The sequence below is a fragment of the Helicobacter sp. T3_23-1056 genome (assembly GCF_053654535.1).
Map to the genome: position 1 here is coordinate 173,015 of NZ_JBSIUU010000001.1, position 56,117 is coordinate 229,131.

At 37.6% G+C, this 56,117-nt stretch carries 52 protein-coding genes and 3 pseudogenes (1 of these 55 cut by a window edge); 27 read left to right on the plus strand and 28 right to left on the minus strand.

The genetic code is table 11. The annotated features are described in order from the left end of the window. From ACWIUO_RS00820 to ACWIUO_RS00835, 4 genes are all read right to left on the minus strand, one after another. Positions 1-532, minus strand: the 5' portion of a protein-coding gene (locus ACWIUO_RS00820; protein ID WP_454176107.1) for a DNA cytosine methyltransferase. It extends 563 nt beyond the left edge of the window; the window shows 532 of its 1,095 coding nt (coding positions 1-532); its start codon is at positions 530-532; its stop codon lies beyond the left edge, outside the window. Positions 533-651: 119 nt separating this feature from the next. Beyond that, complete coding sequence (locus ACWIUO_RS00825) at positions 652-2,016, minus strand: MFS transporter (RefSeq protein ID WP_454176052.1); 1,365 nt, start codon at positions 2,014-2,016, stop codon at positions 652-654. Between the two features lie 65 nt (positions 2,017-2,081). Continuing rightward, entirely contained in the window at positions 2,082-2,393 is a 312-nt protein-coding gene (locus ACWIUO_RS00830; protein WP_454176053.1) for a hypothetical protein, read from the minus strand. A 121-nt stretch (positions 2,394-2,514) separates the two neighbouring features. Further along, entirely contained in the window at positions 2,515-2,682 is a 168-nt protein-coding gene (locus ACWIUO_RS00835; protein WP_454176054.1) for a hypothetical protein, read from the minus strand. A 104-nt stretch (positions 2,683-2,786) separates the two neighbouring features. Between ACWIUO_RS00835 and ACWIUO_RS00840 the strand changes: the two genes are divergently transcribed. Next, entirely contained in the window at positions 2,787-3,461 is a 675-nt protein-coding gene (locus tag ACWIUO_RS00840) for an amino acid ABC transporter permease (RefSeq protein ID WP_454176055.1), read from the plus strand. Between the two features lie 27 nt (positions 3,462-3,488). Beyond that, positions 3,489-4,295, plus strand: a complete 807-nt coding sequence (locus ACWIUO_RS00845) for an amino acid ABC transporter ATP-binding protein (protein WP_454176056.1) — start codon at positions 3,489-3,491, stop codon at positions 4,293-4,295. A gap of 295 nt (positions 4,296-4,590) precedes the next feature. Here the strand turns inward: ACWIUO_RS00845 and ACWIUO_RS00850 are convergent, their stop codons facing one another. The 7 genes from ACWIUO_RS00850 to secA all read right to left on the minus strand — a co-directional run bounded on the left by ACWIUO_RS00850 (position 4,591) and on the right by secA (position 15,422). Beyond that, positions 4,591-5,895 carry a peptidoglycan DD-metalloendopeptidase family protein gene (locus ACWIUO_RS00850; protein WP_454176057.1) on the minus strand — a complete coding sequence of 435 codons (1,305 nt, stop codon included), beginning with the start codon at positions 5,893-5,895 and terminating at the stop codon, positions 4,591-4,593. A gap of 185 nt (positions 5,896-6,080) precedes the next feature. Further along, positions 6,081-7,319 (minus strand): hypothetical protein, encoded by a 1,239-nt coding sequence (locus tag ACWIUO_RS00855; protein WP_454176058.1) that lies wholly within the window; start codon positions 7,317-7,319, stop codon positions 6,081-6,083. Positions 7,320-7,449: 130 nt separating this feature from the next. Next, positions 7,450-7,683, minus strand: a complete 234-nt coding sequence (locus ACWIUO_RS00860) for a hypothetical protein (protein WP_454176059.1) — start codon at positions 7,681-7,683, stop codon at positions 7,450-7,452. Between the two features lie 65 nt (positions 7,684-7,748). Then, positions 7,749-9,164, minus strand: a complete 1,416-nt coding sequence (locus ACWIUO_RS00865; protein WP_454176060.1) for a cation:dicarboxylate symporter family transporter — start codon at positions 9,162-9,164, stop codon at positions 7,749-7,751. An 826-nt stretch (positions 9,165-9,990) separates the two neighbouring features. Then, entirely contained in the window at positions 9,991-11,121 is a 1,131-nt protein-coding gene (gene aroB / locus ACWIUO_RS00870; RefSeq protein WP_454176061.1) for a 3-dehydroquinate synthase, read from the minus strand. Between the two features lie 48 nt (positions 11,122-11,169). Beyond that, positions 11,170-12,537, minus strand: a complete 1,368-nt coding sequence (locus ACWIUO_RS00875; protein WP_454176062.1) for an ABC transporter permease — start codon at positions 12,535-12,537, stop codon at positions 11,170-11,172. Between the two features lie 233 nt (positions 12,538-12,770). Continuing rightward, positions 12,771-15,422 carry a preprotein translocase subunit SecA gene (gene secA, locus ACWIUO_RS00880; protein WP_454176063.1) on the minus strand — a complete coding sequence of 884 codons (2,652 nt, stop codon included), beginning with the start codon at positions 15,420-15,422 and terminating at the stop codon, positions 12,771-12,773. 337 nt (positions 15,423-15,759) lie between these two features. Between secA and ACWIUO_RS00885 the strand changes: the two genes are divergently transcribed. The 6 genes from ACWIUO_RS00885 to ACWIUO_RS00910 all read left to right on the plus strand — a co-directional run bounded on the left by ACWIUO_RS00885 (position 15,760) and on the right by ACWIUO_RS00910 (position 23,156). Further along, positions 15,760-19,695 (plus strand): type IIG restriction enzyme/methyltransferase, encoded by a 3,936-nt coding sequence (locus ACWIUO_RS00885; RefSeq protein WP_454176064.1) that lies wholly within the window; start codon positions 15,760-15,762, stop codon positions 19,693-19,695. A gap of 167 nt (positions 19,696-19,862) precedes the next feature. After that, entirely contained in the window at positions 19,863-20,306 is a 444-nt protein-coding gene (locus ACWIUO_RS00890; protein WP_454176065.1) for a TaqI-like C-terminal specificity domain-containing protein, read from the plus strand. Beyond that, positions 20,307-20,771, plus strand: a complete 465-nt coding sequence (locus tag ACWIUO_RS00895; protein WP_454176066.1) for a hypothetical protein — start codon at positions 20,307-20,309, stop codon at positions 20,769-20,771. Further along, on the plus strand, positions 20,771-21,478 hold the full coding sequence (locus ACWIUO_RS00900) for an AbiTii domain-containing protein (protein WP_454176067.1): 708 nt from the start codon (positions 20,771-20,773) through the stop codon (positions 21,476-21,478). Before ACWIUO_RS00895 ends, ACWIUO_RS00900 begins: the two co-directional genes overlap by 1 nt. A 279-nt stretch (positions 21,479-21,757) precedes the next feature. Beyond that, the gene (locus tag ACWIUO_RS00905; RefSeq protein WP_454176068.1) at positions 21,758-22,399 is read left to right on the plus strand and encodes a DUF4145 domain-containing protein; all 642 of its coding nucleotides are present in this window, start codon (positions 21,758-21,760) and stop codon (positions 22,397-22,399) included. Continuing rightward, positions 22,389-23,156 carry an Abi-alpha family protein gene (locus ACWIUO_RS00910; RefSeq protein WP_454176069.1) on the plus strand — a complete coding sequence of 256 codons (768 nt, stop codon included), beginning with the start codon at positions 22,389-22,391 and terminating at the stop codon, positions 23,154-23,156. The genes ACWIUO_RS00905 and ACWIUO_RS00910 overlap by 11 nt, the downstream gene beginning before the upstream one ends. 301 nt (positions 23,157-23,457) lie before the next feature. Here the strand turns inward: ACWIUO_RS00910 and ACWIUO_RS00915 are convergent, their stop codons facing one another. From ACWIUO_RS00915 to gltX, 7 genes are all read right to left on the minus strand, one after another. Further along, positions 23,458-24,393: an FkbM family methyltransferase gene (locus ACWIUO_RS00915; RefSeq protein ID WP_454176070.1), complete on the minus strand. Its 936-nt coding sequence runs from the start codon at positions 24,391-24,393 to the stop codon at positions 23,458-23,460. A 52-nt stretch (positions 24,394-24,445) separates the two neighbouring features. Continuing rightward, positions 24,446-25,630 (minus strand): cbb3-type cytochrome oxidase assembly protein CcoS, encoded by a 1,185-nt coding sequence (ccoS, locus tag ACWIUO_RS00920; protein ID WP_454176071.1) that lies wholly within the window; start codon positions 25,628-25,630, stop codon positions 24,446-24,448. A gap of 644 nt (positions 25,631-26,274) precedes the next feature. Then, positions 26,275-26,481: a hypothetical protein gene (locus tag ACWIUO_RS00925; RefSeq protein WP_454176072.1), complete on the minus strand. Its 207-nt coding sequence runs from the start codon at positions 26,479-26,481 to the stop codon at positions 26,275-26,277. Next, positions 26,478-27,263, minus strand: a complete 786-nt coding sequence (locus tag ACWIUO_RS00930) for an adenine-specific methyltransferase EcoRI family protein (RefSeq protein ID WP_454176108.1) — start codon at positions 27,261-27,263, stop codon at positions 26,478-26,480. Before ACWIUO_RS00930 ends, ACWIUO_RS00925 begins: the two co-directional genes overlap by 4 nt. After that, positions 27,264-28,898: a lytic transglycosylase domain-containing protein gene (locus ACWIUO_RS00935; RefSeq protein WP_454176073.1), complete on the minus strand. Its 1,635-nt coding sequence runs from the start codon at positions 28,896-28,898 to the stop codon at positions 27,264-27,266. It lies immediately after the preceding gene. Positions 28,899-28,915: 17 nt separating this feature from the next. After that, entirely contained in the window at positions 28,916-29,194 is a 279-nt protein-coding gene (locus tag ACWIUO_RS00940; RefSeq protein WP_454176074.1) for a YggT family protein, read from the minus strand. Between the two features lie 94 nt (positions 29,195-29,288). Further along, complete coding sequence (gltX, locus tag ACWIUO_RS00945) at positions 29,289-30,629, minus strand: glutamate--tRNA ligase (protein WP_454176075.1); 1,341 nt, start codon at positions 30,627-30,629, stop codon at positions 29,289-29,291. Positions 30,630-30,986: 357 nt separating this feature from the next. Between gltX and ACWIUO_RS00950 the strand changes: the two genes are divergently transcribed. The 4 genes and pseudogenes from ACWIUO_RS00950 (at position 30,987) to purH (ending at position 36,239) form a co-directional block, all read left to right on the plus strand. After that, positions 30,987-32,240 (plus strand): efflux RND transporter periplasmic adaptor subunit, encoded by a 1,254-nt coding sequence (locus ACWIUO_RS00950; protein ID WP_454176076.1) that lies wholly within the window; start codon positions 30,987-30,989, stop codon positions 32,238-32,240. A gap of 58 nt (positions 32,241-32,298) precedes the next feature. Further along, a pseudogene (locus ACWIUO_RS00955) lies at positions 32,299-32,970 on the plus strand (ABC transporter ATP-binding protein); the annotation flags it as partial. A gap of 206 nt (positions 32,971-33,176) precedes the next feature. Further along, positions 33,177-34,409 (plus strand): ABC transporter permease, encoded by a 1,233-nt coding sequence (locus tag ACWIUO_RS00960; RefSeq protein WP_454176077.1) that lies wholly within the window; start codon positions 33,177-33,179, stop codon positions 34,407-34,409. Positions 34,410-34,568: 159 nt separating this feature from the next. Then, positions 34,569-36,239: a bifunctional phosphoribosylaminoimidazolecarboxamide formyltransferase/IMP cyclohydrolase gene (purH, locus tag ACWIUO_RS00965; protein WP_454176078.1), complete on the plus strand. Its 1,671-nt coding sequence runs from the start codon at positions 34,569-34,571 to the stop codon at positions 36,237-36,239. A 419-nt stretch (positions 36,240-36,658) separates the two neighbouring features. Here purH and ACWIUO_RS00970 read toward each other — a convergent pair whose 3' ends face one another. From ACWIUO_RS00970 to ACWIUO_RS00985, 4 genes are all read right to left on the minus strand, one after another. After that, positions 36,659-37,612, minus strand: coding sequence for a hypothetical protein (locus ACWIUO_RS00970; protein ID WP_454176079.1), 954 nt, complete (start codon positions 37,610-37,612; stop codon positions 36,659-36,661). Between the two features lie 3 nt (positions 37,613-37,615). Next, positions 37,616-37,936 (minus strand): hypothetical protein, encoded by a 321-nt coding sequence (locus tag ACWIUO_RS00975; RefSeq protein ID WP_454176080.1) that lies wholly within the window; start codon positions 37,934-37,936, stop codon positions 37,616-37,618. Positions 37,937-38,052: 116 nt separating this feature from the next. After that, positions 38,053-39,600, minus strand: coding sequence for a hypothetical protein (locus ACWIUO_RS00980; protein WP_454176081.1), 1,548 nt, complete (start codon positions 39,598-39,600; stop codon positions 38,053-38,055). A gap of 194 nt (positions 39,601-39,794) precedes the next feature. After that, positions 39,795-40,046, minus strand: a complete 252-nt coding sequence (locus ACWIUO_RS00985; RefSeq protein WP_454176082.1) for a hypothetical protein — start codon at positions 40,044-40,046, stop codon at positions 39,795-39,797. Between the two features lie 481 nt (positions 40,047-40,527). On the opposite strand from ACWIUO_RS00985, the gene ACWIUO_RS00990 reads away from it, so the two are divergent. After that, positions 40,528-40,722, plus strand: a complete 195-nt coding sequence (locus tag ACWIUO_RS00990; RefSeq protein WP_454176083.1) for a hypothetical protein — start codon at positions 40,528-40,530, stop codon at positions 40,720-40,722. 486 nt (positions 40,723-41,208) lie between these two features. Here ACWIUO_RS00990 and ACWIUO_RS00995 read toward each other — a convergent pair. Then, positions 41,209-41,918 (minus strand): annotated as a pseudogene (locus ACWIUO_RS00995) (IS1595 family transposase). A gap of 72 nt (positions 41,919-41,990) precedes the next feature. On the opposite strand from ACWIUO_RS00995, the gene ACWIUO_RS01000 reads away from it, so the two are divergent. The 11 genes and pseudogenes from ACWIUO_RS01000 (at position 41,991) to ACWIUO_RS01050 (ending at position 48,261) form a co-directional block, all read left to right on the plus strand. Next, positions 41,991-42,167 (plus strand): hypothetical protein, encoded by a 177-nt coding sequence (locus ACWIUO_RS01000; RefSeq protein WP_454176084.1) that lies wholly within the window; start codon positions 41,991-41,993, stop codon positions 42,165-42,167. Further along, positions 42,139-43,680: an ArnT family glycosyltransferase gene (locus ACWIUO_RS01005; RefSeq protein ID WP_454176085.1), complete on the plus strand. Its 1,542-nt coding sequence runs from the start codon at positions 42,139-42,141 to the stop codon at positions 43,678-43,680. Before ACWIUO_RS01000 ends, ACWIUO_RS01005 begins: the two co-directional genes overlap by 29 nt. 29 nt (positions 43,681-43,709) lie before the next feature. Next, positions 43,710-44,116: pseudogene (locus tag ACWIUO_RS01010) on the plus strand (hypothetical protein). A 136-nt stretch (positions 44,117-44,252) separates the two neighbouring features. Next, positions 44,253-44,810, plus strand: coding sequence for a hypothetical protein (locus tag ACWIUO_RS01015; RefSeq protein WP_454176086.1), 558 nt, complete (start codon positions 44,253-44,255; stop codon positions 44,808-44,810). A gap of 42 nt (positions 44,811-44,852) precedes the next feature. After that, complete coding sequence (locus ACWIUO_RS01020) at positions 44,853-45,080, plus strand: hypothetical protein (RefSeq protein WP_454176087.1); 228 nt, start codon at positions 44,853-44,855, stop codon at positions 45,078-45,080. A 105-nt stretch (positions 45,081-45,185) separates the two neighbouring features. Next, positions 45,186-45,677 (plus strand): thermonuclease family protein, encoded by a 492-nt coding sequence (locus ACWIUO_RS01025; RefSeq protein WP_454176088.1) that lies wholly within the window; start codon positions 45,186-45,188, stop codon positions 45,675-45,677. An 84-nt stretch (positions 45,678-45,761) separates the two neighbouring features. Further along, positions 45,762-47,069 carry a HipA domain-containing protein gene (locus ACWIUO_RS01030; protein ID WP_454176089.1) on the plus strand — a complete coding sequence of 436 codons (1,308 nt, stop codon included), beginning with the start codon at positions 45,762-45,764 and terminating at the stop codon, positions 47,067-47,069. After that, complete coding sequence (locus tag ACWIUO_RS01035) at positions 47,066-47,389, plus strand: hypothetical protein (protein ID WP_454176090.1); 324 nt, start codon at positions 47,066-47,068, stop codon at positions 47,387-47,389. The genes ACWIUO_RS01030 and ACWIUO_RS01035 overlap by 4 nt, the downstream gene beginning before the upstream one ends. A 51-nt stretch (positions 47,390-47,440) precedes the next feature. Further along, positions 47,441-47,692, plus strand: a complete 252-nt coding sequence (locus ACWIUO_RS01040) for a hypothetical protein (protein ID WP_454176091.1) — start codon at positions 47,441-47,443, stop codon at positions 47,690-47,692. Continuing rightward, complete coding sequence (locus ACWIUO_RS01045) at positions 47,689-47,958, plus strand: type II toxin-antitoxin system YafQ family toxin (RefSeq protein WP_454176092.1); 270 nt, start codon at positions 47,689-47,691, stop codon at positions 47,956-47,958. The genes ACWIUO_RS01040 and ACWIUO_RS01045 overlap by 4 nt, the downstream gene beginning before the upstream one ends. Then, entirely contained in the window at positions 47,959-48,261 is a 303-nt protein-coding gene (locus tag ACWIUO_RS01050) for a hypothetical protein (RefSeq protein ID WP_454176093.1), read from the plus strand. It abuts the gene before it with no gap. A 38-nt stretch (positions 48,262-48,299) separates the two neighbouring features. On the opposite strand, the gene ACWIUO_RS01055 is transcribed toward ACWIUO_RS01050, so the two are convergent. The 5 genes from ACWIUO_RS01055 to ACWIUO_RS01075 all read right to left on the minus strand — a co-directional run bounded on the left by ACWIUO_RS01055 (position 48,300) and on the right by ACWIUO_RS01075 (position 50,488). Next, the gene (locus tag ACWIUO_RS01055; RefSeq protein WP_454176094.1) at positions 48,300-48,926 is read right to left on the minus strand and encodes a hypothetical protein; all 627 of its coding nucleotides are present in this window, start codon (positions 48,924-48,926) and stop codon (positions 48,300-48,302) included. A 68-nt stretch (positions 48,927-48,994) separates the two neighbouring features. After that, positions 48,995-49,165, minus strand: a complete 171-nt coding sequence (locus tag ACWIUO_RS01060) for a hypothetical protein (protein ID WP_454176095.1) — start codon at positions 49,163-49,165, stop codon at positions 48,995-48,997. Between the two features lie 166 nt (positions 49,166-49,331). Beyond that, complete coding sequence (locus tag ACWIUO_RS01065) at positions 49,332-49,640, minus strand: hypothetical protein (protein WP_454176096.1); 309 nt, start codon at positions 49,638-49,640, stop codon at positions 49,332-49,334. Then, positions 49,633-49,902: a hypothetical protein gene (locus tag ACWIUO_RS01070; RefSeq protein WP_454176097.1), complete on the minus strand. Its 270-nt coding sequence runs from the start codon at positions 49,900-49,902 to the stop codon at positions 49,633-49,635. The genes ACWIUO_RS01065 and ACWIUO_RS01070 overlap by 8 nt, the downstream gene beginning before the upstream one ends. 76 nt (positions 49,903-49,978) lie before the next feature. Further along, on the minus strand, positions 49,979-50,488 hold the full coding sequence (locus ACWIUO_RS01075; protein WP_454176098.1) for a hypothetical protein: 510 nt from the start codon (positions 50,486-50,488) through the stop codon (positions 49,979-49,981). A gap of 439 nt (positions 50,489-50,927) precedes the next feature. Here ACWIUO_RS01075 and tssM point away from each other — a divergent pair, with 439 nt between their 5' ends. From tssM to ACWIUO_RS01090, 3 genes are all read left to right on the plus strand, one after another. Next, positions 50,928-54,470: a type VI secretion system membrane subunit TssM gene (tssM, locus tag ACWIUO_RS01080; protein WP_454176099.1), complete on the plus strand. Its 3,543-nt coding sequence runs from the start codon at positions 50,928-50,930 to the stop codon at positions 54,468-54,470. Further along, positions 54,467-55,366, plus strand: a complete 900-nt coding sequence (locus tag ACWIUO_RS01085) for an FHA domain-containing protein (RefSeq protein WP_454176100.1) — start codon at positions 54,467-54,469, stop codon at positions 55,364-55,366. Before tssM ends, ACWIUO_RS01085 begins: the two co-directional genes overlap by 4 nt. A gap of 120 nt (positions 55,367-55,486) precedes the next feature. Next, the gene (locus tag ACWIUO_RS01090) at positions 55,487-56,002 is read left to right on the plus strand and encodes an Hcp family type VI secretion system effector (protein ID WP_454176101.1); all 516 of its coding nucleotides are present in this window, start codon (positions 55,487-55,489) and stop codon (positions 56,000-56,002) included. Positions 56,003-56,117: the final 115 nt, after the last annotated feature.

Genomic DNA, 56,117 nt, shown 5'->3' on the forward strand with positions numbered 1-56,117 from the left:
AAATCCCCACGACAAACACTCGCTCACGAATCTGAGGCACACCAAAATGCGCTGCGTTTAAAATCTCATAAAAAACCTTGTAGCCCAAATTTTCAAATTCTTTGCAGATTTGCTTAAAAAGCTCTCTTTTTTGCATAGATAGCAATCCCACGACATTTTCAAAGACAAATGCCTTTGGCTCTAAAATCTCTAAAATCCTTAAATACTCTGTGAATAAATGCGCTCTTTTGTCCATTTTGCGTTTGCCAAGCGTGGAGTAGCTTTGACAAGGCGGACCACCCAAAAGAATGTCGATTTTGCCGTATTTTGCCAACTCATTTTTATTAAGCTGTGCTATGTCTTTGCATATAGTTTTTGTGTCTTTGTGATTTTGTGCGTAAGATTGAAGCGCGTCTTTGTCAATGTCGTTTGCCAAAATTATTTTAAAAAAATCATTTTTTGCAAAACCATAGCTAAGCCCTCCCGCTCCGCAAAAAATATCCGCGACTTTTAGGGGGTGTTGTGATTGATTAAAATATTGGTGAGATTGCATAAGGGAATCTGCGTAGTAATCTTGCGTGGCTAAAGTCATTATTTGTGCCTTGATTTATAAGGTTTATCAAAATTTTTGCATTATACCAAAACTTTGCCTATTTTATTTCGCTAAGGTTTTTAAAAGGATTTTATCCCAAAGAGTCGCTTTGAGAGGGCGCACCATAGGATTAGTCCGCAGAGTGCCACGCCACCTAAAAAGACATACGCGCTAAAGTAGCCATAATATTGCGCGAAATACCCACCCACGCCATTGCTTAACGCCCCGCCAAGTTCCCCGCAGGTGAGCGCAAATGCAAGTCCTGCGTTGATATGTCCGCTTCCACGCAAGATAAGCGCGACCACTACGGGCAAAACTACCCCGCTAACCCCCGCTCCAATGCCATCTAAAACCTGCACGACTATCATCGCGCCTATACTATCAAAGTGCGCTGCCACGCCCCCGCGAATGATGAGTGCGAAAAAGCAGGCAAAAAAGAGCCAAAAATAGAGTTTAAATTCTGAATCTTGCGTAGAATTTGTCGCGGGATTTGTCGCTAGATTGATAGAATCTACGCAATTTTGCGGTGGATTTTGAGTAGAATCTTGCGACTTTTTCAACCCCGCCTTATAAGAATCTGCCTTGCAAAAATCCGCCCTGCAAGAATCCAATCTGCGCAAAAATCGCCCGCACAGATACGCCACAAATATCATCGTGCTTTGCGCGATGAGAATGGTAGCTGCGGCATACGCCCCGCTTGAGTCGATTCCTAGTCGTTGCGCTCTTTGGCTTAGTAGCGGGAGCATTGCGGCGTTGCTAAGGTGGAAGCAAAACATTATCACGCTTAAAAATAGCACGCGTTTATCGGTAAATAGCGCGATTAGGCGCGTGGGTTTGGATTTTAGTGTCGCTTCAAAAGTCGCTTCGCTACAAATCTCGCCCCGCGCGGTAAAATCATCGATTGATTCTCGCTTTATAAGTGCCAAAACCACAAGCGAAATCCCGCCAAGCACCGCTGTAATCACAAACACGCTCACAATGCCAAAATACAGCGCAAGACAAAAGCTAAGTGCCGCGCCAAACGCCGTCCCTGCGTGCTTGTAGGCTTCATTTCGCGCCGTTTGGAGCGGATAGTCGCGCACACCGACAATGCCAAGCGTGAGTGCGGCAAACGCAGGGGCTAAAAATACCCCACTAAGCGCGACTAGCCCTTGTGCGATAAGCGTGAAAATAAATGAGGGAAAGAGGTAATTAAGCGTGCAAAATGCGATGATAAGGGCGATAAATGCGCTCATAAGCTCTTTTTTACGCGTGGTTTTATCCACCAAAATCCCGCAAGGCACGCCAAGTGATAGCGCGATAATGTGTGAAATCCCACCGATAAGCCCGACTTGAGATTCGCCAAAGCCATTTTGGAGCAAAAACACGCCCAAAAATGGTCCCAAACCATCGCGCACATCAGCGACAAAGAAATTGAGCCACGCTAAGAGATTACTAGGATTCATAGTCAAAAATCACTTAAATGCGTGGATTTTGCATAGATTTATGCCCAAAATCTATGCGATTTGCGCTATTTTCGCAGTTCATTATAGATTCGCTCTCTTGTTTGGAGTTCCTCTTTCTCGCGCTCATCGCGGAATTTCTGCGTGGCTTTGTGTAAATCGTTGCGTGATTTTGCTTCGATTTGCAGGGCTTTGATTTGAGAATCCACACTTGCGTTTTCAAAGATTTCAGGGGCTATGCCTTTGATATGTGGTAGCTCGCCTTGCGTGAGATGAGCGGGCTTTGGCTCTTTGGGTGGTGTATGCTCGTGTGGCTTAGCGGTGGCATTTATAGCGACAATCGCGCTAGATAGAAGTGTGGTAGCGATGATATGTCTCATAGTTGTCCTTTGCGTTAAAATAGCGCGTTGAAAATAGAGTTGAAACAGCTTTAAAAATGGCGTTGAAATAAACACTATTGTAGCCAAATTTGCTTGCATATTTGGTGCTTTGTAGCGAAATTTACGCGACCTGCCACAGCACATATTTGCCCACTACTTCGCGCAAATGCCAAGCACACAAACGCTTGCAAGCTAAGCCAATTAACAAGATTTTGGTATAATCGCTTTTATGAGAATTTTTACCGATGATAAGACACACTCCCCCGCGACTAAAAACGCTCCAAAACATTGTTTTTGCATTTTTAGACAATAAATATAAAATCACTTCCGCCACAAACGCATTTTGCGTCTATCGCGCATAAAAATTTCTAGTAGATTTTAGGCTATGGATTGATGGATATTTGGACTACTTTTGAGACACTTTTCACGCTACCGACATTGCAAAGACTAGGGCTAGGGCTTTTTGTCAGCTTTTATCTAGCATTTGTGAGTATTTCTCTATCTATCGCGCTAGGGAGTGTGGTGGGGCTAGCGATGATGAGTAGATTTTGGATTTTGCGCGGGGCGATGAAAATCTATTTAGAATCTATGCGGATTATTCCTGTGCTAGCATTGCTATATGTGCTATATTTTGGCTTGCCACAGATTCTAAGTTTAAGCATAGCAAACTACGCCGTAGCTATCATTGCTTTTAGTTTGTGGGGGAGTGCGGAGATGGGCGATTTGGTGCGTGGCGCGCTAGAGAGCATAGATAGGCATTATAGGCAAAGCGCGCTAGCATTGGGATTTACCACCTTGCAGATACAAGTTTTTATCATATTTCCGCTAGCCTTTAAGCGACTTTTGCCAAACCTTATCAATCTTTTTACGCGAATGATAAAAACCACTTCACTTGTGCTTTTTATCGGCATTAGCGATATTTTGCAAGTAGGGAGGCAAATCATCGAGGCAAATAGGGCATTGCTAGAAGCACCATTTATCATTTATGGTTTGATTTTGTGTCTTTATTTTGCGCTATGCTATCCGCTTAGCCTTATAGCCAAAAAGCTAGAATCCAAAGCCTGCTAGCCAAAAAAAAAAAAAACGGAGAATCAAATGCCAACGCCGATTTTAAAAATAGCAAATCTCAAAAAATCTTATGACGCTAAAGAAGTGCTAAAAGGCATAAACTTAGAGCTACACAAAGGCGAAGTGCTATGCCTGCTAGGTCCTAGTGGCTGTGGCAAATCAAGCCTGCTAAGGTGCATAAACGGGCTAGAAACCTTTGAATATGGCGAAATCTATTTAGAATCTAACCTCATCACTTCAGGGCAAAATCCCGCCCCACAGCACAAAGACTTAGATTCTAAAAAATCCACCAAAACAAATTGGAGTAAAATCCGTCAAGACATCGGTATGGTGTTTCAAAACTACGAGCTTTTCCCTCATCTAAGTGTGGAGGAAAATATCTCTCTAGCACCCATAAAGGTGCAAAAACGCGACAAAAAAGAAGTCCTAGAAAAAGCCCACACCCTACTAAGACGCGTAGGGCTAGAATCCTACGCAAAATCCTACCCAAAAACCCTTAGTGGTGGGCAAAAACAGCGAGTGGCGATTGTGCGGGCATTGTGTATGAATCCTAAGATTTTGTTGCTAGATGAAATCACAGCTTCCCTAGACCCAGAGATGGTGCGCGAGGTGCTAGATGTCGTTTTAACGCTTGCAGATGAGGGCAAGACAATGATGATAGTTACGCACGAAATGGGCTTTGCAAAGGCGGTTAGCGATAGAATCGTATTTTTGGATAATGGCATAATACAGCAAGAAGATAGCCCAAGTGAGTTTTTTAATAATCCCAAAACCCCGCGCGCACAGAAGTTTTTGCAAAGTTTTGATTTTAAGCCACGCAAAAATTTGGGCTAGATTTTGTTTTTAAGATTTTATGGATTTGTGTGATTTTTGTATTTTCAATGGTTTTAGAGATTTTAGGATTTTATAGATTTTAGAGGGGGGTTGGATTTTTGGGATTTTGTGGATTTGAAAGCAAAATCTAAATTTTGCGTTTTTTTGTGTTATTTTTGCGTTTTTCTGCACTGATTTTTAATTGTAATAAAATCTGTTGAAATGATTTTGCCGTTGAAATGATTTGCAAGCTAGTTTTGGGCTAATTTGGATTTTTTTGTGCTTCGTTAGATTTGCTACTAGATTCTCCGCTAGATTATTCATTAGTTTTGTCATTAGTTTCGTTATTTGGATTTTCCTGCGTATTTTCTACCTCTTCAAAGATTTGGTCAAAAATTTGCGCATTTTGGCTAAAAACCTCAAAATCCCTACCCTCAAACTTCACTTGCTCCACTATGCCTAAAATCCGCTTTTGTAGCTCCCCTGCTAGCTCCAAAAATCTCTCTTTTTCTTTGCCACTTAGCTCACTTGCTACGGTGCGGATTCGCTTTAGCGGGTCGATTGGCTGATTTAGCTTGTATAGCCCAAAATGCAAATGCGCCCCCGTGCTTAAACCACTAGAACCTACCCTGCCTATGAAAGTCCCTGCTTTTACCTGCGCTCCGATGCGCGTGTTTATCGCGCTTAGATGCGCATATAGCGATTTGATTCCGCCATTATGCGCGATTTCGATGACTTTGCCATAGCCTCCGCGCACGCCTGCATAGGTTACCCTACCCGCCGCAGTCGCCCTCACAGGCGTCCCAGCACTCGCCACATAATCCACCCCATAATGCGGACGGACAATCTTTAGCACAGGGTGCTTTCTCCCTAGCGAAAATCGCGATGAAATGCGCGTATAGCTCACGGGAGGGACAAAGTGAAATCCAGCCATTTCCTTGCCATTTGCGTCATAGTAGTTTCCATTTGTGTATTGAAACACAAAAAGAGGCTTTTTTGCCACTTCTATCATACTTGCCTTTATATCAGGGCTACCATAGGGCGCACCCAAGCGATAATCCCGCTCATAAAGGATAGATAGTTTGTCGTCTTTATGCATCATAGTCGCGGGACTTCTAGCAAAAATATTTGAAAACTCACCTGCTAGCACTCTGTCATTTGTCGCGTTTATGATGTCGATATATGGGGAGTTTTGCACCTTTAGCGTTAGCACTTGTTCTTTTTTAAAAGACGCGATGGGGATAAAATCTAGCACAAACTCATCATTATGCTTGTAGATATGGATTTGCGCGCTATTGCTGATAGGGATAAGCGCGTGGAGCAAATCCCCATCATCATTTCTAAGCGTGTAATAAGTCGCGTTTGCTTTGACTTCTGCGGTTAGCTCTTTGTCTTGTGATGGGAGGTTGTAATATAATTTTATAGGGATTAGATTTTGCTCAAAAAATCCTAGCAAAGTTAGCCCATTTGCCCAAGATAGCCTCTCGCCAACCGCACCAAAGCTAACATTAGCAAATAAAAAAATAGCAACTAAGCAAAATCTAGCGCGATAAAAATAGGCTAAGGGTTTGAAAATACGCAAGTGATAAAAGCTAGATTTACAACAAGAATGATTAGACATTTTTTCTCTTTTTTTATGTTTTTTTGCGTGTTTTAGATTTTGGCATTTATGAAAACAAATGCCAAAAATTTCAAAAATTGCCAAAAATTAAAAATGTAAAAAAGCGATTTTACCCAATTTGTGCTAATTTATGTAATATTTGACTTGCAAAGGATTGCAAAATCAAAATCTCACATTTCTAAAATCTAATCGCTAGAATCTTGCTTCATTTGATTTTTGTTAAATTGTTTTTGGACTTCTTTTTGTATGGCTTTGCATAGCGGAGTATGATTTGTGGGGGATTTTATGATATTGCCTTGTGCTATTAAGACACATACTTGTTTGTCATTTACATACAACCACTCTTGGTCTATGTCTATTTTTTCAATGCAGAGTTTTTGGGAATTTTTATCCAAATACTTAGATATTTGACAAAATCCCTCACTAAACATCTCATTTACAATATCTTTGACATTAGCCCTCTTGGCACTTAAGGCTAGGGCGTATTTTGCCAAATATAGTTCGCCCAAATACCAGCGGGCAAAATGCGTGATAAAACTTTCGAGAATTGCATTGCTATCTATATCAAATTCTGCCTTCAAATCATCAAATTGTTTTTTACTAGGATTTGTAAGGATTAGATTTTCATAATTTAGCCCTTTAAGTATTGTAGAGATTTCATCGCTTTTTATAGATTTTAGTAAGATATAGCGTTCATATCCTTGAAATCCAAAATCAGCTATTTCTTTTAGCTTTGCTTGATTTTTGGGAGTTTTTAGCGCGTTGTAAGCATTATCTAGCAAAAAAAGTTCTGTTGGGTGTCCGCAAGAAAGTTCCATACATACTTCATTGTTGAGGGGTTGGATAAATATTATCCCCAAAATCTCATCTCCACCGCTTAATATAAACCGCTCCTGCTCACCAAAAAATTCATTTACTAGCGTTGTTATTTGCTCATATTTTTTACTCTTGCTTTGGTTGTTATAAACCTCACTAGCAAAAAATTCCTCATCATAAAAATTAGCCAACATATAAAATAACCAAATTCGTTGGGCTTTTTGATAGTTTGTGATAAAGTCATTGATTAGTTTTTGTATTTCTTGCGGTTGTATTTCTTGTAATTCTTTTGATTGTGTTTCTTTTGATTGCATTTCTTGCGTGTATTTTGATAGTTTTTGTATTTCTTGTTGGGCTATGTTTTCAAGCGTGGTATTAAACCTAAAATGCTCTTTTTGATATGTTTTTATTAGTTGGAGGATTTTTAGTTGCGGGGTGTCATAAAATGCTTTAGAATCTTTGAGTGCAAAATCTTTTTTAGATTTTAGCTCTTGTGGGATTTCTTTTTTGATTCTCGCTTCTCTAAATAACGGCTCAAAATCGCTTAATTCCACCGCTTGTGCAAAAAGCGTGAAAATCGCGCAAGCAAAGATTATGTTTTTTGTCATTTATAAATCCTTTTGCCAAAAAGATTCTATTTTGATTCTTTGGAAGTCTCTGAATCGATTTTTTTTAGAAGATAAAACACGGGACCAAAAAGCGCAATCGCTGAAGCTATAAACAATATCAAACCATTTATCATTTTGCATTCTCCAATTTTTTAGAAAATTTTAAATACTGATTGATGACAAAAGCTAGTCCCACACAAAGCAAAAATAACGCCACAATGCCTAATATTGTTTGTAACCTTGAAAATCCATTGTCTATATGGATAATAATATACCCAAATATCCCAAAAATCGCTGTCATAAACGACACAAGCATCGCACGCAATGTGTCTATGTGTGATTTGATACTATCTTTTTCATTCATAGTGTGGATTGTAACATATTTTTGCTTACATATTTGCTATGGCTAACATCGCTTTTAGGATTTTCTTACAACACCCGAAATTCTTCAGGGTTATCAAGCGCGTAGCGGAATCTCTCCATATCCACGCGTTTATCCCAAATGCTTACCATTACGCACGCTACGACATTTCCGCAGAGATTGCCCACGCTTCGCATATCGCTTAAAAATTTATCGATTCCAAGTATGGCTGCCACCGTTACAGCAGGGATTAGGTGCGAGCCATCGCCCATCGTAAGCGCGGAGAGTGTCCCTGCTAGCACGATAAACCCGCTTCCCGTTACGCCCACCGCGCCCTTAGAGCTTATCATCAAAATAAGAATTAGCGTGATAGTCTGCTCTATGGTGATAGGAATGTCAAAGGCTTGAGAGAGGAAAATCACCGCTAGACTTAGATAAATATTTGTCGCGTCCAAATTAAAGCTATACCCCACAGGCATCACAAGCCCCACGCTTGCCTTTTGGATTCCCGCTTTTTCGAGCTTGCGCATTAGCGGGGCTAGCGCAGTCTCAGAGCTAGAAGTCGCAAAGACGACTAGCACTTCTCTATACACAAAGCGCATTAGCTTAAAAATGTTGATTTTGCCAAGCAAACAAATAAGCCCCAAAATCACAAAGATAAAGGCAAGCACGGCAACTGCCATAGTGAGAAGGAGCTGTGCCATACCGCCAATAGAGGCAAAGCCAAACTTAGCGATTAAGAAAGCCATCGCCCCAAATGTCGCTAATGGCGAATACCAAATCAGCGCGGTTAGGACTTTGAAAAATGTCTCTTGCATAGATTCTAAGTAGTTTAACGCCTTTTCCTTTATCGCGGGGCTTGTGAAACTTAGCACGATTGCCACGCAAATCGCCATCACAAGCACTTGGAGGATTTTGCCCTCGACAAATGGCGTGATAGGGTCGTGGGGAATCGCTGTTTTTAAAATGTGCAAAATCTCTCCACCTGCGCTACTTGGCATACTTGAGCCCTGCGCGATATAGCCCGCCACATCTCCAGAATCAAGCGACTCGACTTTTAAGTGCATTCCCTGACCCGGCTTAATAATCTCGCCAAAAAGCACGCCAATCACTAGCGCAAAGGTGCTTACCACCTCAAAATAAATCAGCGTCTTTAGCCCCAAACTCCCCAAAGTCTTTAAGTCCTCTAAGCGCGTGATTCCTGTGATAATGGTAAGGAAAATGATAGGTCCCATTAAAAGTTTTAGCCCTTTGATAAAGGGGTCAATGGTGTAAGCCTTGCTCTCAATGCTAAAATGGTAGAAAAAGCTGATTATGCCGTTATTTGTGGCATTTGGCGTGGCGTCATAAAAGCTCCCAATGCTCCCAAACACCACGCCTAAAAATATGCCAATAAACACCCAAAACACAAGGCTTCTCGCAATGCCTTTGCTCATTTGTTGCTTTTGTTTGTAGCTGCCTTGTTTGTGTGTTTTTGTAAGCATTTGCACCCCTTTGTTTTAAGCATTATTTTGCTTAGTTGCGTAGTTTTTTGTCAAGCATTTTTGTCTTTGCACGCGATTTGTATAAATCGTGTTTTGCACGAAATTTTGTGCAAAAAATTTTATGCAAAAAACTTTGTGCAAGAAGTTTTTGTGTAAAGTTTTTTGTGTAAATTGTAGGCTTTTACACAAAACAATGCAAGAAAAAAATACAAAATCATCACAAAATCTTAATAAATTTGTATTTTTTACTAACATTTGTGCAAAGCAAAATATCCAAAACCTAGTAAGCGCACGCGATTTTATAAAATAGCTAAATGCTAAAATTTCGCATATTTAAGACTTAAAATGGTTTTAAAACAATATCGTATAAACAAACAAAAATAGATTGCCACGCGTGGCATAAGCCACGCTCGCAATGACAATTTGTTATTATCATACGGAGGTTTCGCAAGAAACCGAAGTATCCAAAATTTTTGCAAAATCTCATTAGATTTCAAATTTGCATTATTTGCGCATTTTTGCGTTTGTTGTAAAAAATTCGTTGTTTGCTTTGATATTTTGCTTGCGTTTAGTATGGTAAATCATTCCGTCATTGCGAGATTTTGCGACTTTGTCAAAAAGGCTAAAATCGTGGCAATCTATTTATTGATTTTGCCAAAAGCGTGTTTTTGACATTTTATAACGATAAATTGCTAAGCAAATCTTACGACTTACCCACAATGACAAAAAAGCCTTTTTTGCAAAATTTGCAAGATTTGTAAAATATACAAAATATGCAAGATTTGCAAAATATGTTTTGCATAAAAAGCCACTTTGCCAAAAATGTTTAGCTAAAATCCCTCAACACCTCCAAAATCAACTCTTTATCTATATCATCTTTTATATCCACGCCACCGATTCCGCGTGGCAGGACAAGCGTGATTTTGCCACCTTTGGATTTTTTATCCAAAAATAGCTTTTCATAAAATTCCTCCACATTTTTGATTTTGTATTCAAAATCTAGCCCAAATTTATCTAGCAAGTTATTGATTTGTGCGACTTCATCACGCGATAGATTGCCTATTTTCAAAGCAAGCGCGTTTGCAATACGCATACCCATAGCCACCGCTTCGCCGTGCAAAAACTGCGTGTAGTTGGTTAGATTTTCGATAGCGTGCCCAAAAGTATGCCCATAGTTTAGAGCTGCGCGGATTCCCGCTTCTGTTTCGTCTTTTTGCACCACGATAGATTTTAGCTCTATGGCGGTTTGGATATGGGGTGCAAGCGCGTTTAGCACGCTATCATCTAGCGAGCTTGAAATGTCAAAATCAAAAGATTCTAGCCCCAAAAATGCGTTTTTATCAAAGCAAGTAGCGATTTTTATCATTTCGGCTATGCCTGCTTGCACTTCGCGCAGGGGCAAAGAGCGCAAAAAATGCGTATCGACAAAGACAGCCTTTGGCTGATGAAAAATCCCCACTAGATTTTTGCCATAAGCGTTGTTTATGCCACATTTTCCGCCCACAGAGGCATCGACTTGGGCTAGCAAAGTCGTAGGAATGCTAATAAAGCCAATCCCACGCTCATAGATTCCGCTTGCAAAGCCCACTATGTCGCTTACTATCCCGCCACCTAGCGAAATCATAAGCGATTTTCTATCTAGCTTGTGGCAAAAAGCAAAATCCAAAATCCCCTCTATGCTTGCCATATTTTTATGCACTTCGCCTTCTTTTATGCAGTGCGTGAAAATCTCACAAGATTCCCATTTTTTAGCATTTGCACCGCACGCTACACTTGCGCTATGCAAGGCATTTTCAACATAGGGCAAGTAGAGATTTTTTATCACTTCATTTGTGATAAGCAAAATCTTTGTTGGCTTTAGATTTGCTAGCGTAGAGCGCAGATTTTCACACAAAGGGGCTATGTGGATAGGGTAGCTAAAATCTTGTTTTTGTAGTTGTAGTTGGAGGGTTGGCATTTATGCTCCTTAGATTTTGTGGTTTTGGTGTGTGATATTATGCAAAATCTATTCGTTTCTTAGCACCGTCAAAGCATCAATCTCTGAAGCCTTTTTGGCAGGATAAAACGATGATAAACACACGATGACGCTAGCCCCCAAAATCGTAGCGACAAAATCAAATACACTTAAATCAAGCGGTAATTTGCTAACGCCATACACATCAGCAGGCAGGCTAATGATAGGAAAAGTATCTAGCACCCACAGCACCACTCCGCTAAGCACCACGCCAAAAATGATTCCACAAAATCCAATGCTAATGCCTAAATAAAAAAAAGTCTTTTTGATTTCTTGCTTGCTAGCCCCTAGACTTAGTAGCAGGGCGATTTCTTTCCTGCGATTCATCACCACCATTAGTAGCGAGCTTATGATATTTAGGCTTGCCATTAGGATTATTAGCATTAGCACGATAAAAAGCACATTTTTTTCCAAATCCATTGCCGCAAAAAGATTGGTATTTTTTTGCCACCAGCCCTCTATGCCGTATTTTCCGCCATAGATTTTGCTGATTTCTAGCCCCTTTTGTGAGTCCAAAAATTTGCGCAAATCCACAATATCTTCCATAGGTTTTGCCGAATGAATATGAATGCCATCAAAAATATCAGTCGAGCGGTTTTTTATCGCTGCGATAGCCTCTAGATTTGCATACATATACGCGCTATCATAGGCACTTATCCCAGAGCTAAACCCACCAAAAAGGCTAAATCGCTTCATCGTGGGGCTTAGCACTAGCCCTGTGGGCTCTAGTCGCGTGAAATACAGCGTGATTTTATCGCCACTCTCCAAAAAATGAGAATCTATGAGCGAATTTCCCACGATAATGCCAAAGCGATTTTGGCTAAAAGATTCTAAGGCGGGGGAAATATCCTCCAAAACAGAATGTAGATTTTGCCTCTCAAATGGATTTTGGTAGCCTCTAGGCAAAAACGCACCTGCAAACACGGGATTTATCTTTGCTTCTCTTTGTGGCTCTATGCCAAATACGATTCCAGCTTCCATCGCACCATTGATTTTAGCGACACTTTGGGCAGAGATATAGGGGCTAAATGATAGGTTTGGAAAATGCGATTCTAGCGCGTTTAATAGCTCTCGTGGCACGCCAGAGCGATTTAGCGAATGAAGGGTTAGCGGGTAGCTCATCACAAAAAGTCGCTTTTCAAATTCCTTGCTCATTCCATTCATTATCGCCATTGCGACAATTAGCACCATAACGCCTATGCCAATGCCTAAAAACGCCAAAATCGCCGTGATAGAAATAAATGGCTGTGATTTATCAAAGCGCAAAAATTTGCGGTGCAAAAATGCGGGCAGGGATTTTATGTTGGTTAGGTTGCTTAAATGTGGCTTTGCAATGTTTGTGTGGTTTGTGTTTTGCATTTTCTTACTTTTAGATTTTGGGGTTAGATTTTGGCTAGGTTTTTCCTAGATTGTCGTTTTTGGTTTTTCATTTTTGGATTCTTGTTTTTGGATTTTGCTTTTTTGGATTTTATCGCTAGGTTTTTGTGAAACGCCCAAATGCCCAAACGCCATAAATTAGCAGGCTTTGGAGGGCAAACTAAAATCTAGCGCATTTTTTCTAGCATTATTTGTCTAGCGTTGTTTGGCTAGCATTATGTCGCTAGCATTCCTTTTTTTGGTCCGCTTTTTCCGTGGCAAAGTTTGTATTTTTTGCCACTTCCACAGGGGCAGGGCTCGTTTCTTGCGACTTTGCGTCCAAATGGCTTAGAATCCCCGTTTGCGCGATTTTGCGCGCTAGCCTCATCGGTATTGTAAGCTAGCTCATTTTCAGGCGTTTGCAAATCCTCGATGATTTCTTGGGTTTGCTCGCTAGAATCTTTTGTTTCCACTAGCTCGATTATATGAAGCATTTTGATAGCTTGGTATTTTATGGATTCTATTAGCTCCATAAAGAGATTGTAGCTTTCTTTTTTGTATTCGACAAGGGGGTCTTTTTGGTTGTATCCGCGCAGTCCTATGCCCGTTTTTAGCGTATCCATCGTGTAGAGATGCTCTCTCCACTCATTATCTAGCACTTGGAGATATATGATTCGCTCAATCTCATTTTTGCGATTTGGCGGGAGCTTTGCCATTTTGGTTTCATATTCTTGCTTTATCGCACTTAGCACTTCATCAAACAATGCCAACTCGTTTGCAGAATCTAGCATTGAAATATCACCCTCAAACCCAAACTCATCTTGCAAGACTTTGCTAAGGGAATCTAGCGCGATAGAGCCATCTTCGCTATTTGCCCTCACTTGCTCAAACGCCCTCTCTAACGCAAGCGTGCGATTTTGCTCCACGCGCTCACTCATATCAAAATCGCTATCTAGCAATTCATTGCGAAATTTATACACGCTTTTTCGTTGCTCATTTGCGACATCATCGTATTCTAGCAGGTGTTTGCGGGATTCAAAATGTAGATTTTCCACCTTTTTTTGCGCATTTTGCACCGAGCGGGTTACTAGCCCTGATTCGATATGTTCGCCATCTTTTAGCCCTAGCTTTTCCATAATCCCTTTTAGCTTATCGCTACCAAAAATCCTTAACAGCGAATCCTCTAAACTCAAATAAAATTGACTTACCCCGGGGTCGCCCTGCCTGCCACTTCGTCCGCGTAGTTGATTGTCGATTCTGCGTGATTCGTGTCGCTCCGTGCCGATTATGTATAGTCCGCCTAGATTTTTGACTTCATCGTTTATTTTTATATCTACGCCCCGCCCTGCCATATTTGTAGCGATTGTTACGCTACCTTTTAGTCCTGCGTCTTTGATGATTTCAGCTTCTTTGGTGTGTTGTTTGGCGTTTAGCACGGTGTGGGGGATTTTTTGTTTTTTTAGTAGTTCGTGCAAAAGTTCGCTTTTTTCGATACTTGCCGTGCCGACAAGCACGGGTTGCCCTTTTTTGTAAAGCTCTTTGATTTTTTCTAGCACCGCGTTAAATTTCTCTCTCTCGCTTTTATAAATCAAATCATTCAAATCTTTCCGCAAAATCGGCACATTTGTAGGGATTGAGATGACTTCTAAATTATAGATTTGCAAAAACTCACTAGCTTCAGTTTGTGCCGTGCCTGTCATACCTGCTAGCTTGTCATAGAGGCGAAAATAGTTTTGGAAAGTGATGTCTGCTAGGGTTTGGCTTTCTTCTTTTATCTGCACGCCCTCTTTTGCTTCTAGTGCTTGGTGCAATCCCTCACTAAACCTTCTCCCCTCGCTTAGTCGCCCTGTAAATTCATCTACGATTATGATTTCATCGCCATTTTCTCCACCCTGCACGACATAGTCTTTGTCTTTAAAAAACAAATAATTTGCCTTTAATGCTTGGTCTAGGTGGTGCGATAGTGCGGCATTTTCTATGCTGTATAGATTTTCTACGCCAAAATGCTCTTCAGCTTTTTTGATTCCCTCTTCTGTGATTAAAATCACGCGGTTTTTTTCATCGATAGTAAAATCCACCTCCGCTTTTAGCTTTTTTGCGACATTATCTGCGGATTGGTAGTTTTCCATTTTGCGATTTGCAGGACCTGAAATGATAAGCGGTGTGCGCGCTTCATCGATAAGGATAGAATCCACCTCATCGATAATCGCATAGGCGTGGTGCTTTTGGACTTTGGATTCTAGGTTGTATTTCATATTATCACGCAAGTAGTCAAATCCAAACTCATTATTTGTGCCATAGACAATGTCTTTTGAGTAGGTTTCTAGTCGCTCCACATCGCTTTTGTCCGCGCTAGTGATGACCCCCACGCTAAATCCCAAAAACTCATATAGCGCGCCCATATCGCTTGCATCTCTTGCTGCTAGGTAGTCATTTACCGTTACGATATGCACGCTAGAGCCACTTAGGGCGTTTAGACACACGGCAAGCGTGGCTACGAGGGTTTTTCCCTCCCCTGTTTTCATCTCTGCGATTCTCCCGTCATTTAGCACCATTCCACCGATAAGCTGGACATCAAAATGTCTCATACCAAGCGTGCGCACGCTTGCTTCACGAGTGATAGCAAAGCATTCTTCAAGCACAGAATCAAGCGCGTAAGCCAACGCCTTTTTAGAATCCAAATTGCCGTGTTTATCGGTTTTTGAATGCGATTGTATGCTTTCTTGCACGCGTGTTTTTAGCGCGTTAAATCGCGCTTGCAATTCGCTATCGCTAAGGGATTTTAGGCTAGGCTCTAGGGCGTTTATGGATTCTACTTTTTTGCGATATTTTTTTACAAGCTTGTCATTGCGCGAGCTAATGATAGTGCTAAATATGGTTTTAAGCATCGTGTAGCCTTATGTGTGGGATTTGATTTTGTAGATTTGCTTTTTTGTGTGGCAAAATTTATAAAATCCAAATTATAGTCAAAATATCTTTAATCCGCGTTTAATGCAAAATTTTTGTGCCTTGCGTGTCATAAATGCGCCTTAAAGTGTGCTTTGCATAAAATCTATTTTGCTAATCCTCTTTGCAATAAGTCAAACTAAGGCATTAAAATCTTGCAAAAATATCTTATAATATTTCAAAATGTTTGCTACTTTTGCGTGGTTTTAAAAGCGTGGTTTTAAATGTATTTAGCGCAAAAAGCAAAATCAAAACAAAGTTATGAAATCAAGGAAAAATATGGATTTTGTGTATCAAAGCGTAAGTGAATTTGTGGGGATTGAGTTATATGGCGAGATGAGTTTGGAGGGGTTTGAGGCTTCTTTGCGCTCTATGCTAAAATCCGCCACAAAAGCAAGTGCACAAAGCGATTCTAGCGAGGAATTTCAAAAAAATCTCATCATTAAATTTTTGCGTGAGAATTTTGGCTATGAGTGCAACACGCTAGGCAAGGCGGATTTAGCCATTTATGATGAGGGCGTGGCAAAGGTGCTTTTTGAGGTAAAATCTACCCAAAATAAAGCCGAGTTTGTGAAATCGCCAAATTTGCACTCCGATTCGTCATTGCGAGAATCTGCGACAGCAGATTCGTGGCAATCCAAATCAAGCAAATCCAAAAAGCAAGGCGAATCAATGACCCAAAAGCGAATCGATAAATCAAATCAATCCGCAGATTCGCCTTTGCAATATTGTGATTCACATAATGCCGATTCGCGTGATTTGGATTGCTTCGTTGCACTTCGTGCGCCTCGCAATGACGCGTGGAATCTTTGTTCAAAGGCATTTTATGAATCCATTTTATACTTTTTGCGTGAATTTCACAAAAAGAAAAACAACAACATAAAGCATATTATTTTATGCACGGCGAGAGAATTTTATGTCATCAAAGCACAAACTTATCACACGCTTTTTATCGCAAATGCCAACAAAGCGGCTCAAAAGCGCATAGACACCGCGTATAAAAATTGCGATTTACATCAAGGCAATGACACCAGCACACGCAAATTTTATGATGAGATTGAATCTATCGTGCGCGAAATGAGCGACACGCTAGAATTTTGCTATATAAATATCGAAATGATTTTAGATTCGATAGATTTGTCGGATTTACGCGAATCTAATAAATCTAGCGAATCTACCCACAAATCTAGCCTAGATTTAGCAGATTTTCACAAACCCAAAACAAATTCAGCAGATTTTCACAAATCAAATCCAAAATCCAAGCAAGATTCTCACATATCCAAACAAAATCTAGCCCTATTTTACGCACTTTTTTCGCCAAATTCACTTTTGCAAATCCCACGCTATATCGATGCAAATACGCTAAATGAGCGATTTTACAAAGAGTTGCTTTATCTTTTGGGATTAAAGCAGGTTGAGACAAATGGCAAGGTGATTTTAAAGCCAGATTCTACGCCAAACGCGCTATTAGATTTAGTCCAAGACACATTTGCCGACAAACTCCCAAGCGATATAGATGAAGCCTTTGAATCCCACATTTTCCCGCTACTAATGCTATGGAATAATCGCATTTTATTTTTGCGTCTGTTAGAATCAATGCTGCTAAATTTCAAACACATTGAAAAGCCGTTTTTACACATTGAAGTTTTGAGCGATTTTAGCGCGCTATCCACGCTATTTTTCAAAGTCATAGCGGTGAAAGAACGCACCGAGATTCCGCAAAATCTATCCCAAATCCCCTATCTAAATTCTAGCCTTTTTGAAAAAGGCGAGTTAGAATCACAAGGCTTTGAAATCGCAATGCTAGAATCAAAGCTCCTAAAAATCGCGCCTGATTCGATATTGCGCCGAGATAGTGCGCAAAATGCGATTTACAAAAGCATAAATGAATTGCCATTTTTGGAATATCTCTTTGCGTTCCTCCACGCGTATAATTTCACCACGACTCCAAAGGACATTGTAGATTTTGCCAAAACTAACCACGATAAACTGATAAATTCTGCTGTTTTAGGACTTGTATTTGAAAAGCTAAATGGCTACAAAGAGGGGAGTTTTTTCACACCTAGCTTTATTACAAGCTATATGTGTGCGCAAAGTATCCGCAAAATCGTGGTAGCGAAGTTTAATGAAGCAAATCCAAAATGGCAATGCGAAACCATAGCCGACATAGAATACGAAATCCACCGCGAAATCCGCACCGCTAGAAACGCCAAAGATACCCCACCCCAACCCCTCCCGCAAGGGGAGGGGCTTAAAAACGCAAAAAATACCCCCTCCCTTGCAAAGAAATTTTCAAGAAATACCCCCTCCCTTGCGGAGAATTTTTCAAAAAATACCCCCTCTCAAAATGAAATTGTGGCGGAGGGGGATAAATGGGGAGAGTCGTCATTGCGAGGGAGCGAAGCGACCGAAGCAATCCACAATCAAAGCATAGATTGCCACGAATCTGCAACTTTTGACAAAGTCGCAGATTCTCGCAATGACAAAAATAAGCGTATTGATTCCACAAGCGCAATCCTAGCCAAGCATAACCGCACTTTTTTAAGCATTCACATTTGCGACCCAGCGGTAGGGAGCGGACACTTCCTAGTCTCCGCGCTAAATGAGCTAATCGCTATAAAGCACGAGTTAGGATTGTTGCTAGATACGCAGGGCAAGCGATTGCGCGACATTGATTTGAGCCTAGAAAATGACGAACTCATCATCAAAGATTTTAGTGGCAAAATCATCGACTACACTATCCCAGCCCACGAAAATATCGAATCCCACATAATCCAAAAAGCCATTTTCCACACCAAAAAAGAATTGATAGAAAATTGCCTTTTTGGCGTGGATATAAATCCTAGCTCGGTAGAGATTTGCAAACTTCGCTTGTGGATAGAACTACTAAAATACAGCTACTATGAAAATATCGCCACGCGTGAGCTTCAAACCCTCCCAAATATCGATATAAACATAAAATGTGGCAACTCTCTCATAAGTCGATTTGCCCTGCAAGATAGCCTGCGACATATCCCAAATATCGCTCAAAAAATACGCGAATATCAAAATCTAGTCTTTGAGTATAAAAACTCCGATAAAAGCGAGCTAAAACCACGCAAAAAAGACATAGAATCTAAAATCCAAAATCTAAAAGCCACATTTCGACTAACGCTAAAAGACCCAAAAACCAAAAAAGAGCTAGAAAAAGCGATACAAAATCATATCCGTGATTTTGGGAATTTTTTGCTTGATGATGATAGCTTGCTAGATGGGCTAAATGGGCGAATGGGAAATCTTTTTGCAGAGACAAAACTAAATGAAAACGAGCAGGCAAAAGCAGCGATAAGCTATGCAAATATCAAGCTACTGCGACATAGGCTAGATTCTGTGCTAAGTGGCGCGGAGTATAAAAACGCGTTTGAATGGAGGTTTGAATTCCCCGAAGTTTTGGATAGCAACGGGGATTTTATGGGATTTGATTTGGTGATAGGAAATCCACCCTATATCCGCCAAGAGGAAATCAAAGAGCTAAAACCACACTTACAAAAAGCATTTAGCATTTTTGCAAGCACGGCGGATATTTTCACATATTTTTATGAGAAGGGATTAGGACTGCTAAAAGAGCGTGGCATTTTACACCTAATCACTAGCAATAAATTCTGCCGTGCTGGATATGGAAAAAATCTGCGTAAGTTTTTGCTTGAATCTACCACGATTTTGGATTTTGTGGATTTAAACGGCATAAAAGTCTTTGACAAAGCTACCGTGGATACTTGCATAGTAAATCTACTCAATGCAAAACCTCCAAAATCACACATTATAAACTATGTCGATTCAATGCAGGTTCGCAAGGCAAATGAAATCCAAAGTGATGAAGTAGCCAAATCCAAAAAAGCAAAAAGAGAAATAAGCCTGCTAAATCTCACTTACACGCCAATCCCACAAAATTCGCTAAATGCCGAAGCATTTATTTTTGCAGATTCACACACCATAGATTTAAAACAAAAGATTGAAAAAATCGGCACGCCTTTGAAAAAATGGGATATTAAAATCTATCGTGGCGTTTTGACAGGCTACAATGAAGCCTTTATCATCGACACTGCGACAAAAGAAGCGATTTTAGATTCGTGCAAATCTAGCGCAGAGCGCAAACGCACAGAGCAAATCATAAAGCCCATTTTGCGCGGACGAGACATCAACACTATTCGTATCAATGGGCAAATCTATGGCTAATAAACACGCATAATGGCTACACTACGCAAGACGGCAATAAGATTCCGCCCATTAAAATCGCAAAATACCCCGCATTAAAGGCGCATTTTGATAGACAAATAAAAGATACGAGAAAAAAAGGCAAAGGCTTATTTGATAGAGACGACAAAGGCATAACGCCGTATAATTTGCGAAATTGTGCGTATTTGGAGGATTTTGAGAAAGAAAAGATTGTGTGGGCTGAAATGACAAAAGAATCGTGTTTTATTTATGATACAAGCGGATTTTTCATAAATCAAACTTGCTATTTTATCCCCAATGCAAATAAATATCTTTTGGCTTTGCTAAATTCAAAATTGATTTATTTTTATATACAGCAAATCGCTAGTGGATTAGGCGATGGCGCGTTTAGATGGATAAAACAATATATCGAAAAAATCCCTATCCCCAAAATAGATTCCAAAAACCAAAAAATCGCTGATAATATTATCAATCTTGTAAATGAAATTTTAGAATCCAAAGCCAAAGATTCCACCGCAAACACCGCCAAACTAGAATCCAAAATCGATGATTTGGTATTTGAATTGTATAATTTAGACACAAAAGAGATTAAAATTGTAAAAGAGAGCTAAATGGAAAATAAGATAGGCATATTGCAAAAGCATATAAATGAGTGCAAAGAAATACTTGCCAAAAATAATCCAAAAGAAGCAGCAGAAATAATAGAAACAATAGGACGAGCTTATTATTATGAAAATGATGATTTTGGCATAAGACCAGCGCACGATAAATTTGGTAACACAATCTATGAATCTAGTGAAAATTTAAAAAATCTTAAATGTTTGATTACACAAATGGAAATTAGGCTTGGAGAATATATTGACGAAAACAGCATTCAAACACAAGAAAAATCATCATCAACTATCAATAATATACAGCTTGGAAACAACAATAAAATCATAAATTCAAACATAAACAATGAAATCGTGGATACAAAAAACTCAAATCATAAAATTTCTATGATTAGACAAATTATTGTTGGTGTTATAGTGGCTATTGTGGCGGGTGTTATATTGTTTTATTTAGGGATTCAATAATGGCAAAAAGTAAAATTATAAAGCAACTTGTAAATAATGAAATAACCACAAAACAAGCGTTAGAGCGAATGTTGATTTTGGCAAAAGATATTAAAGATAAAAATTTAGAGAAATGGATAAAAAGCGAGATTCAAGGATATGGAAAAAATGAAGTGATACCAAAATACAGAAAAATTCCTATTTGTTATGTGGGAACTTACAGAACGCAAAGTGTTATGGGGCTTAGTATTGTAGGTGGTGTGCATAAAAATGCTATGTTGCCAACTTTATTTTTAGATAATAAGTCTCAAAAAGAAAAAGATGAGTTCTTTAATAAATTTATTGACATATCAATAGAAATGCTAGAACAAATCATCAAAGACAAAGAGGAAGTTGCAGAAGTGCTGAATCCAAAGCTTTTTCAAATATTTCAATATAAGACAAATATAGAGGTATTAAGTGCCAAAAAAGTGTTTGATAGAATTTATCTAAGCAAAATTGTAGAAAAAGTTAGAGTAAAGATTTTAGATATTTTAGTTGAACTTGAAAAAGAATTTGGTTGCCTTGATGATTTGGATATTGACATAGAAAACAAAGGCAAAAAAGAGAAACAAGAAATATATAACATTATAAAGGTTATTATCCAAGACAATCATATAGAAAATAATATTGAAATAGGGGATAATAACGAAATATTAGATTCTACAATTACAAATAAAAATTGCTAATTTTTGCATTATTTGCAAATATAGTAGATTAACGAATTGCCACACGCCGTCATTGCGAGGCGTTTTGAGCGAAGCGAAAACAACGAAGCAATCCACAAAAATAGATTGCCACGAAGTCGTGCCGACTTCTCGCAATGACGCATTAGCCACGCTAAAACAAAAAAATAGACAACTTAGCATTTGAATTTTGCAACATTGCACAAACCAAACAATCATAAACGCTTAATCCAAAAATTGTATAATTCTATCTTGTAAAACCACCATATACAAGGATAGAAAATGAATAAAGATTTGGTTAAACCTTATGACGATGATGGTATATGTCCGCATTGCAGTATTTATAAGCAGTGGAGTTGGTATTACTTTGCTAATATGGGCAATAATTATTTAGGGCATTATACCTATTGCAATAATTGTAAAGAACACACCATATACTACAATGAAAAATTAGTATATCCCAAAAATAAGTTGCTAATAAAACCTAATGTATTATTTGATACATATAAAAAATCTAAAAAGCTATTTTTAGAAGCTGTGGAGGTTTCGCCCATATCTCCAAGAGCTGGTTTGACATTAGCAAGAATGTGTTTAGAATCTTTGACAAATGAGATATTGCAAGAACATAATGAAAAAATAAGCGAAAATTTCCGTGATAACATAGAAAAACTTCATAGCTTGGATATTATAAGCCTAAAGCTAAAAAATTTATTGTCTAGTGCTAGGATTATAGGAAATAAATCAACTCATAATTTCAACATTATAGATACCGAAAATGAGCCTAATTTAGAAGACGCTATGGCAGTTTTAGAAACTATAGATTTTATATTAGAAAATATGCGAATCGCTAACGAAAAAGAGGAAAAACTTTCTCAATTAGAGGAAAAAGTAAGGAAAACTAAAGGGAGTAAAAATGAAAAATGAAAATCCAATGCTTGAAATTTATAAAGACATAGCACAGCCAATCGCAAGGCAAGCAGGAATTACACTAAATGAGGTTGGCAAACTTATATTTTCACCAATTTATTATCCCACAAAATATCTTAACGATAGAATCCAAAAATGGTTTGAGAGAATAGAAAATAATGTGCCAAAGCAAAATCGTATCGAAGCAAAACCCTACATTACCATACCGACATTGCAAAATCTAGCCTTGCACGATGATGAGACACTTTTGGGCGAAATGTTTTTTAATATTTTGCAAAGCTCGGTAGATAAAACAAAGCAAGGATTTTTAAGCCCTGCTTTTCCTAAAATTTTAGAGCAACTTTCGCAAGATGAGGCAAAAATACTTACTTTGCTAACAATACAAAATTGTGTAGAATTTAGTTATTATGGTTGGACTGATAAAGCAACAAAGATTTTTAAAGAGGAATTGTGTGAAATAAAGAACGATAGCTTAGACAAAGAATTTTTCTTAATGTATAGAGGGCATTTATCATTGTTAGGGTTAATATCAATTAGCAATGCGCATAATGAAGGGGAAGCGTATTTTAAAGATTCTAATAACAATTTAATTAACTACAAATCTCAAGAGGGTAAAAACATCATTGACACAAATCAAATGGGTAATTATCAAACGATTAGCAAGCTATTTCATTTGGCTACTTTAAGCGATTTTGGGGTAGCGTTTGCCAATATTTGCATTAGCGATAAGTGTAAAGATTTTATAAATAATTAGGCTTGTAATTTTAAAATTTAAATCCCAAACCGCCATTGTATTGACAAAAGAATATGATTTACACAAAATATTGCCACGCATTAAGCAATCGTTTGTCATATTGCGTGTTTGGAAAAATGACTTTATCCGCGTTTTTAGATTTTGAGTTGCTTTGATTTTTTGCGAAACCTTAGTATGACATTTTGTAGCTAGTGGATTTTGTAGTGAGTGGATTGCCGCGCATTGTATCAAAAAGCAAATCTAGCAATCACAAAATCCACAAGCCTTACTAAACAAGAATCAAAATCTACTTAGTATTGTTTTAGGCATTATTTTGGCTTATGTGCTTTAAGCAGGGGTCGTCTTTGTGAATCATAAGCAGGTTGATTCCAAATGGGAAAATCTCATAGCCAAATGGCGTTAGCAAGTCAATGATTTCTTGCGGATTTGATTTTATGATTTCGATTTGCAAGATTGGCTTTGCGCTTTTTATGCTCTCCATCGCGCCATTTAGGACTTCTAGCTCCATCCCCTCACAATCGATTTTGACATAGTCAATCCTACTTAGCAAAAGAGAATCAATGCTAATTAGCGGAACTTTTTGCGTGCGTGTGTAGTCGATATGTTGCCCGATAAACTCGTTATTATCGCGTTTTCGTAGCTCTAGACTACCAAATGATGAATTTGTGGCGTAGTTTAGAAGCGGGACTTCTATTGTGGCGTTTTGAGTAGCATTTGTGGCATTTGGTGCAGAATCTGTAAGTTGTGGATTGCCAAGTGCTGCGTGCAATGCACGGACATTAAAGCAATTATTGATAGCGATATTTCCGCATAATGCGTAGTAGATTCTCTCCTGAGGCTCAAATGCTAAAACCTCCCCAAAATAAGTCATCTCTATGCCCCAAGCGATAGCGTGCGCACCGATATTTGCACCGCCATCGATAGCCACCACACCATCTCCGAAATACTGCCTACGCAAATGCAGCAAAGAAACCGCGCTCATCACTTCATCTGCGTCAAATGACGCAGAAGCAAGGTATTGAAACCCCACGCCAAAGCTAGCTTGCGACTCATCGCTAGAATCTAGATTTTGCGAAGTATCGCCATTTTTTGTTTTATTGCCCGCACCCCCATTTATATTTTTAGACTTTTTGCTAGCTTGTGTAGCGTGGCTATGCCTATCGCAATGGTTTATAATCATCGTGCCTGTATTTGTGCTAGCAAGCACAAATGGTAGCGGACGCAAAATGTGATTCATCATTGTTCCTTATATTTAAACATATTTCAACATATTTCAACGATTGCCGCATTTATGCAAGTTTTGGCGCGATAAATGCGACTACTTTTTGCGCTTGAGATAGCGCACAAGCGATACTTGCGCCAGATTTAAACAAAATATCGCCTATGACAAACACGCCTTTTACGCTACTTTGCAGATTTTCATCGACTATTGGGAGGTTGTTTTCATCTAGCTTGATGTTGCATTTTTTTAGAAAATCCACAGGCGAAGAGCCACCGATAGCATATATCGCCCTATCATACACCTCCACGCTTCCATCGGTAAAATGCGCGTTTATCTTGCCATTTTCATCGCTTAGAGATTCTATGTCTATGCCTAGCTTTGTTTTTAGTTTGCCACTAGACATTACGGATTCTAGTTCTTTTGCGTTGGTGTCGTTTATGCGCGCAAATTCGCTTCTGCGGTAGTTTAGCGTAGTGTCGTTGCTTTTTGCAAACTCGCAGGCGTATTCCACAGCGGAGTTGCCCCCGCCTACGATTAGTAGCTTTTCGCCTGCTTGCACGCTATTTGCGTTGTAATTCACCTGTCGCAAAATCGATGATGGGATTTTGTAGCTTGGTTTGTTTGGCTGCCCCATTTTGCCGATGGCAATGATTACGGATTGGGCGAAGTAGGATTTTCCCCCGCTTGTGTTGATTAGAAAGTTTGAGTCATTTTTATCATCTGCTACCACAGATTCTATGTCGTTTTGATAGGCGACATTGATTTGGTGCTTTTCTAGCAAATCGCCAAACATTTCTAGCGTGGCTTCTTTGTTGCTATCGCTAAAATCTATTGCGCCATTTAGCTTAATTTTGTCGCCTTTGTAGTCTCTATCCACGCGTTTGCCGTCTTTATAAAATTTATTTAGCGTGGCATTGTGCGTAGCGGTTTTTTCAAAAAGGATAGAATCTATCCCTGCGATTTTGGCTTCTATCGCCGCGCCTATACCGCCCGGTCCTGCGCCTATGATGGCTAGTTTTGTCGTATTTTCACTCATTTGTTCTCCTTTGGGTTTGGTTGTTGTGAGGCTAGATTTTAGCGAGGATTGGTAAGCGAGGTTTAAATCCTCTTGGCTATCAAACAATGCTCCGTGCGTGATTTTTACCGAGTCATCAAACTGCCCGCTTCTAAGCCCCCACAAAAACACCACAAGCCCGATAAGCCCTATGATTACGGACACGATTAGCATTATGGTGATGATTGGGGTATTCATTTGCCTGCCTTACGCTATGTCTTCGATGATAGATTTTGTAAGCCCTAAATCCTGCCTTATCCTCTTTCAAGATAATGCAAAAAGCAAAATCGCTTGACATTCTAGCATAAAATTTAAGGCGATTTCGCGTTGTTTTTATATTGATTTTGTGTTGTTTTTGCGTTGCTCTTATGTTATTTTTGTATTTTTTTATGTTATTTTTTATGCTGTTTTTGTGCTGATTTTGAGTTTTTTTTTTAGTTGTATTTGCATTCTTTTTGTGTTGTTTTTTTTGTGTTCTCTTTGCGTGTTTTTTTTGCATTATTTACTTGCGTGATTATTCTTGTGTTATCTTTGTATTGTGTTTGCATTATTTTTGCGTGGCTATTTGCATTCTTTGTTTGCGCGCGCTTTGTTTTTTGTGTTGTTATTTGCATTCTTTGTTTGTCTGCATTGTTTTTTGTTTTGTTTTTGTGTTGTGTTTGCGTTATTGTTTTTCATTATTTTTGTGTTACTTTGCGTTATTTTCGTATTGTTTTTTTATGTTGCTTTTGCGTCATTGTTTTTTTATTTTTTGTTATTGCAAGACTACGGCTAAATCCAAAAGCTACACATTAAAATCAGCGAAATACGACGCAAGCACAACACAAATTCCACTGCGTTCGTCATTGCGAGAATCTAGTCTTTATGCAAAAACCATATTCGTGGCAATCCGACAAAAAATCCATCGTCATTGCGAGAAAATCCGCTAGGATTTTCGTGGCAATCCAAAAAAATAGATTGCTTCGATTTTCTATCGAAAATCTCGTAATGACGGCATTTTTAAATTTGCTTTGCTTTGGCTTTTGCAAAGTCTCGCAATAACGATTCATTTGCTGTCCTTTCGTTTTTGGATTAAGATTCGCGCATAAATTTTTTTGCCATTTATGTATGGATAGCCAAAATTAAATTCATCGATTTTTGTTGTTACCATTTGTCCTATAATCTTAAATTGCTTGGGATTATATTTATCTAAAAAACTTATGGGAACTCCCATAATGCCATCATAATCAAGCGGAATATCGCTTGTTTTATCCACATTTATGGCATCATAATTATCATATTTTGGATATTTTTCAGGCGTTTTGGTAAAGCTGTGAATCGTCTCTAAAATCTCGTGTCGTTTTTTATGGTCTAGATTCGCAAACCAAATGGATTGTGAGTGCAATTTGACAACGCCGTCAATAATCTTGTATCCACTACCGATTTTTTTACCATTTAAAACTTCTTTTTGAAATTCTGCGCTTGTATTAAATAGTAAATCCGTGCTCATAGGCGTATAGCCAATCCAAATTTTATTTTCTTTGACTAGCTTAAAAATCTCTTTGTAAGTTAGTGCGTTTTTATTGCCAATAATCACAAACTTTTTATCATACTCCACCAACTGCGCGACATATTCGCGGAATAGTGAAAAAGGGGGATTTGTAACGACAATATCGCTTTGTTTTAGCAATTCTATGCAATCTTTTGAGCGAAAATCCCCTGCATTGCCTAAATCTTTGTCCTCATTTATATCAAAAAGACTTTGTTCTTTTGGTGTGTTTGGTTTGTCGGGGTTTAGCTGTGTGGTTTTGGATTCTAATTTATGTTTATTTTTTTCAAAAGATTCTAAAATCTAATATCTAAGCGTTTTTTTTAGCAAGGATTCTATGTCGATTTCGTTGCCTAAAAGCTGCTGATAAATCACATAGTTTGCAAGCACGCGCATACCATAAAATCTCGTTTCCTCCACAGGCAACAATTCAAGCGAAATCCACGGCTCATACTTGCGGGATTTTAGAAAAAGCCGTTTTTTTGCAAGCGTTTTTCGCAAAAATCCCGGTCCGCCATTATACGCATAGGCACTAAAAAGCGGGTGGGAAAACTCCCTATTTAGCTCATCTAAATACATTCGCCCAAATTCATAAGCGATGATGGGGTCAAACATCGATTCTAGCGTAATGTCTTGCTTTTTTAGCTTTCTAGCAAAAGGCTCGACATTAAATGGCATTATTTGCATCATTCCTAGCGCATAAGAGCGCGACACAAGGGCTGGCAAAAATGTGCTTTCTTGCTTTGCTACGGCAAGTGCCATCGCTTTTTGGGAGTTATCACGCCACGATAGTTGCTCGGTGTAGGGCATTATAAAGTAGTTTATAGAATATTTATTTAGCCTATTATTTACAAAAGCTAGATGAGGAATCGTGCCTTCATAGCTAAAATCTTTTGCCAACGCTTTTAGCTTAGAGCTATCCTTTGGCATATTATCACGCAAAATCTGCCACGCAAAAGGGTCTTTTATGTCTAGCTTTGGATTTTGGCTTGATAGATTTTCAAATGTAGAGATGATTTGATAATTTGGCTTAGTTTTTAGCTTTTGGTTTGCGTAGATGGAGAAAATATCGGCGTATTTGCTTGCTTGCAAATCGTTTAAAAACGCTAAATTATCGCTTAGCAAATATTGCCAAAATATCGCTCTATCGCGCAAAAACGGGTCTGCCGCATTGCTCCTAGATAGCGCGAAATATTTTAATGCCTTATCTTTTGTGCCTATGCGGACTTCATTTAGTCCGATTAAAAATAGCGTATTTGCATCTTTGATTCCGCTTAAATCCGCTTTTGAAATGCTTTTTTTAAATTCTAAAAATCCTCCATCTAAAATCACATTTTGCAAGATTTTATTAAACGAGTAGCGGTTGGCGTTTGCAAGGTTTTTTAGGGATTCTGCTTTGATAGGCGTGCCAAAAATCTCTGCTCTTTGATTGTAGCTAAGGGCGTTGTAGATTTCAGCAAAGATTTGCGCACTAGAATTTAGCATTGATTCTTTGATATTTTTGCTTCGCAGGATTTGGATTTTTTGGACTATGTTTGGGTGGGTAGCTTTTAGTTTGGAGATAAAAAAATCTACTTGTGCTTGGCTCATAGATGGGACTAAGCCTAGTCGCAGGGCATACGCGATACATTGCGCGTCTTTGTTTTTTAGGGATTCATACGCTAGATTTGCGCAGGCGATATTTTTTGGCATTTGAGCGTGAAATCCTTTTTTTTCTAATGCAGATTTTAGCTTTGGGATTTCGTTATAGACGAGTTTGTAGGCTTCTAGGGAATCTTTTAGGCTAGTATCTTTATGCGTGATAAATTCCCAAATGTAAAAATCGCGTGCCACGCCTTTTGGCTTGGTTTGGAGCTCTTTTAAGCTTAGCAATGGCGGGCAATAAGCCACGCAAACGCATATAAAAATCCACAATAAGCCACAAAAATATCGTGCCATATCGATTCTCAAATACTTTATAACACGCCAAGCGTGTGGATAATGACTTTGTCAAGCACTTGCAAACCTATGATGACTACGATTGGCGAAATGTCAATGCCATTTATCACCAAAAATGGCATTTTTTCCCTAGCCCACAAAAGCAGTGGCGCACTTAGTCGGTTTAGCACCTGCACGATAGGATTATATGGGTCTGGGCGCACCCAAGAGAGAAGCACAGCGATAATGATAACCCACATATACGCACTAATTAGCAAATGCAAACCCGTGCCAATCGCACCTAGCAATACAGACATTTTACTCTCCTTATTTTAGATTTTGTGATTTTTGCTTCATTTTGTTGTGATTTTGTTTGGAGGATTTTCGTTTGATTTTGCTTTATTTTGGATTTTATTTGGATTTTACCCGCAAGATATAGGGCAAAATCTCACGCAAATGCGGATACATCGCGCTTATATCTGGTCCGTGGCTAGCCCCTGTAAGCAAAATCCTAAGCGGTTTAAAAAACTCTTTTCCTTTGAGATTGCTCCCCTCCATAGCAAGTTTTTTAAACTCATCATACTCTTTTGGTGGATTTTTGGCTAGATTTTGCAATGTGTCAAAAATCTTTTTGCATTGCGCGCTAAAATCCTGCTCCTCATAGCTTGCGTGAATGTCTTTTGGCTCTAAAATGGCGTTTATTTTTTCACGCAGTTCATTTAGCGTGCTTGCTTCTTCTAGGTAGATTTTGCCAAGAGAACCGATTTGGCTAGCATACTGCTTGCTAGATTCTAGCAAAAGGGCGATTTTTTGCTCATCTAAAAGCGATAAATGTGCGTGATTGATAAAGCGGAGTTTTGCTATGTCAAAGCGCACGGGGGATTTTGCGATTTTTTTTATGTCAAACCACTCTATCGCTTCATCTAGCGTGAAAATCTCTTTTGGCGTGTGGTTGCCCATAGCGATTAGGTAGTTGCAAATCGCACTAGGCAAAAATCCCTCATCTAGTAGCCACGCCACACTTGAAGCCCAATCCCTTTTGCTCATTTTTTTGCCACTATCATTTAGGATAATGGGCAGATGTGCAAACTCAATCCCTCTCTCATACCCCAATGCTTTGTGGATAAGAAGTTGCTTTGGCGTGTTGCTTGTGTGGTCTTCGCCACGCACCACATAGCTAATATCATATAGCATATCATCGCACGCGCAGGCAAAATTATAAGTCGGCACAAAATCTTCACGCAAAATCACAAAGCTATCTAGCTCATTTGGCAAAAATTCTAGCTTGCCTTTGATATTGTCTATGTAGCATATCGCTTTGTCCGCGCCTTTTAGTCGCACCACAGGGTTTTTGCCATTTTTTATGGCTTCTTCTTTGTGTAGCTCTGCCCAAGTATCATCATAGCGAAAAGCCCTTTTTGCATCGATTGCTTCTTGTTTTTTTGATTCTAAAAATTCTTTTGAGCAGTAGCAATAAAATGCCTTGCCTTCTTTTAGTAGCATTTCTGCGAATTGTCTATGGTGGTTAAAATTCTCACTTTGATAGACTAGGCTATCCCATTGCAATCCAAAAAGCGTCAGCAAAGAGCAGATTTCTTTGTCCTTGCCCTCGATATTTCGCGCAAAATCCGTATCTTCTATGCGCAATAAAAACCGCTCATTTTTTTGTTTTGCCAAAATATAATTAAAAATCGCAGCCCTAAGATTACCTATGTGCATATCACCTGTGGGGGAGGGCGCAAAACGAAGCATTATAAGTCCTTGTAGTTTTGATAAGAATTTTGGCATTTTAGCATAAAATCTTTGCGCATAAATCTAAAATCTTGTGTGCGATATTGCATTTGATATAGTTTTTGGCTAGGTTTTTGCTAGGCTTTTTTATCTATTTTTTGCAAAATCTTGCATATAAATCAAATCCACGACAAAGAGATTTTAGGCATTTTGCAAATGTTTTTGTGCGATTTTATTTTGATTTCACATACAAATCCTAAAATCCCACAGAATTTGCAGAGTTTGCCAAGTTTGTAGAGTTTGTAAAGTTTGCAAAAAACACATTCGCTAGAATCTATAACGATTTTTCAAAATCTATAAAATCCAAAAGGAGCATACTTGAGTGCGCAAGAGATTTATGCACGGCTAAATCCACCCAAAAAAAACCGCAAGTTTTTATTGTGGCTTGCCATGCTTGCAGGGGGGCTTTTTGTGGTGCTTTTGTTTGTGGTGTTTGCCCCATCATCACAATCACATATCTACACCACAGCAAACCCCACCACGCTAACCATAACCCAAGTCGTATCTGCCACAGGCACGCTATCCCCCACAGATACCGTTGAGGTAGGCTCTCAAATCTCTGGGCGCATAGAAGCGGTGTATGTGGATATAAACGATGAAGTAGCCCAAGGGCAAGTGCTAGCCAAAATCGACCCCGAAAAGCTAAACCAAACGCTAGCAAAATACAAGGCAAATCTAGATTCTGCGCGCTCTCAATATGAATTATCAAAAACCACGCTAGAAAAAACGCAGTGGAATTATAATCGACTAAAAGAGCTATATGAGCGCACAGGAGGCAAATCCCCTTCAGAGCTAGAGTTAAAAACCGCACAAATAGAATATGAGAGTGCCAAAAACACTTTGCGAGTAAATGCCTCAAATATCGCAAATATAGAATCTGATGTCAAAAGCTCTCAAATTGATTTGCGAAATGCAATTATCATTAGCCCCATAAATGGAATCGTGCTAGAGCGCAGTATCGATGCGGGGCAGACAGTGGCTGCAAACTTTCAAACCCCGACACTTTTTAAGCTAGCAAAAAGCCTAGAAACAATGAGCCTCGTGGTAAATGTCGCAGAATCAGACATCGGCAAAGTCAAAAAAGGGCAGGAAGTTAGCTTTTTTGTCGATGCGTATCCAGAGGTGGAGTTTAGCGCGCTTGTGGATAGGGTAAGCTACGCTTCTAGTGAGGATAGCACGAATAATATCGTAAGCTATGAGACCAAAATCTTGGTGGATAATAAATCGCTTTTGCTCCGCCCCGGAATGAGTGCTAGCGCAAATATCCGCGTGCAAACCCAAAAAGATGCGCAAAGTATCCCTGTGAGTGCGCTGTATTATGAGCCACCGCGTGAGAGAGAGCAGGCAAAAAAGGCGTTTTCTTTTGGGGGAAATATGCCTCGCCCACCGCGAAGCAATATCACAAAATCTAAAAAAATAGGCAAGACAATTTATGTGCTAAAAGATGGCAAACCTCAACCCCTAGAAGTCGAAGTCGGCATAAATGACGGCACAAATGCCCATATCATAAGCCCCATATTGCCAAAAGATACAAAAGTCATCATTTCTCATCAATCAAAATCTAAAAAATAACCTTAAAGCTACTAAAATCTAAAAACCCTAAAATACGCAAAATCTACAAAGGCAAACAATGAGTTTTATCTCTTTGCAAGATATTCACAAGACTTATGATGCGGGGTATAAGGCTTTGCGTGGGGTGGATTTGGATATTGCTAGGGGTGAGTTTGTAGCGATGATGGGACCATCTGGCTCTGGAAAATCTACGATGGCAAATATTTTGGGCTGTTTAGATTCTCCCACAAGTGGCAAATATTTTTTTAACGGCGTGGAGGTAAGCGCGCTAAACCGCACGCAGAGGGCTTATCTGCGTAGATTTTATATAGGATTTATTTTTCAAGGGTTTAATCTATTATCGCGCACTTCCGCGCTAGAAAATGTCGAGCTTCCTTTGCTTTATCGAGGCGTAGAAAAAAGTGAGAGAGAAAAAATCGCTATGGACGCCCTAGCCAAAGTCGGGCTAGAATCCTTTGCTATGCACTCTAGCAATGAGCTAAGCGGAGGGCAACAACAGCGCGTGGCGATTGCTAGAGCGATTGCTAGCGCGCCTTCGTTTCTTATCGCAGATGAACCTACGGGGAATTTGGATTCTAAGCGAAGCGTGGAGATAATGGAGCTTTTATGCGAGCTAAACAAAGATTTTGGCATAACGATTCTTATGGTTACGCACGAGAGCGAAATGGCGGCTTATGCTACGCGTGAAATATTTTTTTTGGACGGAAAGATACAAAGCGATAGCGCAAAAAATAGCGAGCAATCTGCAAAATACGCAGAATCCATAAAATCCGCAAAAACTGATTCTACAAAATCCGTAGAATCCGCAAAATCCAATCAAAACACCAAAGACGCAAAATCCACGCAATCAACGCCCAATCAAACAGAATCTAAAACACAAATAAAAACAGATTCTAGCCCAAAATCTAAAAGCGCAAAATCTACAAAGGAAAACAAATGATTTTTAACGCATTTGTGCTAGCTTTTAAGCAAATCCGCCGAAATCTACTTCGAGCATTTCTCACAATGCTAGGGGTTATCATCGGCGTAGGAAGCGTGATAGTGATGATAGCTATCGGCAACGGCGTCAAAGAAAATATCCAAAAGCAAATCCAATCACTAGGAAGCAATATCATAATGGTGCGCCCTGCAAGGGGGTTTATGAGCGGGGGAGGCGCGCTAAATAGAAATTTTAGTTTAGAGGAAGTGGCGACTTTGAAGCAGAGATTTGTCGAGGCTAGGGCTGTAGCCCCTAGCGATTGGAAAGAAACCCTTGTGCGCTATGGTGGGAGAAATGCCCAAATCCAAATCATAGGCGTAGATAGCGAGTATTTTAAAGCTACGCAATGGAATCTATCAAACGGACGAAACATAGAAGAGCGAGAATACACGCAAGGTGCTAGGGCTTGCCTAATCGGCACAAGCGCGATAAATGAGCTATTTGGCGTAGAAAATATCTCAAACCCTGCAAGCACGCTAGGCAAACGAGTGCGCATAAAAGATAGCGTGTGCGAAATCATAGGCGTGCTAGAATCAAAAGGGCAGGGCGGAATGGGAAATGACCAAGATAATGTCATCATAATGCCGCTAAAGGCTTATTCTAGCTTTGTGTTTGGCTCTAATAGCCTTTTTTTCTTAAAAAGTATCACCATATCGCTAAAAGATAACATAGATAGCACGCAAGCTACGCAACGACTGCGCGAGATAATGCTACAAATCCGCCCACCACAAGAGGGACAAAGAGAGAGATTTGAAATCTGGGATACCAAAGAAATGGCGCGCGCCCAAGAAGAAACCACAAAGACAATGACGCTTTTTCTTAGCTGTATTGCGGGGGTTAGTCTGCTTGTGGGGGGTATAGGGATTATGAATATTATGCTAGTTTCAGTTACCGAGCGCACGCGTGAAATCGGCACTAGGCTAGCTATCGGTGCGCTAGAGAGTGAAGTGCTTATGCAGTTTCTTATCGAATCGGTGGTGATTTCTATGCTAGGAGGGTTTATAGGGATTGTGCTTGGATTTTTTGTGGCGTTGTTTATGAGTTTTTATTTGCATATTCCATTTGTGTTTGATTCTATGGTGGCGGTGGGGGCTTTTGGCGTGTCTGCTGGGGTGGGGATTATTTTTGGCTACTTGCCTGCCAAAAAGGCTTCTATGCAAGACCCAATAAAGGCATTAAGATATGAGTAGGGATTTTAGTTTTTAGATTTTGTGTAAAAACAATCATTGCGATTTAGTTTAAGAATATCAATGTAGATTTAAGGAAGTTGGGGGTATAATTTAATCTTTGTTTTAAGCAAAACAAAGATTCTACCAAACAGACAAAAAAGACAGACAAAAAGGCAAAATATGAGCAAAGATTTTACCAAACAAGCAAATAATAACGCCACGACAAACCACAAAATCAAAACCCCCACTTCCAAAAACTACGACCCCAAAACCCCCGCTCCAAAAACCCCCGCAAAAAAAGCCCTGCTAAGTGTCAGCGACAAAGATGGGATAGTGGATTTTGCGCGTGGGCTAGTAGAGCTAGGCTATGAGATATTATCCACAGGAGGCACGCTAGCCACACTAAAATCAAATGGCATAAACGCCACAGAGGTTAGCCACTACACGCAAAGCCCCGAGCTTTTTTCTGGGCGCGTGAAAACGCTTCACCCAAAGATTCACGGAGGCATACTCTATCGTAGGGACAATCAAAACGACTGCAAAACCGCACAAGAAAACGGCATAGAGGACATTAGCCTAGTGTGCGTGAATCTGTATCCGTTTTTTGCCACTACCAAGCGCACTGATGATTTTGGCGAAATCATCGAAAATATCGACATAGGCGGACCCACGCTTATAAGGGCGGCGGCAAAGTCTTTTGAAAGCGTGCTAGTGCTTGTAAGCCCTAGCGATTATGCGATAACATTGCAAAATCTAAAAACAAATCAAAATACGCTAGATTTTCGCAAAAATATGATGATAAAGGCATTTAGCCACACTGCGCAATATGACGCGATGATAGCAAACTATATGAATGAGCGATTTAATGATGGGTTTGGCGAGTTTGCGTTTATCAGCGGGCGCAAAGTGTGCCAAACGCGCTATGGCGAAAATCCACACCAAAAAGGCGCGCTATATGAAATCGCTGAAATTAGCGATTTTTACTCCAAGCGTTTTTGCGCTATCAAAGGTGAAGCTAGCTTTAATAACCTAACCGATATGAACGCTGCTATAAAGCTAGCAAGCGCATTTAACGACAAAAATGACAAAAATCTATGCGCCGTTTCTATCATAAAGCACGGGAACCCTTGCGGATTTGCCCTAAAAGATAGCCTGCTTGAAGCGTATATTTCTGCGCTAAAATGCGATAGTGTGAGTGCCTATGGTGGCGTGGTAGCGATAAATGGAATCATTGATGAAAATCTAGCAATGCAAATGTCTAAGACTTATATAGAAGTGCTTGTGGCGTGTGATATTACGCAGGGTGCGTTAGAGATTTTATCTAGCAAAAAACGGCAAAAAATCTTTATCACAAAGCAGGAGCGATTAGCCCTGCCTTGCGCAAGTTATGATTTTAAGCGAATTGAAGGGGGGTTATTATATCAGCAAAGCGATAGCGTGGGCGCAGATGAGGTGGCAAACGCAGAGCTAAAAAGTCTAAAAAAAGCTACTCAAAGCGAGCTAATCGACTTAGAAATCGCATACAAAATCGCAGCCCTTACAAAATCAAATTGCGTAGCTTATGTGAAAGACTCGGCATTGGTAGCCATCGGTATGGGAATGACAAGTCGCGTAGATGCCTCTCGCGCCGCGATTGCAAAAGCAAATGATATGGGGCTAGATGTGAGGGGGTGTGCTTTGGCTAGTGAGGCGTTTTTTCCGTTTAGGGATAGTATTGATTTGGCGGCTAGCGTGGGGGTTGGTGCGGTTATTTGCCCGGGGGGAAGTATGCGAGATGGCGAAGTCATAGACGCGGCAAATGAGCATAATATCGCGCTATATTTCACGGGGATTAGGCATTTTTTGCATTAGATTTTATGTGTTTGCTTTGGCTAGATTTTTAGCTTTTGTGTTGTTGTTTTTGTGCTTTTTTAGGATATTTCAAGTGCTAAAATATCGTAGCTCTAAGGTTATATAGCAGGATTGCCAAATTCCGCGACAATCTCACGGTGCGACAACCTCGCGGATAATGAAAATCGATTCAGCTTCCAAAGCCTTTAAATGCGTGGTTTTGTTCATTTTTCGCTCCATTTGAATCTAAAAATTTAAAAGCGCAATTTTAGCAAAAAATTCACACTTTTTAGATTTGCAGGGTTTTAGATTTGCAAGGTTTGAATCAAAAATGTGCTTTAAAGATTTGCAGGGGTTGTTAGATTCGCGTGAATCAAATCAAAATCTACCTTTTAGATTCGCCTAAATCTATGGCAAATCGCCACTTGATTTGCGCAAAATTACTCACACGACACTTTTAGCTGTGAGCTGTGGATATAGCCATATATTGCCTCTTGTGGCTTTTTGGCATTTGGCGGGAGGTAAAAGACTTCTAGCCACTCATTTTGTGGCAGAGAGTCTGGCATAACCTCATCTTCGACTAATTCAGTAAATGGATATTTCGCCCATACAATCTTTGCTCTCTCCGCCCCACAGCGCATATCCTTACGCTTAATCTGTGCGATGATATTACCCTTTGGATTGTAGCGTAGATTTATAAAGCTATCTTTTGAGCCGTATTTAAGCGACACATATTCATCATTTGTGTGCCATTTATAGATTTTGCTTAAAGGGCTAAATTCCACAAGCGTGGCATAAGCCTCACTTCCTGCTTCGCCCTCGCCGATAAACTCATAGTCTGTTAGTCGCACTTTTGCGCGAATGCCATTGCCACCTAAATGTTTATTGACAATCTCTTTGAGTAAAAAGCCCTTTTCGCCGCTAATTGCCTTAATCTTTATGCCATAAGCGCGATTATCCCAAAACTCTAATTCAACCTTACTGCAATCCCATTTTTGCGCCTTCTCATCAAAGACCGCGCCTTTATATTCCAACGCGCTATCGCAACGACTATATGGCAAAAACGGCAAACCCACATTTTCATCGGGGTGAAAAAACACCACAAATGACGATGCGTAATCCTCTGGGCTATCTATCGTATATCTGCTCGTAATCGCGCCTGTAAGCTCCACTTCGCCACTAAAACAGCCAAGATTGTAATAGCCATAAAAGCCGTATTGGATTTCTTTGCAATCTACGCGTTGTAGCGTGTTTAGCGTCATTACGCCTTTTTTGCTTGTAAATGGTCTGCAATCATCGCAAAAATAAGGCGGATACGAATCATTTGCATTGCCAAACGCCACCGCGCCACAAGCAAATGCAAGTGCGAATAAGATTTTGCTTATATTTTGCATTTTTTACACTCCGTTTGAATCGGGGTGAAAAAACACCACAAATGACGATGTGTAATCTTCTGGGCTATCTATCGTATATCTGCTCGTAATCGCGCCTGTAAGCTCCACTTCGCCACTAAAACAGCCAAGATTGTAATAGCCATAAAAGCCGTATTGAATTTCTTTGCAATCTACGCGTTGTAGCGTGTTTAGCGTCATTACGCCTTTTTTGCTTGTAAATGGTCTGCAATCATCGCAAAAATAAGGCGGATATGAATCATTTGCATTGCCAAACGCCACCGCGCCAAATGCAAGTGCGAATAAGATTTTGCTTAATTTTTGCATTTCTCACACTCCGTTTAAAATTTAAATTTTAAAAATGCGATTGTAGCGAAAAATTTATACGCTTTTTAGATTCGCACTAAATCCACGCGAATCTAAAATACAAATTCACGCGTGAATCAATCATCAACGCCTTCACAACCATCAGAATCTCTATCAAAAATGCACTCATCTAATTTTTCAATCTCTTTTGCGCTCATTTTGCTTATACGACAGCTCAAATACTCTTTTTTGCATTCTTTTTTTCCAAAATGTTGATTGTCGCACTTGTCCTTGCAATTTTTGGCAAAGTAATGCTTTGCTTTTGCTATGTCTTTTTTCACTTTTTCCCCGCCCACAGCTTTGCCAAAAAGATAGATTCGCCCTAAATCCTCGCAACCTTCGCCCAAAGCACACGCCTTATCATAATAATGCAAAGCCTGTTTTTGGCTGATAATCTCACTCATACCAAAGTTATCAATTTCCTCTTTCTCATCACGCTTATCATAAAAATATCCAAAACTCAAACAAACTTCAGCATTTTGCAAATCATCACAACCCACCTTAAAATAATCCAATATAAATTGTTTTTTTGTGCTTATCTTATCATCAATTTTGCTTTCCAAAAGCGCAAGCGTTACAATGGGAGCAATCTCAACAGAATGCAAAAACCCCTTGCGTTTATAAGTGTCTTTAAGCATTAAAGCCACCTTGTTGGCATATTGCCTTGCTAGCGTGTAGTTTAATTTAGGTTTATAGCTATAATAAAAATATGCAAGATATTCACAGCCTGAAATTACACCCAAATCACAAGCCTTTTTAGCTGCGTTTTCAAATTTAAGCGGATAGATTTTATCGGCTTCTCTTTCGTAAGCGTCTTTACCAAAGTCATAATAGCGTTTTTTGTCTTTAGTCAAAAATTCATAAAAATTTGAAACCAGCACATCGCAACTTGTGGCGTTATTGTCATAGCACCTTTTTTCGTGTATAGCTATAAGCTCATCTCGCCCCGCACAAGCGGACTTTGCAATGCGCGAATCCAAACCCTCCCAGCGACAAAATGTATCTAAACTCTCAATGTAATCAAAGTTTTTCTCTTTGCTTTTTTGCAAATAGATAGCCACATACTTTTCAATCAATTTATCGCGCTCAATGCAGGCTTTGGGTAGATTTCGCTTACATATTTTATCAAACTCTCTTACAAATTTCCCCGCGCTAAAATACTCATTAAACTGCTCCTCCCTTATCAATTTAATTTTTTGATACTCAAAACAAGCATTTTTGTTCTCTTCCCAACTTCTAAAACACAAATTGTCAAAAAAATCCTCTAAACCGCATCTTTCACAACAAATACCGCTCTCATCGTCTTTGCATTCTTTAAACACCATACCACGATTATGTCTTGCTAGATTTGTCGCAAGTTCTGTTAAACGCTCACAAGCGTTATCTGTCGTATTTAACTCACACGCCCTTGCATAGTGAAATATCGCATTTTCAAAATTCTCATCTTTTTCCTCTAACTGCGCAAGTTTGAAACACTTTGCCCCGTCTTTTTGTCTATCTTCAACGCTTCTATTATCATTGTTAGAAACGCTATAATAGCATTGATTATACAGCTCCTCTTTGTCTGCACAAGCACTAAACGCAAAGGCTATGGATAAGGACAAAAACACGATATTTTTTTGCATTTCTCACATTCCGTTTAAAATTTAAATTTTAAAAATGCGATTGTAGCGAAAAATCCGCGCTTTTTAGATTTTTTAGATTCGCGGGGCTTTGATTTGCGTGAATCTAAAAGCACGGATTCGCACTAGATTTACTAGATTCGCCTGAATCTATGACAAATCGCCACTAGATTTGCATTTTAGATTCGCTAGATTTGCTAGTCATAGCACCCGCGCAAAAAGCCAAAGATAAACCAAAATGGCAAAAGCATATACAGCGCAATCCAAATGGCGACATTTGCTTTGCTTAATAGCCGATAATGCGCGATAAATACTAGCGCGATAGTGGCTAATGCAAATAATATCGCCCACATTTGGATATGCGAAATCTCTACGATGAGCGGATAGTGCATACAAGCGGAGTTTTCGGGGTCATCATTGCAATTAAATCTGTCCCACAAAAAGCACAATTTAAATCCCACGCTAAAAACAAACACCGCACACCACAAACATAGCACACAAACATTTAGATAGATTTTTAATAAAACACTGCTAAAATTGCTAAAAACGCAATACGCACACAGCCTACAATAAAACTTTTTACAGCAAAGATTTTGTGAAAAAATGTTGTCTTGTTTAATCTTTTTAGCACAAACATTAAAACAAAAAAATAACATATAAAGCCAAATGCCAATACAAAATAATGCTCAAAAATATAATCATAAACAATGTGCATAAAGCATACCTAGCTCTATAAATTGTCTATAAAATCTGCATTATCTACCCAACTAATTTAACCAACTCGAAAACATCAGATAATTAACAATAAATACTGGACTAGTAAGGATATTATCTATGAAAATGATACAAAATATAACAAACAAACAAAGAGATTGCAGAATGCTAATTTTATGACTAGGCTTTGTATTCAAAATAGGAAGCAGAGTTAGGGTGATTGTCGTTAGCCCTGTGGCTACAATATTTAGCAACAAAAGCCAACTCCGCTCAAAATATAAAATCGCACAAATTGTGCCTAATAAAATCGTGGCAATCCATAGCATAAAAAATCGTTTTGAGCAAAATATGTTGTGTAAAAACTCTATTTTATTTAACCAAACGATAAGTAATGGCATAACAATAAAATAAAAAAGCCACACAATACACATATACACAGGTATATCTATTCTAGGCACTTCTTGTTGATAATCAACCCATATATAATAAATATAATAAAGTAAAGTCATTATGAAACCTCCACTTTTAAAGTAATCGAGTTATTGTGTTTTACTTTTATTGTCTTGGCACTATTGCTGAATATGCAATAATCTAGCCCAAATTAAAAGTCATTTTGGTAATTTTGGTAATCTTGATTGATAATGTAGTATTTGTTTCGTTTTGCCGATTGATTGATGATAGTTTGCATTATCTACCCCCAAGTCCAATTAACGATACTCCAGCAAACATAAAAAGCAAAGGACTAACTAAAGCCATATCCAACAACAATAAAGAACAAATACATACACTACCTATAAAAATACCTATTGATTTTGTTTTTGAATATATTTTTTTGGCTCAATTTAACTTAAGCAGATTTTCTCTTATCATTTTTGTGCCAAGATTTTTATACAAATCTTATCCTTGAATTTTGACATTATGCCTAAATTCTGTTTCTTTTAGAAAAAGTAAGAAGTTCTCTTTTTTGATTCCTTTGAACTTGCTTAATCTATGTTTGGCATATCCCCTTGTATAATTATAGCTGCAAGTATAACGAAGTAAAAAAATTTTCAATTCCATTTATGTGATTTCTACCTAGTGCAAACTCATTTTTAGAATGCTTTACTCGATAATGTGCTTTTGTACAAAAATCCACTAATCCATCATACGCACCCCAACAATCGCTATAAATTATGGATTCTGATAAATCGCTACAATCACGCAATATGGGCAATAATTCACTAGCAGAGCAACCTTTGACTACTTGCGTCCAAACATAACCATTTCGTTTTAACATTTCTTAGTTGTCTTGCCGCTTGCAGTTGCAAGTATTAGCGAAGCAAAAATACAGGCGTTTTCTTATCTGCTCCACGCCCTCTTTTTCCTCTCACTCTTTTAGCACCGAAATAGCTCTCATCAATTTCTATTTCACCTTGCATTTTAGATATTGTTTCGCATTCTTTTGCGATTAAGATTCTAATATTTTTGCAAATTTTATTGATACTTTGGCGAGAAATATTGCTTAATTTTGCGATTTTTACAGCCTCAATATCAAGGCAAAAGAGTTTAAGAATCTCTCTTGTTTTTACCTCACTAATTCTTGAACGAATTATATACTTGTTTTTCATCGTGCAAAATCATAACCTAAAGATGCTTTAATAAATATGCTATAATGAGCTAATTTTTGCAAAGGAATCCAAATGCGCTCATTTTTCACAAGTCCTTTAAATCGTCAAAATAACTCAATTTACGCATTATTAGCGTTACTTTTGTTTATCCTAATCGTGCGCTTAATTAGCCTAAATTTCTACCCGCTGATGAACACCACAGAGGCACGATACGCGGAAAATGTCGCGAAAAATATTAGAGCTAAATGAATGGATAGTGCTTTACTACTACGACTATGAGACGCCATTTTGGGGCAAACCGCCACTTAGCTTTTGGGCGAGTGCGGCGAGTATGTGGGCGTTTGGTGTGAATGAATTTGGAGCGAGATTTGCGCCATTTTTCTTTGGGCTACTTTGCTGTGGGCTATTTTTTGCGTGGATTTTTAGGCGAAATGACGGTGAATCGTGGGCTTTGCGCCCTATTGCGTGTGCGGTGATATTATCTACCACAGGGATTGGATTTGTCGCTAGTGGCGCAGTGATGACAGATGAGGCGTTGTTGTTTTGCGTGATGCTGTGTATGATAAGTTTTTGGCGGTGCTGTGTGGGCAATTTGACTTTGGGTGTGGGCAATTCATTTCTTACGCAAGATACTAGAATTACCGACAATTTTAATGAATCGTCATTGCGATGCGCACGAAGCGAAACGATTTCAACGAAGCAATCCAAAGATTTGCCAAAAAACAACCACATCACACTTTTTGGCTATCTCTTTTTTGTCGGACTTGGACTTGGACTTCTTGCCAAAGGACCGCTTATTTTCGTGCTAGTGGGGCTTCCTATATCTGCGTTTCTTTTTATTGTCCGATGTTTTACGCCATACACTCAAATTTTACACCTAAAAAATCTCCCATTTTTTAGCGGGACAGCCCTAATGCTACTAATCGCACTGCCTTGGTATATCGCATTTGAGGTAAAAAGCGAGGGATTTTTGGAGTATTTTATCATCGGCGAACATTTCAAGCGATTTTTTGTAAGCGGGTGGGAGGGGGATTTGTATGGCAATGCACACTCACAGCCCATAGGCACAATTTGGTGGTTTTTCTTTATCTCATTTTTGCCGTGGAGCGTGGTATTTTTGGGTTTTGTGGCAAAGAAAATCTATGGATTTTTTAAGATTCGCAAGGATTTTGGAGTGCGAGATTTGGCAATGGATTCGGCGCGAATCGCCCCAAACCCTGCAAATATCGAAAATCTCTATTTAGCACTTTGGATTTTAATGCCACTTTGCTTTTTAACATTTTCACGCAACATTTTGGAAGCATACACTTTGCCCTGTGCCCCCGCATTTTGCATACTTATGACAAATTTCATCTTTGGCACAAAGGGAAAATTTAGTCGCGGAATCTGGCTTTTGCCTTTAAGTTTAATGCTAATTTTATGCGCATTTTTGGCAAGTGGCAAGTTAGATTCGCTAGTGGATTCGCGCCACCAAAAGGACATTTTCACGCGGTGGGATGGCGAAGGGCGAATCATATTTTTAGACGCAAAGCCGTCATTTTCGGGCTATTTTTACGCCCACCAAAGTGCCAAAAAACCTTTTAAGGACGAATTTTTATCGCTAAAAAGCCCACAAATTAGCGCAATTTTAGATTCAAATGAAAAAATCTGCATTGCGATGAAAGAGCGCGATTACTTAAAAAACAAAGAGCGATTTGGCAATTTTGCCCCCATTGTCGCAAAAAAAGAGTGGATTTTGCTAAAAAATTTAGGCTCTCTTTAACTTAAGCTCAAACAAAGGAGTCTTAAGTTATGACACACACGATGAAAAACAAGTATATCATTCGTTCAAGAATTAGAAAGGCAAAATTTAGAGAGATTCTTAAATATGTTTTCTACTTCGCTTACGCTTGTAGCTTTGCAAGAAATTTAGATATTGAAGCGGTAAAAATTGTAAAAATTTGTCATATTTCACAAAATTCTTTATGTAAAATCTTTAAGTAAATTAGAATCTTAACCGCAAAAGAATGCGAAAAAACTTCTAAAATGCAAGGTGAAATTGAGATTGATGAAAGCTATTTTTTGCTTCGTTTTCACTTGCAACCGCAAGCAAATTATGCCAAACATAGATTAAGCAAATTCAAAAGAATCAAAAAAGAGAACTTCTTATTTTTCTAAAAGAAACAGAATTTAGGCATAATGTCAAAATTCAAGGATAAGATTTGTATAAAATATTGGCACAAAAATGATAAGAAATAATCCGCTTAAGTTGTCTTGAGCTATGATATTATCTACAAAGGCAGTGATATTATCACACTAAGCAAGGAAGCACAAAAAAGAATAAGGAAAAAATAAATGAACGACATAGAAGTTAGTTATGCAGAGTCAAAGGATTTTACTAGCATAGGACATTTTGAGAATTTTACAAAATACTTATTCAATACCACTCAAAAGCACGAAAACGAGCATACAAAACACAATCTATATTTTTCTTTAGAAAATGGCGAATACAAAAATATCAAAGAGATTTTGCGTTTGTCATATCCTACAAATTTTGATGATAGAAAATTTAGAGAAGTAGCACAACAACGATTATTCAAAAAAGTAAAAACACTACAAAAGCCTTATACGCGCTATGAGGAAATCAAAAGTGATATATTTTACTTAGATTTTGGTGTAGAGCACACTTATGATGATATTTCTCAAATGGTATCTAGCCAAATCAAAGATATTGTAGCTATGCAACCTGATGAAGTAAAATCTATGCGCAAATCGTTTGTGTTTTGTGCGCTCCATCTAAATCAATCAACACCGCATTTGCATAGGCTTTTTGTATTGTCAAATGAATATATCGCTAATTTTAGATTTTTATACCAAAAGTCGTTCCTCGACACTCATAAGCGAATATGCTAAAATGGTGTGCAAAATTATAATTTATTTTGATATAATGCGGTTATGAGTAAAAAAGAACGCACTAAATTTTCGTTAGATTTGACAAAGAGCTTTATATTTGCTCTTTTAACTGCGCTATTTGGAATCATTGCGTTTGTTGTGATTAACATAAACACAATAAATACATTTCAAATAATAGCTTCCGCACTTGGCGCAGTTGTAATCATTGTGATATTTGTCTTTACTATAAAATATCTTTTGAAAAAATTAGATGAATTGGAGAAATTATAATGGCTGGCTTAATATTGGCAATTTGTTTGATACTGATTTTTGGAGCTTTATCGCTATATACTATTAAGGCTGTTTGTAAGTAAAATAGCTTAGCAGTAGGTTAAATTGAAATACATACTCAAAAAACCTCTATTTGCTATTGTTTTTGTGGTTATTGTCTTTGTCTTGGCATTTTATGAGGAAACTACGCCACCACAAGAAATGCAAGGCAAAATCTTAAAAGTCTATGATGGCGATACCATCACGATTTTAAGCAACAATAATGAACAACTACGAATTAGGCTTTTTGGATTAGATGCGCCAGAATCAAAACAGAATTTTGGTAATATTTCAACACAAAACTTACAAGCTCTTTGTCCTGTGGATTCGCTTGCAAATATCAAAATTAAGGACAAAGACAAATATGGACGCATTGTTGCAATAGTGTTTTGCAATGGCGTAAATGCTAATGTAAATCAAGTAAAAAATGGCTTTGCTTGGGCGTATGCGGAGTATTCTTATAGATATATTCCTTTAGAAATGCTAGCAAGAATCCAAAAAAAAGGTTTATGGAGTGAGCCAAATCCTGTGAAGCCTAGCGATTTTAGAAAAAAATGAAAAAATACAAAAAACTACTAGCAGTGTATATTGATATGGAAGCCAACGCTGCGCTACTTAAAGGCGAATGATAAGGAAAATATTATGAAATATTTGCTAAAAAATAAAGACAAAGTTGTCTTAGAATTTGAGATTACCATTATTCAAAAAGATTTTGAAAATACAGGTAAAGTTATCGTTTCAAATATTGCCAAAATAAATATTTTTGATACTAGATTGTTGCCAATAGGTATAAAAACAGATAATGTAGAACAGAATTTAAAATCGTGGATATACAACAGAAAAGCCCCTGAAAATAGGGCATTTGTAGAAAAATTAGTTGCCACATACAAACAAGATGACAAAAGCGAGGAATTTATGGATTATGTAAAGGTATCCTTAGCGTTATCCCTTAATGATTCTTATTGGATTGTGCCAGCAGATTCTAATTATGAATGGAATAAATACAATTTGTATGCAAATAAATTTGATGAAGCATTAGCTTTAGTAGCTTTTAATGGAAACTCTCATAAAGTAAGTGGAATCACTAGCTCGCCAGAATATACAACAGAGGGAAATCTAAAAAAATGTTGGCATAGAGAAAATGGACAAATTTATCTTTACAAGGGCTCAAATAGACACGAAATCAATCGAGGCAAAGAACCATATAGTGAATATTATATGGCGCAAGTTGCAAAAGCATTGGGTTTTGAGCATACGCCTTATGATTTGAGAGGGTTTCACGGACAAGTTGTAAGCACTTGCCCACTTTTTACCAATGAAAATGAGGGATATTTATCTATTAGTCATTTTGTGGATAGAGATTTTAACAAGCAGGATAGATTTGAAAAAATAGAATCTATCACAAAAACCTATAACAGCGATAAAATGGCAGATTTAATGCTTTTTGATTCTCTTATTGGCAACTCTGATAGACATTTAGGCAATTTTGGAATGATTATTGACAACAACACAAATGAAATTTTACGCCCAGCACCAATATTTGATAATGGATTTTCGATGATAAATTATTTGCAACAAAAAGAATTAGGCAATATACAAGAAGTATTGGCGCATAAAAAATCATATTTTGGTTTTAGTTTTAATGAACAAATGCAAAGATTTGTGCGAGAGCGACATATTCCAGCCCTAGAAAAACTAAAATCCTTTGAATTTACAAAGCACAAAGATTTTAATTTGTCTGATATTTGGCTAGAATCTATCCAAAAGACCATACAGGAACGAGCGGAGTTAGCCTTAGATTTTTGTATGAAAGCCCAAACAGCACGCGAGCAACTAAACGCAATGCCAAAACCTCACGCAGCAAAATCTCACAAAAGCGCATATAGCGAGATTTTTAGCGTGAGCGTGCGCGATATGCAATCTAAATCTAAAATAAGGAAGCAAAGATGAAAAACGAGCAACCAACGACTAAGAAAAAATACGATATTTACACGATTCTTTACAAAGAACAATATAGGCTAAAATTAGGCATTATCCCGCTTGTTTTGTCCAAAATCTCTATCATAGCGGGCATTGTATGCTTTTATTATTTTGATTTGCAAAATGCGTTTTTTATTTATGGGATTTTGCTTATCACTTACTACAAATTCGCATTTAATCAAACAAAAGATGGACAACAGCTTGATAGTTTTGTGTATGTTTGGCTGGCTAAATTTAATAAGGTTTTGCGAGCAAAAAAACAGCACAAAATAGACAAATCTGCATTATAATTTGACAGCTTGAATGCGACCACATTTTTTACAAAAAATAGGAGAATATGTATGCAAATAACATTACAAATCGCAAACGCTGATGACAATTTGCTAAAAGCCATAAAAAGTGTCATAAATTTGCATCCACACGCAAAACTAAAAGTAAAAAAAAGCCAAGATGTTACTGCTAATGGTTATTCCAAAGAATTTGAAGATGAAATCTTGCAGGATTTAGAATTTATCGAGCAACAAAGAAAAGCTGGAACTCTAAAAACTTACAATAGCGTAAATGAAGCTTTTAAAAGTGAGGGACTAATTTGACATACAAACTCCATTTGACAAAGAAATTCACTAAAGATGCAAAAAAACTTACAAAACAAGATTTGGAGCATACTATGAAAGTTTTGCAAAAACTTTGCAACAATCAACCTCTTAGTCCTAAATACAAAGACCACGCATTAGTAGGCAATTTGCAAGGAGCTAGAGATTGTCATATCAAACCTGATTTAGTTTTGATTTACAGATACAATCAAGATATGTTGGAATTGGTTGCTTTGCGTATTGGCAAACATAGCAAGGTGCTGTAAATGAAAAAACTAACAACAGGGATAGCGGCATTATTGGTAAGTCATAGTTTGACATTTGCTTGTCTTTGTAACACGCAAATCAAAGACGCCTTTGATGGTGTGAAAGACTATGTAGTAGATGATTTGTATAAGCCACAAAAAAGCAAGGTAGAGGATATAACCTCTGTGCTAAAAGAAAATATCAAAAAGATAGAAACGCAAAATGAGGAGCTAGAAAAACTAATCGCAGTAGAAAAGAAAAAAGCACTTCAATACGAAAATATGATTTTTTTACTAAAACAAAGATTGAAAATGCTTGAATAATCAAATGCCTAAGCAATACCGCTTAGGCAAAGTAAATGCTAGAATTTATACGCATAGCCTAGCATAAATGAGTTATTGCTGTAATTGTAGTAGTTGATATGGTTAAAACCTTTGCCACTTGTTTTATTTCTAGCACTATATCCGCGATATTTATAAGTAGCAAACACCATATGTCTAGCATTGAAATAATAATGCAAGCCTGTATTCCACATATACGAAAATTGTGTGCTAATGTTTAAATCGTGATTGATTGTGCCAATAGCACCACCGCTAACATTCACGCTGACTTTATCAAAAAATGTGCTACCCTCCAATCCTATGGGGGTAAAATGCCAGCCAAGCGTATGCTCACCCATATTTAAAAAATCCCACAAAAACTGCGCTTCTGCACCGTATTGAATAGCGTGCGAACTAATCGAAAAAGTAGCAGTTGTATGGCTATAATAAGTATAATCTGTTATTTCTGTATTGTAGTTTGTATAGCCGATATGCCCGCGCACACGCACGCCGAAGTGAAACCACGGTCTATCATAAAAATACCATTGATACCCGCCAAATACATTAAGCGGAATCGCAGTGTGGTCATTCCAATTTGAGACAGAACCTTGATAAGTAGGGTTTGTGTTGCTACCATTTGCTAAATCTCTAGTGGTATATATAGACATTCCTGCATACGAATACGCCCCACCAAAGCCGATTTCACCGCCGACAAAACCACCTGTTTTTGGCTTTTTTATGCCGACTTTGTATGGGTCATTCCACGCATTATTATTGCCCCCCCCCCATTAGATTTTTGTGTAGTGGGTTGAGTGTTGTTTGTGTTTTGAGTTGTCTCCTCCGCATTGATATTGCCTAGCATTGCAAATACTGCAAATGCAACAACTAACTTAACTTTTGTTTTCATTGATTATCCTTTTCTTGTTTGATTCAAGTTGATTGATATGTAGCCATACTCTTGTTGCCAATGCTATTATTAGCACGATGATATTATGCTAGATTCATTTGTGTCTCCTTTGTCTTGGTTTATTTTGCTTCTCTTTGGTGTCTGTTTGCATTGTGATTTTTCAATTTCATTGCAAATAGCCTCGCTTTGGTAATGGTGGAATCTTGCAGTTTATCCCATACAATCGAATATGCCAAAAATGCCAAGACTTTTTATCAAACCAACCTGCTTGAGCATTTTTAAGTGTTTCTTTTAGAATCTTATCGCTAAATTCGCATACTTTCTTAAAGCTATCGATATTGTTAGCGTCTTTCATTGCGCTAGCTATGACTCGCAAAGGATTATTAGCAATAATTTCATCTTTTTTCTCCCACCAAACATAGTGTGCAAAATATTCCAAAAGATTCTTATCTGCTACTGAAATAGACTTAAGCATTGCTTAACACGCCTTTTTCTATAAGCAGTTTTCGCAAAAAATCTGAACCGCTCGCAATGTTGTTTGTATCCAAATAATCAAGGAATTTCATATAATCCTCCTCAACCAAACTCAAAGAAAAAGAGCGATATGCTTTTCTCTGCCCCAGCCTAGCGCGTCTTGCATTTGTCGGTGTTGTCTCTGTGCTTGCAGTCGCTTCGATGACTTCTGCGCCCTTGCCTAGATATTTTAATGCCTCTGTGTTAATTCGTTTGTTACTCATTTTTTATCCTTTTTTTCAGTTTTGTTAGTTTAGCAAGTATTTATTTACATTGTCATTAACAATTTAATATTATTGACTAATGCAAATTTTCTACTTCTTCACAAAAAGCTAAAATCTCATTCTTAGCAGCCACATCACTGCTTGTGCGAATTTTTGATTCTAGCACGCCTTTGCCTGTCGTTGGGGAATATTTTATCAAAGTCCTACCACGCACAATACTATCCATAAAAGCGTAATGCTTAGATTCTCTAAAAGGGTCTAGTATAGAATCTATGAGCTTTACGCTTGGATTTAAGCGATTTAGCACCAAATGGGCTTTGATAGTGAAATCTGCTTTAGATTTTCTAAGCTCTTTTTCTATATCGCCTAAAATCTCATCAAAACTCATAAGCCGCATTATCTCAAATGGCGCATCACTAAGTGGCGTAATGACTTTATCACTCATCGATACTGCGATACGATTAAACGCGCTATCAAATCCACCAGAATCTATGATTAGATTTTCATTTATATGAGAATCTATAAATTTGATAAGCGAATCAGTAGAAGCAAATGTTTTTATGTTAAAAGGCTTGCTATCGTGCATAGCCCTCAACTTATTAGCATTGCTTATGCTATTTTGCCCATCCAAATCTATATTGGTTTGTAATTATCATAGTTTGTTGTTTTGGAGTTTTTAATATTTTGGATTGCAGTATAGAACTGCTGGGAGAAGATATAATAGTGGCAGAAATTGTCATAAATGAAAAATATGCAAAGTGAATGTTTTATATTACGCAAAGACAAAATATGGATAAATTAAGGGGAGGGTGGCTGGAGATAGTTTAAGTTGAATTGAATCTAAACAATTTCAACGACTTGTGTAAATATTTAAATTTTTCAACTAAAATTTTACCATTTCATTTCACTATGTTCCTATCCATCGTATTTTTTATATTTTAGTGTCTTTATTCATAAAACATAATATGAGGATTTTGTAGAATATTTGAGATTCATACATTCAGGCGAGGAAGGTAGATTTAGCCGTGTTTAAGAAAGTGCTAGGGATTGTTAGGAAAGAGTGGTTTATTATTTTGGTGCTACTTGCGCTATTTTTTATTTTATGTGTGCTATTTTGGATATTTGGACCATCTATATCATTTAATGACATTCATATTTTTGGTAGCCCATATTTAAGGTTTGGAATCATACTTATATCGTGGATTACTATATTTTTGGTATTTTTTCTTAAACCTACGATGGAGTTTTTTGCCTCGCTTAAAAGCGAAAAAAATGCTCAAATTAAGTCTATAAAAAAAGAATCTAGCGATTCTGTGTTTAAAGCAAAAAGGAATTTTTTTATTGCCCTAAAAGATGCCAAACTAACTTGGAAAAATAAAATTAAGTTTAAAAAATTGCCTTTGATTATTATCATAGGCGAAGAGGGTGCGGGGAAAAGCACTTTTATCAACTATTCAAACATAGAATATCCCTTAAGTGATACCTTGCAATCGTATAAAAAATTTCATCAATCAACAAACAATTTTTCCTTATATGTCTCTAAAAGTGGAGCATTGCTTGATACGGAGGGTAATTATTTTTCACAAGAAAAATTTTTTACTCCCACAAGTAGCGATGAGATTCCAGAAGATGACTTGGATAAAAACAAAGATTTTTTGATAAAAAAACATATTTGGAGTAATTTTTTACATTTTCTAAACAAAAACTTATTTTATAGCAAACTTAATGGTATAGTCTTGGTGGTAGATACACAATCATTTCTAAACAACACCAAAGAATATTCACAAAACATTATTCGCTATCTTGTAAGAAGAATAAATGATTGTGAAAATTCTCTTAATGTTAAATTGCCCATATATGTGGTTTTTTCTAAACTTGATTTATTGGGCGGTATGAGAGAATTTTTTGAAATTTTTAATGAAAAGATGTCCAATATGGCTTTAGGCATTAGTTTTGATGATAAACTTAATGCTGATTCGTTGGATAAAAATTTTAAGCAGGTGAGTCAATCTTTATTGCTGAATTTTACAAGCAAAAATCACTTTTTGCCTTCCATAGACAGCAAAAACAAAGCATATTTATTTTTAAAGCAATTAGATAATCTATTTGCATTAGCAAAGACTTTTATTTTAGAGATTCAAAAAGAAAATACATTTAAAAACAATTCGTTTTTAAGAGGTGTATATTTTGTGAGTGCCTATCAAGAAAATATACCTAGAAATTTCTTACTTGATAGTGTGTGTGATAAATATAATATTAAAAAAGCAATAGCCAAAGTCCAGCCATTGCACAATCAAAATAAACAAAGTTATTTTGTAAAATCTTTGTTAGAAGATATTATTTTTAAAGATTATTCGTTAAGTGGTATGAGAAATATATTTAAAAAATTTTCTACGCTATTGTTAGGTTTTGTTATGTGTTTAGGTGCCTATTATTTATCGTTTTATTTTATTGCTAAAAATAAAGCAGAAAAACAAAAAGCTGAAAATACTCTAATAGCATTACGATATTTATTAAATGATATAGACCACACAAAGCTTAATGTTAGGGAAAAGGCAAATTTATTGGCAGATTTAAAACTAATTTTAGGTGCTTATCCAGAATTATCAAAAAGCAATAATTTAATTCAATATCCAACGCTAAATATATCTTATAAGGGATTCATAGAAGCAAGAGAATTTTATGATAAACTAAATGAAATCGTGCTTAAAGATACTTTACTTGCTGAAATGGAATATGTTTTGCAAAATAGCAAGGGCAATAAAGACAATTTGATAAAAACGCTATATGTTTATAAGTCTTTATTCGACCAAGAGTATTTAAACAAAAATTTGATAAAAATATGGGTTGAAGAAAATTGGCTTTTGCTCGAAAAATACAAGATTTCCAAAGAAAATTTTTTAAGCGGAATTGATGATATTCAAAAAATCGATATAGAAAATTTACATAGAAATAAAAACATAATTTCATTAGCCATAAGAGAACTACATAGGACAACAAGCAAGGCACAAAGAATGTATGTTTTATTTATTTTTTTAAATGAATATGACGAATTTTATATGATTAAAGATGAATTAGGTTTTGCTGCTAATAGCGTCTTTGCTGAATCTAGCAATATAGATTCTATAAATAAAATCTATACAAAAAATGGGCTAATGGCTTTTTTAAAAAATCTTAATCAAAATATAGATAATATGCTAAGTATAGAATCTTGGTTGCTCGAATCTATTGATAATTTAACCAAAGAAAATAAAAATATGCTTGTTGTAAATATACTTAAAATGCACTTGGTGGAATATCAAAACAAATGGGAAAACTTACTTATGAATCTAGCACCAAAGCAGTATGCCTCAAAAGAATCTATGCTTAATGAGCTAGATGTTTTATCCAAAAAAGATAATCCTATACTAGCCTTAATTAGAGTTGTTAGCAACAATACAAATCTAAACGACCCACTTTTGCTTAGAGAGGCTTATAATACTGCGCTTAATGCTAGGGAGATTAAAACACATTTTACCAACATTGCTAACTACTTTAGTGCTTATCATAAAATAGCACAACAAGATTCATTGCTAAGTGCTGGTGCTTCGGCAGTGGGATTAAATATTAACAATGATGAAAAAGTTATGGAAATCATTAGCACGGATATTAAAAATATACAATCAAAAATTATAGATTTTCGCACAAGCAATACTCAAAGTGTTGATAGTAAAATCACCTACGCGATTAATGGTGAAAAAGAGCAAGACGACCCCTTTGCAACTTTTGCTAATGATATTAAAAAATTGCCAAGTGCAATAGAAAAATATTATGCAACTCTTTATACTTATGCGTGGAATCTCATAGAACTACAAGGGATTGATTTGTTTAATGTAGTTTGGGTTAATGAAGTTTGGACGCCTTTTATGAATGATATTGCACCTTTTTATCCATTCAATAACAGCAGTATGAATAATCTAAGCATAGATTCACTTAAAGGATTCTTTGGGCACACAGGAACTTTAAATAAATTTTACAATAAATATTTAAGCGCGGTTTTGTCAAAAAAAGCAGACACATATATATTAAATACGCAATTTGGCACTAAAATCAATTTTTCTAAAAACTTTTTAGATTTTATGAGAGCTAGTAAAAAATTCTCTGATTTGTTGTTTGATTCAAACGATAATATAAAACTTAATTTTACACTGCAAAGTTTGGATTTAAGTAGTGATTTTTCTTTTGTGGAATTGCAATACAATAACCACAATATGAAATATGACCACACACTACAATCTACCTTGCAAATTATCGCAGAGCAATTTAGTAGTAGCACAAGTTTGACATTAAAAGCCATCGATTATCATAACTCAAAAATCAGCTATGACAAAATTTATAGTGGTGAGTGGGCTTGGTATAGATTCTTAAAAGAAAGTCAAAACAGCGATTCATATAATGTTATTTTTAATAATAATGAAAAATTATATTTTGATTTTAAAGTAACTGGTGCAAATGAGGTGCGACAAGTGCTTAAGTTGCCACAACAAATAAAAATTGTTGAGCACATTACAATGGGAGAAAATAGATGATAGAATTAGATAATGAAGAAAAAATTGGCGTAATTATCGAAAATTTAGAGGCAGTTTCTTCAAAACAAAAAGCTCATATTTTTGACACAGAAGGTGGATTTATAGGTAGCGATTCGCAATGCGATTTTTATGTCCAAGACAAAGATAAAAAAATACACAGCAAACATTTAAAGATAGGTTTTGAAGAGGGATTTTTTACTATTTCCCCGATAGAAGATGCGCCCATTTTTTATAATGAATCTTTTTCTAAAATGCAAGGTGGTTTTGAAGTAGCAATTAACAAAGGCGATGTTTTTAGAATCGAAAATGTCCAATTTCGCTTTGTGGATTCTGCTGAAATTGATGATGAACTACTAAAAAGCAAAGAAAGTCTTAATAATTTGGAGCAATATGAAGAAATAGATGATAATTTATTGCAACCTAGAGGTAAGGTTGCTTTTACTTTTCAGGAAAAAGAAAATATAAGAGAAATTGTTGAAAGTAAGGCAGATTACGCATTTATGGAGCAAAAAGAAAGTGATGATTTTTTGAATCAAGATAGTAATCAAATCATTTTAAATACCACAAATATACTACACATTATTGATAAAATGTTGAGTGAATTAAAACAAGAACAACAACATATCATATTAGATGATAAATGCGAGCAGATAGAAGATTTGGAAACAATCATCACAAATACACCGCTTATAAAATCTACAAAACTTATAAATATCCTTGCTTTAGGGATAATAAGCAGGGAGTTATACAGCCCTATATTTGAAATGATAAACAGAGATAAAAAAGACGGCTTTGCAAAATACATTCAATCTGCTATTCAAAAAAGCATAAAAGACGATAAGCATAGCTTTGAATCCCTAATCATAAGGGCACTAGAAAAATACCTTCAAAAGTAGCGTTTTTTAACGAACTCACAAAAATTTTCGATCCATATATGTTTTATTTTTATAGTTTTATGTTAGAATAGTCCTGCATTTTAAGATGCAAAAACTAAAAACCATATTAAGGAGTGTATTATGGCACAACCAGCGTATATAAGGATTGAAGGTTCTACTCAGGGACTTATCTCTAGTGGTGCTTCCACAGAAGCAAGCATTGGCAATCGCTACCAAGCGGGACACGAAGATGAGATTATGGCTCAAGAAGTGGCACATATTGTAACCGTCCCCACAGACCCACAAAGCGGACAACCATCAGGGCAAAGGGTGCATAAACCTTTTTGCTTTACTTGCTCTTTAAATAAAGCCGTTCCTTTGCTTTATAATGCCCTGACAAATGGTGAGCGACTTACAAGCGTAGAGGTTCATTGGTTTAGGACATCTACTAATGGAGGACAAGAGCATTACTTTACTACAAAGCTAGAAGATGCCATTATCACAGACATTTCTTTGCTAATGCCAAACGCACAAGAAAAAAGCAATAGCGATAAGACAGAGCTATTTAAGGTTTCTCTTAATTACAGAAAAGTTATTTGGGAGCATACAGCTGCTGGAACAAGTGGTAGTGATGATTGGCGAGAGGGTAGGGCATAAGAATTAGATTTAACTCAATTTAGCTTAATACTACTTGATGAGAGATAAGTTAGATTGAGTCTAAAATTTTACTAAAAATGATAAAAAGTCAGTCGCTTAAGTCGTCTTGAGCTAT

Excerpts from the sequence above, each read along its gene's own strand:
- ACWIUO_RS00970 (WP_454176079.1), bottom strand. The coding sequence starts at position 37,612 with ATGCAAAATATAAGCAAAATCTTATTCGCACTTGCATTTGCTTGTGGC.
- ACWIUO_RS01090 (WP_454176101.1), top strand. The coding sequence starts at position 55,487 with ATGGCACAACCAGCGTATATAAGGATTGAAGGTTCTACTCAGGGACTT.
- aroB (WP_454176061.1), bottom strand. The coding sequence starts at position 11,121 with ATGCCAACCCTCCAACTACAACTACAAAAACAAGATTTTAGCTACCCT.
- ACWIUO_RS01020 (WP_454176087.1), top strand. The coding sequence starts at position 44,853 with ATGAGTAAAAAAGAACGCACTAAATTTTCGTTAGATTTGACAAAGAGC.
- purH (WP_454176078.1), top strand. The coding sequence starts at position 34,569 with ATGAGCAAAGATTTTACCAAACAAGCAAATAATAACGCCACGACAAAC.
- ACWIUO_RS00825 (WP_454176052.1), bottom strand. The coding sequence starts at position 2,016 with ATGAATCCTAGTAATCTCTTAGCGTGGCTCAATTTCTTTGTCGCTGAT.
- ACWIUO_RS01015 (WP_454176086.1), top strand. The coding sequence starts at position 44,253 with ATGAACGACATAGAAGTTAGTTATGCAGAGTCAAAGGATTTTACTAGC.
- ACWIUO_RS00895 (WP_454176066.1), top strand. The coding sequence starts at position 20,307 with ATGGAAAATAAGATAGGCATATTGCAAAAGCATATAAATGAGTGCAAA.
- ACWIUO_RS01055 (WP_454176094.1), bottom strand. The coding sequence starts at position 48,926 with ATGTCTATATATACCACTAGAGATTTAGCAAATGGTAGCAACACAAAC.
- ACWIUO_RS01085 (WP_454176100.1), top strand. The coding sequence starts at position 54,467 with ATGATAGAATTAGATAATGAAGAAAAAATTGGCGTAATTATCGAAAAT.
- ACWIUO_RS01000 (WP_454176084.1), top strand. The coding sequence starts at position 41,991 with ATGCGCTCATTTTTCACAAGTCCTTTAAATCGTCAAAATAACTCAATT.
- ACWIUO_RS00925 (WP_454176072.1), bottom strand. The coding sequence starts at position 26,481 with ATGAATCGTTATTGCGAGACTTTGCAAAAGCCAAAGCAAAGCAAATTT.
- ACWIUO_RS00845 (WP_454176056.1), top strand. The coding sequence starts at position 3,489 with ATGCCAACGCCGATTTTAAAAATAGCAAATCTCAAAAAATCTTATGAC.
- ACWIUO_RS00860 (WP_454176059.1), bottom strand. The coding sequence starts at position 7,683 with ATGAATGAAAAAGATAGTATCAAATCACACATAGACACATTGCGTGCG.
- secA (WP_454176063.1), bottom strand. The coding sequence starts at position 15,422 with ATGCTTAAAACCATATTTAGCACTATCATTAGCTCGCGCAATGACAAG.
- ACWIUO_RS00905 (WP_454176068.1), top strand. The coding sequence starts at position 21,758 with ATGAATAAAGATTTGGTTAAACCTTATGACGATGATGGTATATGTCCG.
- ACWIUO_RS00840 (WP_454176055.1), top strand. The coding sequence starts at position 2,787 with ATGGATATTTGGACTACTTTTGAGACACTTTTCACGCTACCGACATTG.
- ACWIUO_RS01050 (WP_454176093.1), top strand. The coding sequence starts at position 47,959 with ATGAAAAAACTAACAACAGGGATAGCGGCATTATTGGTAAGTCATAGT.
- ACWIUO_RS01065 (WP_454176096.1), bottom strand. The coding sequence starts at position 49,640 with ATGCTTAAGTCTATTTCAGTAGCAGATAAGAATCTTTTGGAATATTTT.
- gltX (WP_454176075.1), bottom strand. The coding sequence starts at position 30,629 with ATGCTTCGTTTTGCGCCCTCCCCCACAGGTGATATGCACATAGGTAAT.
- ACWIUO_RS01070 (WP_454176097.1), bottom strand. The coding sequence starts at position 49,902 with ATGAGTAACAAACGAATTAACACAGAGGCATTAAAATATCTAGGCAAG.
- ccoS (WP_454176071.1), bottom strand. The coding sequence starts at position 25,630 with ATGAATACCCCAATCATCACCATAATGCTAATCGTGTCCGTAATCATA.
- ACWIUO_RS00975 (WP_454176080.1), bottom strand. The coding sequence starts at position 37,936 with ATGCAAAAATTAAGCAAAATCTTATTCGCACTTGCATTTGGCGCGGTG.
- ACWIUO_RS00835 (WP_454176054.1), bottom strand. The coding sequence starts at position 2,682 with ATGTTTTGGAGCGTTTTTAGTCGCGGGGGAGTGTGTCTTATCATCGGT.
- ACWIUO_RS01060 (WP_454176095.1), bottom strand. The coding sequence starts at position 49,165 with ATGAAAACAAAAGTTAAGTTAGTTGTTGCATTTGCAGTATTTGCAATG.
- ACWIUO_RS00875 (WP_454176062.1), bottom strand. The coding sequence starts at position 12,537 with ATGCAAAACACAAACCACACAAACATTGCAAAGCCACATTTAAGCAAC.
- ACWIUO_RS00830 (WP_454176053.1), bottom strand. The coding sequence starts at position 2,393 with ATGAGACATATCATCGCTACCACACTTCTATCTAGCGCGATTGTCGCT.
- ACWIUO_RS00960 (WP_454176077.1), top strand. The coding sequence starts at position 33,177 with ATGATTTTTAACGCATTTGTGCTAGCTTTTAAGCAAATCCGCCGAAAT.
- ACWIUO_RS00900 (WP_454176067.1), top strand. The coding sequence starts at position 20,771 with ATGGCAAAAAGTAAAATTATAAAGCAACTTGTAAATAATGAAATAACC.
- ACWIUO_RS00935 (WP_454176073.1), bottom strand. The coding sequence starts at position 28,898 with ATGGCACGATATTTTTGTGGCTTATTGTGGATTTTTATATGCGTTTGC.
- ACWIUO_RS01040 (WP_454176091.1), top strand. The coding sequence starts at position 47,441 with ATGCAAATAACATTACAAATCGCAAACGCTGATGACAATTTGCTAAAA.
- ACWIUO_RS00865 (WP_454176060.1), bottom strand. The coding sequence starts at position 9,164 with ATGCTTACAAAAACACACAAACAAGGCAGCTACAAACAAAAGCAACAA.
- ACWIUO_RS00850 (WP_454176057.1), bottom strand. The coding sequence starts at position 5,895 with ATGTCTAATCATTCTTGTTGTAAATCTAGCTTTTATCACTTGCGTATT.
- ACWIUO_RS01035 (WP_454176090.1), top strand. The coding sequence starts at position 47,066 with ATGAAAAACGAGCAACCAACGACTAAGAAAAAATACGATATTTACACG.
- ACWIUO_RS01030 (WP_454176089.1), top strand. The coding sequence starts at position 45,762 with ATGAAATATTTGCTAAAAAATAAAGACAAAGTTGTCTTAGAATTTGAG.
- ACWIUO_RS01005 (WP_454176085.1), top strand. The coding sequence starts at position 42,139 with ATGTCGCGAAAAATATTAGAGCTAAATGAATGGATAGTGCTTTACTAC.
- ACWIUO_RS00885 (WP_454176064.1), top strand. The coding sequence starts at position 15,760 with ATGGATTTTGTGTATCAAAGCGTAAGTGAATTTGTGGGGATTGAGTTA.
- ACWIUO_RS00940 (WP_454176074.1), bottom strand. The coding sequence starts at position 29,194 with ATGTCTGTATTGCTAGGTGCGATTGGCACGGGTTTGCATTTGCTAATT.
- ACWIUO_RS00855 (WP_454176058.1), bottom strand. The coding sequence starts at position 7,319 with ATGACAAAAAACATAATCTTTGCTTGCGCGATTTTCACGCTTTTTGCA.
- ACWIUO_RS00915 (WP_454176070.1), bottom strand. The coding sequence starts at position 24,393 with ATGAATCACATTTTGCGTCCGCTACCATTTGTGCTTGCTAGCACAAAT.
- ACWIUO_RS00910 (WP_454176069.1), top strand. The coding sequence starts at position 22,389 with ATGAAAAATGAAAATCCAATGCTTGAAATTTATAAAGACATAGCACAG.
- ACWIUO_RS01075 (WP_454176098.1), bottom strand. The coding sequence starts at position 50,488 with ATGCACGATAGCAAGCCTTTTAACATAAAAACATTTGCTTCTACTGAT.
- ACWIUO_RS00980 (WP_454176081.1), bottom strand. The coding sequence starts at position 39,600 with ATGCAAAAAAATATCGTGTTTTTGTCCTTATCCATAGCCTTTGCGTTT.